This is a genomic window from Streptomyces sp. NPDC044002 (assembly GCF_056434525.1).
Map to the genome: position 1 here is coordinate 1 of NZ_JBWKEZ010000047.1, position 56,192 is coordinate 56,192.

A 56,192-nucleotide genomic window follows, 5' to 3' on the forward strand; every position below is an offset into this window, starting at 1 on the left:
TCAAACGCCGCGCGGGCTGGAATTTCGCTGCGCGAAATCCAGCCCCGCCGGCGTTCGGCAACTCCAGCCCCGCCGGCGTTTGAGGCGCGGGGGTCCGGGGCGCAGCCCCGGGGAACGGGCGAAGGGCGGGTAGGGGACCCAGCCCCGCGCAGCGGCCCCTCAGACTCCCGCGGAGCGCACGGCGGAGACGGCCTTGCGCGCAGCCACCAGCACCGGATCCCACACGGGAGAGAACGGCGGGGCGTAGCCCAGGTCCAGCGACACCACCTGCTCCACCGTCATCCCCGCCGTCAGCGCGACCGCCGCGATGTCCACCCGCTTCGCGGCCCCGGCACCGCCGACGATCTGCACGCCGAGCAGCCGGCCCGTGCGCCGCTCCGCCAGCATCTTGACGGTCATCTCCCGGGCCCCCGGGTAGTAGCCCGCCGTGTTCGTCGAGCGGATGGCGGCCGTCACGTACCGCAGGCCCGCCTCCCGGGCGTCCTTCTCGCGCAGCCCCGTACGGGCGATCTCCAGGTCGCAGACCTTGCTGACGGCCGTCCCGACGACACCCGGGAAGGTGGCGTAGCCGCCGCCCGCGTTCGAGCCGATCACCTGGCCGTGCTTGTTGGCGTGCGTGCCCAGCGGGATGTGCCGCGTCCGTCCCGCCACCAGGTCCAGGACCTCCACGCAGTCACCGCCGGCCCAGATGTCCTCGTGCCCCCGGACCCGCATCGACAGGTCCGTCAGCAGGCCCCCCGACTCGCCGAGCGGCAGCCCGGCGGCGCGGGCGAGCGCCGTGCGCGGCTCCACGCCGATGCCGAGCACGACCACGTCCGCCGGGTACTCGCGCCCGTCCGCGGTGGCCACCGCGCGGGCCCGGCCCTCCTCGTCGGTGAGGATCTTCGCCACGTCCGCGTCGGCGACCGTCACGATGCCCATGGCGTTCATCGCGGAGTGCACCAGACCGCCCATGTCCGGGTCCAGGGTGGACATCGGCTGCGGGCCCCGGTGCAGCACGGTGACCTCGAAGCCCCGGTTCACCAGGGCCTCGGCCATCTCCACGCCGATGTAGCCCGCGCCGGCCACGACCGCCCGGCGGCCCCGCGTCCGCTCCAGGTCGTCCATCAGCCGCTGGCCGTCGTCCAGCGACTGGACTCCGTGCACCCCGTGCGCGCCGATCCCCGGCAGCTTCGGCCGGACCGGGCGGGCGCCGGTCGCCAGGACCAGCTTGTCGTAGCCCGTCCAGGACTCGGCGCCGCTGTCCAGGTCCCGGGAGCGCACCCGGCGGCCCGCCACGTCCAGCTCCACGACCTCCGTGCGCGTGCGCAGGTCGATGCCCCGGGCGCGGTGCTCCTCGGGGGTACGGGCGATCAGCTCGTCCCGCCCGCCGACCTGACCGCCCACCCAGTACGGGATCCCGCACGCGGAGTACGAGGTGAAGTGCCCGCGCTCGAACGCGATGATCTCCAGCTCCGCCGGGCCCTTCAGCCGCCGCGCCTGCGACGCGGCGGACATCCCCGCCGCGTCGCCGCCGACCACCACCAGTCGTTCCACCGCCATCGTCCGCCCCGCCTCCATGCCGCAGCCTGCGCCTACGGGGACACGCTACGGGCAGGCCCGCCGTCAGTCCTGGAGATCCGCTCCGGTCTGCTTAGGGGCCTCCGCCGGGCCGGGCGCCGGCACGGGCGCCGGCGCGGCCGCCTGCCGGGGCACCAGGGTGCGGGTCAGGCCCGTCTTCGGCTTCGCAGGGCGGAGCCTGCGGTACGCCTTGAACCCGAGGACCAGCAGGGCGCCGGCGATCCCGAACGGCAGCACCGCCGCGAGCGCCAGCGCCAGGTAGCGCACCAGCGTCACGAACACGCCCCAGCCGCCGCCCAGGGCGTCACCGAGGCCCGGCTCCTCCTCCTTGCGCTCCTGAGGGGCGGCGGCCGGCTCCGAGACGGACACCGTGATCGTGCCCATCGCCGTCTGGTCCTTCAGCGCGTTCTGCTGGGCCAGCAGCGACTCCAGGTCGGACTGACGTCGGCTCAGCTCGCCCTCCAGCATCACCACGTCGCTCAGCGCCGAGGCCTTCTCCATCATCTCCCGCACCCGGGCCACACTGGCCTGCTGCGACTTCACCCGGCTGTCGACGTCGGCGACCTTCTCGGTCACGTCCTGCGCCTCGACCTTCCGGTTCAGCAGCTTCCCGCTGCCCTCCAGCGCGCCGATCACCGAGTCGAACCGCTCGCCCGGCACCCGCAGCGTCAGCGTCGAGGTCAGCCGGCCGTCCCGGCCGCGCTCGGTGGACTCGTTGCCGACGTAGCCGCCCGCGCCCTCGGCCGCCGTACGGGCCGCCGCCAGGGCCTTCTGCGGCTCGGCCGTCTCGATGCCCAGCGTCCCCGTACGGATGACGTGCGGGCGCACCGGCGCCTGCGTCCCGGTTTTGGCGTCCGGCGCCGCCGCCGAGGGCGCGGCCGCCGAGGGTGCGGCCGCCCCGGCCCCCGGCTTGCCCTGGGCGGCCGCGCCCTCGCGGGGCCCGGCGACCGCCGCCCGGTCCGAGGAGGACTTCGCGCCGCCTTCGGCCGAGCAGCCGGTGAGCGCGAGGGCCCCCGCGAGCGAGAGGCCGGCCAGCGCCACGGCGCCGCGGTGTCTGTGGAGCGTGTGCATCGTCAGTACCCCCGGGGGATCGGCTGATGTCCCCGTTTCGACGCCCGCGGGCCCCCGGCGGGTTTCGCCCGCCAGGTCCCGAGGTGGTCCCGATGCGGTCACGTTCAGGCCTCACCACCCGGTCTGAGACGATGTGTTCATGCACGAAGCGGACACACGTACGGACCGGCCGGGCCCCCCGCGGCACGTCGTCGTCATCGGCGGCGGCATCTCCGGCCTCGCGGCCGCCCACCGGCTGCTCGGCGACGGGGTCCGCGTCACCCTCCTGGAGGCCGGCCCGCGCCTCGGCGGCAAGCTGTACGCCGGAGAGCTCGCGGGCCTCCCCGTCGACCTCGGCGCCGAATCCGTGCTCGCCCGCCGCCCAGAGGCCCTGGAGCTGGCCCGGGCCGTCGGCCTCGGCGACGCCCTCCAGCCCCCGGCCACCGCCACCGCCCGGCTGTGGACCCGCGGCGCCCTGCGCGACATGCCCAAGGGGCACGTCATGGGCGTCCCCGGCGACACCGCCCCGCTCGCCGCCTCCGGCGTCCTGTCCGCCGAGGGCCTCGCCCGCATCGCCGCCGACACCGCGCTCCCGCCCACCGAGGTCGGCGAGGACGTCGCCGTCGGCGAGTACGTCGCCGCCCGCATGGGCCGCGAGGTCGTCGACCGGCTCGTCGAACCGCTGCTCGGCGGGGTCTACGCGGGCGACGCCTACCGCATCTCGATGCGCGCCGCCGTCCCCGCCCTCTACCAGGCCGTACGCACCCACCCCACGCTCACCGAGAGCGTCCGCTCCCTCCAGAGCGGCGCCGCGGCCCGCGCCGCCGCCGAGCGGACCACCGTCACCGGCGCGGCCGCCACCGGCGCCTTCTTCGCCGGGATCGCCGGCGGCATCGGCCGGCTCCCGCTCGCCGTCGCCGACGCCTGCCGGGCCGCCGGGGCGCGGATCCTGACCGGCACCCCCGTGCACGGGATCGCCCGTACGCCGGGCGGCTGGCGGATCACCGCCGACGGCGAGGTCCTCGACGCCGACGCCGTCGTCCTCGCCACCCCCGCCGGACCCGCCGCCGACCTGCTCGCCGGCCCCGCACCGGCGGCCGCGGCCGGGCTGCGCGAGGTCGAGTACGCCTCCATGGCCCTGGTCACCATGGCCTTCCGGCGCTCCGACCTGCCCGCCGAGATCGCCGACGGCGGCGCCAGCGGGTTCCTCGTACCGCCCGTCGACGGCCGCACGATCAAGGCGTCCACCTTCTCCAGCAACAAGTGGGCCTGGGCCGGCGCCGACCCGGAGCTCTTCCTGCTGCGCACCTCCATCGGCCGGCACGGCGACGAGGGCGACCTCAAGCGGGAGGACTCCGAGCTGGTCGACGTCTCCCTCGGCGACCTCGGCGAGGCCGTCGGCCTGGCCGCCCGTCCGGTGGCCGCCACCGTCACCCGCTGGGACGGCGGACTGCCCCAGTACCCGGTGGGCCACCTCGCCCGCGTCGAGCGGATCCGGGCCGCCGTGGCCGCGATCCCGGGCCTCGCGGTCTGCGGAGCCCTCTACGACGGGGTCGGAATCCCGGCCTGTGTCGCGAGCGCCGGGAAGGCGGCCGACGCGGTGATCTCCGCTTTGGCCACCCCTGGGACAGACCACTGATCAGCACACGGGACAATGGACACATGACTGCACCAGAGAAGATTCCCAACGCGGGGAAGAAGGCGAAGGACCTCAACGAGGTCATCCGCTACACCCTGTGGTCCGTCTTCAAGCTGAAGGACGTCCTGCCCGAGGACCGCACCGGCTTCGCCGACGAGGTCCAGGAGCTGTTCGACCAGCTGGCCGCCAAGGACATCACGGTCCGCGGCACCTACGACGTCTCCGGCCTGCGCGCCGACGCGGACATCATGATCTGGTGGCACGCCGAGACCGCCGACGAGCTGCAGACCGCGTACAACCTGTTCCGCCGCACCAAGCTGGGCCGCGCCCTGGAGCCGGTGTGGTCGAACATGGCCCTGCACCGCCCGGCCGAGTTCAACAAGTCGCACATCCCGGCCTTCCTGGCCGACGAGGTCGCCCGCGACTACGTCAGCGTCTACCCCTTCGTGCGCAGCTACGACTGGTACCTGCTGCCCGACGAGGACCGCCGCCGCATGCTCGCCGACCACGGCAAGATGGCCCGCGGCTACCCCGACGTGCGCGCCAACACCGTCGCCTCCTTCTCGCTGGGCGACTACGAGTGGCTGCTGGCCTTCGAGGCCGACGAGCTCTACCGCATCGTCGACCTCATGCGCCACCTGCGCGCCTCCGAGGCCCGCATGCACGTCCGCGAGGAGGTGCCCTTCTACACCGGGCGCCGCAAGTCCGTCGCCGATCTGGTGGCCGGGCTCGCCTGATACCTCCCCTGGGGGGAAGGACCGGAGGAACACCCGTGACACAAGGGTGGCCTCCGGGGATCGGGAGGCCATGCCCCCGAAACGACGCAGCCGGAGATCCCGCCCGGAAGTTCAGACGGCCGGAGGCAGCAGCGCCCTGGAGGCGCCGGCTGCCCGGTCGTCCAGCGACACCGGTGCGGGCTCCGGATGCGGCGCACACGTGACGCGCCACCCCGGGGTGGCCCCCGTCAGCAGGTACCGCTCCACGTGCCGGTCCACGCACGCGTTGCGTCCGCCGGCCACCCCGTGGGTGCCCGCCCGCTGCTCCGTGACCAGCGCGGCCCGGGCGCCGAGCCGCCCCTGCAGTTCCAGCGCGCCCGCGTGGGGCGTCGCCCCGTCCCGCTCCGCCGCGACGATCAGCGTCCCCGGCAGCCGGCCGGGCGCCGCACCGACATCGACGGGGCTCTGCCGCCCGGACACGGGCCAGGAGGCGCAGGGCAGGTTCAGGAAGGCGTTGGCCCAGGTCTCGAAGGGGGCCCGGCGGGCCAGCCCGGTGTTGTCGCGGTCCCAGGTCTCCCAGTCGCCGGGCCAGGGGGCGTCGTTGCACAGCACCGCCGTGTAGACGGCGGTCGCGTTGGCCGCCCGCTCCGCCGTCGCGGGGTCGCGGGCTGCCTGCCGCACGAGCGGTTCCGGGTCCCCGCGCAGGTACGCCGCCAGGGCCGCGGCCCGCTCGGGCCAGACCTCGTCGTAGTACGCGGTCTGGAGGTACGCCGCGTGCAGCTCGCCCGTCCCGACGACCCCGCCCGCGGGGGTACGGGCCACGGCCGCGCGGACCTTCTCGTAGCTCTCCCGCACGGCCCCCGCGGTGGTGCCGAGCCCGTACACGGAGTGGTGGCGGGCCGCCCAGGCGCGGAAGTCGGCCCAGCGGCGTTCGAAGGCCGGGGCCTGGGCGAGGTTGTTCGCGTACCAGACGCGGCGCGGGTCCGGGTCGACCGCCGAGTCGAAGACCATGCGGCGCACCCGCTCGGGGTGGCGGGTGGCGTAGACGGCCCCGAGGTAGGTGCCGTACGAGGCCCCCATGAAGGTCAGCCGCGGCTCGCCGAGGGCGGCCCGCAGCACGTCCAGGTCGCGTGCGTTGTTCAGGGTCGTGTAGTACCCGAGCGCGGGGCCGGCGTGCCGTGCGCAGCCCTCGGCGTAGGCCCGGGCGGCGGCCAGCCGCTCCCGCTTGTACGCGGCGGAGGGCTCGGCCGGGACCTGCGTCGGGCCCTGCGGCCGCTCGGCGGGGTCCTGGCAGGTCAGCGGGGCGGAGCGGCCGACCCCGCGCGGGGCGTAGCCGACCAGGTCGTAGGCGGCCGCGATACGGGCCCACGCGGGCCGGTCGCCGAGCAGCGGGAAGCCCGTCCCGGAGGCGCCCGGCCCGCCGGGGTTGAACACGAGCGCGCCCTGCCGGGCGGCGCCGCCCCGGCCGGTGGCGGGGACCCGGCTGACGGTGAGGGAGATCTGCGGGCCGTCGGGCCGGGCGTAGTCGAGCGGGACCCGCAGGACGGCGCACCGCACCGGATCGGGCAGCTCCTCGACGGCGGGACACGGCCGGAACTCCAGCCGCCCGCCCCCGGTGGCGGGGGGCCGGACCACTGGCCGCGTCCCCGCCGCCGGAGCCCCGCCCGCCCCGCCCACCGGCCGCAGCGCGGCGGCAGCAGCGGCCCGGCGGGCGACCAGCTCCGCCCCGGCGTCCTCGGCCGCGGTCCGCGCGTCCCCGCCGGTACCGCCCGGCGCGGGCCCGCTCGCCCGGGCCGGCGCGGGGGCGCACAGGGCGAGGCAGAGCGCCGCCGCGGCGACCCCCTGCCGCGTGAGCGTCGTCGTCCGGCACGTCCGCATGGCGACCCCTTCATCTCATCGTCCGGTCTGATGAGATGCCAGGTCCGTGCGTGGTCACGGGTGCACCGCCGGAACACCGGGCGCAGTACGCCCGGTTGACGGAGCGCGGGGGCGCCGGACGGGCGTCCGCCGGACACGGCCTAGGGGCGCCCCAGCGCCGCCCGGAGGTCCGGGTCGTGGACCGCGCTCAGGCCGCGGACGGCCACCGCCGCCAGGGGGTCGGCGGGGGCGCGGTCGCTGTCCAGGGCGGCGAGGAGGCGCCGGCCCGCGGGGGAGGCCCAGGGGGAGTGGGCGGGGCCGCCCGGGCCGGCGATGGCCAGGCAGCACACCGCGAGCAGCACCGGCAGGGCGAACCAGTACAGCACCTTCGACACGTCCGCCCCGTCCGCCGGGACCGCCAGCGCCGCCCCCGCCATGGCCACCACCAGCACGGCGGCCCAGCGCACCGACCGGACCCCGTCCGCCACCGCTTCCCGCACCCCGCACGGCACCGCGAGGCCCGCCTCGTCCAGCCGGTCCGCGAGGGCCCGTACGGCCGAGTGCGCGGCGGCGGCCTCCCGGAGCGCCGACACCGGGGACTGGCCGTCGGGGCCGAACGCCGCCAGCACGGCCCGCTCGTGCGCGTCACGGGCGACCGGGTCGAGCACGGTGGCCCAGCCCGTGCGGGCCAGCAGCAGCCGGTGCCGGCGTTCCATCGACAGCAGGGTCAGCACGGCGACCCGCTCCGGGCCGCCGGCCAGGTACGCGGCCTCGTAGAGGTTCAGCTTCCCCGGCCGCCGGGCGGCGGCGGGGCGGGGCGCCGGGTCGGCGGCCTCGGTGGCGGCCCGCAGCAGGCGGGCGGCCGAGGTCAGCACCCCGGCCCAGGCCAGCAGCAGGAACAAGATCCAGAACATGGCCGATTTCTACAGCCGCCGGAGCCGCTTTCAGGCGGCCGGTGCCCAAGCGTGAGCAGCTCGTGATGCGGTGGTGATGGTCGGTCAGGAACTGCTGGAGCAACTGGAACCGGAGGAACTGCTGCAACTCGAGCCGCTGGAGCAGCTCGAACCGGAGGAACCGCCGCAGCTCGAACCGGAACCACCGGAGCAGCCCGAACCGGAGCCACCGGAACAGCTGCTTCCAGAGGACCCGCAGCCACCGGAGCCGGAGGATCCGCCCCCGCCGTCGCCACCCGCGCACCACAGCACCGGCAGCAGCTCCGCCGACGCCGACCCGAGCGTGTCCGAGGAGACCCGCGCGTGCCCCCGGGACTGGGCCGCCGCCAGCCGGGTGCCGCGGGCCGCCTGCACCAGCTGCTGGCGCAGGTACGGGTCCCGCAGGCCCCGCAGCCCGAACAGCGCGGTCTGCACCCGCGGCGCCGGATCGGCCGCGTACCGCTGCCGGAAGCCGGCCAGCGCCCGACGCCCCGCCGGGGTGATCCGCAGCCGCGCCAGCCGCGCGCACACCACGCCCGCGACCAGGCCGCCCAGCAGGGCCGGGAGCACCGCCACGACGAACGGCACCCCGGGATCCGCGTCCAGCGACCAGAACACGAAGGTGAGCGGCAGCGACACCGGCACCAGCGCCACGCACACCACCGCCTGCACCAGCCCCCAGCGCCGCGCCCCGCGCCCCGCCCCAGGGGCCGCGAGCAGCCCGCGGGCCGCCAGCGCGTCCCCGGTCCCCTGCACGGCCGGCTCGCGCATGGCGGCGTACCGCACCTGGTAGAGCCACCCGGACGGCGCCTGTGCGAGCGCCTGCAGCACGGCCCGCTCGGCGGGGTCCGCGCCGAGCGCCCCGGGCCGGGCCTGCACGATGCCCGGGCCGCCGACGGCCAGCCGGCCGTCCCCGAGCAGCGCGACCAGCGCGCTGTCGACCACGGTGCCGGGGCCGCCCGCGAGGAACGCGGCCTCCGACAGGCCGTGCAGCTCCGGCGCGGGCCCGGCCACCGGCGGCCGGGAGCGGCGCACGGCGCGCAGCAGCAGGACGGTGGAGAAGGCGACGGCCGCCCAGACGGCGACGGCGAGCGCGTTCACGGCGTCCGCCCGACCAGGGCGCGGGCCCAGCGCGCGACCCGGCCCCGCGGCCGCGCCCCCGCCCGGTCCCGCCACCACGCGGTGAGCCGGCGCCGCGCGGCCGGGTCGGCCGGCAGGTCCCGTACGAGGAGGTGCTCGGCGAAGTCCAGCGCGTCGCGGCGGTACCCGGCCGTCATCGGGCGGCCGCGGGCGTACCCGAGGAACGCGGTGCGGTACGCGGCCGGCCCGCCCAGGATCCCGGGCAGCTCCGGCGCGACCTTCGCCACCACAGAGGCCCGCTTGGCGGCCAGCGCCCGCGCCTGCACCCGGACGCGCTGCCGGTCGAAGCCCTCCGGTACGGGCGTCCCGGCGACCAGCGCCGACAGCAGGGCCGCCTGCCCCAGCGCCAGCCGGGTCCGCGCGGCCTCACCGGCCGGACCCGGGGGCTCCGCGCGCAGGACCACCCGCTCCCGCACGGTCCCCGGAGGCCCGCCCGCGTCCACCACCGCGCGGATCCGCGCCACTTCGGCGGTCAGCTCCGCCTCGGGCGGGAAGTCGTCGTCCCGCTCCAGCAGGACCCCGGGCGGGTCCACCCGCTCGCGCAGCCGGGCCAGCACGTCGAGCACCACCGGCGGCACGGGGTGCGCGTGGGTGTCGTGCCAGACGCCGTCACGCTCCACGCCCCCGGCCACGTGCACGTAGGCGAGGGCCTCCAGCGGGACCGAGTCCAGCACGGCGGACGGGTCCTCGCCGCGGTTGACGCGGTTGGTGTGCAGGTTCGCCACGTCGATGAGCAGCCGCACCCCGGTCCGCTCGACCAGCTCCGTCAGGAACTGCCCCTCCGTCAGCTCCTCCCCGGGCCAGGACACCAGCGCGGCGATGTTCTCCAGCGCCAGCGGCACGGGCAGCGCGTCCTGCGCGATCCGCACGTTCTCGCACAGCACGGCCAGCGCGTCCCGGGTCCGGGGCACCGGCAGCAGGTGCCCGGCCTCCAGCAGCGGCGAGGAGGTGCGCACGAAGGCGATGTGCTCGGTGACCAGCGGAGCCCCCAGCTCCACCGCCCGCTCCCCGAGCGCCGCCAGCTTCGCCGGGTCGGGGCGGTCGGCCCCGCCCAGGCCCAGCGAGACCCCGTGCGGCACGACGCGGACCCCCCGTTCGCGCAACCGCACCAGGGACTCGGGCAGGTGGCCCGGACAGACGTTCTCCGCCACCACCTCGACCCAGTCCAGGCCGTCCAGCCGCTCGACCGCGTCCGCGATCTCCGGCCGCCAGCCGATACCCACCCCCAGGCGTTCCATGGGCTTCATGTCCCCCTCGCCCCCTTTATGCGGACCGTATGCCGAAGTGATGGCCCCGGCACGGGCCGGCCAACCACCAGGAGGGGACGTTCAGAGCAACATTTGAGGTTCCGCGGCCGCGGTCAGGACCTCAGGCCCCACCAGGCGGATCCGCCCCGCCGGTTCAGAGGCGGGCGCGCAGCGCCGGATGGTCCGAGACCACGGTCGCGCTGCCCGGGGCGATCTCCGTGAAGCCGGCGTCGCGGACCACCGGCAGCCCGCTGCCGCTCAGTTCCGCCCAGCGCTCGCGCGGGGCCGTGCGCACCGCCAGCCGGAAGCCGGAGGCCTGCCACAGGGCGCGCTCGGCCGCCGTCAGCTCCCACCACGCCAGCTGCGCCGCGTGGCCCGCCTGGGCCATCGCCTTGCCCGCCGACATACCGAGCTCCGGGTTCAGCCACAGCACCGGGATCCCCGGCTCGACCGGTCCCGCCGGCTCCGGGTCGTCGAGGTCGGTGCCCGACACCTGGAGCTTGGCCAGCTCCTTGGGCCAGCCGTCCAGGGGGACCGGCGGGAAGACCCGGACCTCCGAGGCCCGCCCCTCCACCGTGACGCCCGGCAGGGCCCCCGCCTTGCGCCACTCCGCGCCGCGCGCCCGCCGGACCACCTTGCGGATCCGCGCGTCCTGCCAGTCGCGCACGGCGCCGGCCCACTCGCCCTCGCCCTGCGAGCGCTCGTCCGTCAGCAGCACCAGCACCGCACGGGCCGCCGTCTCCAGCGCGTCGGTCCGGGCGGGCGGTTCGGCCTTCTCGATCCGCACCACCAGCGGCAGGACGAACTGCGGGGCCTCGTCGCGCAGCGCGTGCTCGCGCCGGAAGGGGCTGTCCGCGCCGACCGCGGGTACGTCTGAGGTCTCGTTCACGTGCTGGCTGCTCATCCTGCCAAGCATGCCAGCCTCCGCCTTCAGGAGGATGTCCCGGGTGGGCGGCGCGGGTGAGGATCGGGTCCATGAAGAGCGACCTTTTCGCGAGCGAGAACCTCGTCCGGCCGGCCACCGCACCGGGCATGACCCTGCAGAACGCCAAGTCCGTGAAGTACGCCGTGAACGGGGAGATGCTCGCCCGCCAGGGGTCGATGGTCGCCTTCCGCGGCAACCTCCAGTTCGAGCGCAAGGGCCAGGGCATCGGGGGCATGCTCAAGCGGGCCGTCACCGGCGAGGGGCTGGCCCTGATGTCCGTACGCGGCCAGGGCGAGGCCTGGTTCGCGCACCAGGCCGGCAACTGCTTCATCATCGACTTCGAGCCCGGTGACGCCCTCACCATCAACGGGCGCAACGTGCTCTGCTTCGACCCGACGCTGTCCTACGAGATACGGATGGTCAAGGGCGCCGGGATGACCGGCGGCGGGCTCTTCAACAGCCTCTTCACCGGCACCGGCAAGCTCGCCGTGGTCTGCGACGGCAACCCGATCATCATCCCGGTCACCGCCCAGGCGCCGGTGTACGTGGACACGGACGCGGTCGTCGGCTGGAGCGCGGCGCTGGAGACCGGGCTGCACCGCTCCCAGTCCGTCGGCTCCATGATCCGCGGCGGCTCCGGCGAGGCCGTCCAGCTGAAGCTGAGCGGCGAGGGCTTCGTCATCGTCCGGCCCAGCGAGCTCACCGAGACGGCGGCGGCGCACTGAAACTCACCGGCGTGGGCCGCCGCTACGGAAGGCGCCGGCCCTGGATCCTGCGCGGGGTCACGGCCGAGCTGCCGCCCGGCGCCCTGGTCCGCGTCGAGGGCGGCAACGGCGGCGGCAAGTCCACCCTGCTGCGCGTCGTCGCCGGCATCGACACGCCGACCGAGGGCCGGATCGAGGGCCGCCCGCCCCGCACCGCCTACGTCCCCGAACGCTTCCCGGCGGCCCTGCCGCTCACGGCCGGCGCCTACCTGACCCACCTCGGCCGGGTGCACGGCCTGACGGGCGCCGAGGCGGCCCGGCGGGCGGCCGAGGGGCTGGAGCGGTTCGGCGCCGCCGCGTACGCCCGCACCCCGATGGCCGAACTGTCCAAGGGCACCAGCCAGAAGGTGGCCGTCGCCCAGGCACTGCTCGCCGGGCCGGGCCTGCTCGTCCTCGACGAGGCCTGGACCGGGCTGGACGCGCCCGCCCGGGCGGAACTGGACCGGGCCGTCGCCGAACGCACCGCCGCCGGGGGCACCGTCGTCTTCGTCGACCACGACCCCGCCCGGCTGGCCGGCCTGCCCGATGCCCACTACCGGGTGCGCGGCGGCACCCTGGAGGCCGCGGCCCCCGCCGCGCACCCCGCCCCGCGCCCGCCCGCCGTACGGATCCACGCGGCCGGCCCGCCCGGCGCCGCCCCGCCCCCGGGCCTGGCCGCCGAGGCCGCACCCGCCCCCGACGGCGGGGTCCTGCTGACCGTGGACGCCGCCCGCTCCGACGCCGTACTGCGCGAGCTGCTCACCGCCGGCCCGCCCTGGCACATCCGAGCCGTGGAGGAACTCCCGTGACCGTGCCCGCCCTGCTGCGCTACCAGGGCGCCCTGCTGCTGCGCTCCCAGCACTGGATCGGCCCGCTCGTCGTGTACGCGGCGTTCGTCGCGGTCGGCGTCCGCTCCGGCGACCCGGCGCTCGACGCCCTCGGCTACGCGGCGGCCGGCCTGGTGCCGCTGAGCGCCTGGCTGGTCCGGATCTGCGTCACCGCCGAACCCCCGGCGGCCCGCGCCGTCTCCGCCGCCGCGGCCGGTCCGGTACGGGTGCACGCCGCGGCCCTGCTGACCGCGCTGGCGGGGACGCTGCTCGCCGGGGCCGCGGGCGCGGCGTACGCCCTGCTGGCCGGCGACCTCACGCACCAGCCCCCGGCCGGGACGGCCCTCGCCGGAGCGGTGGCGGTGGCGGTGTGCGCCCTGACGGGGGCGGCCGTCGGCGCGGTGTGCAGCAGGCCGCTGATCCGCGGGCGGGGCCGCGCCTTCCTCGCCGGGGGCGTGGGCTCGCTGCTGGCCTGGGTCCTGGCCTTCTCCCCGGCCCGCAGCGCGGTGTCCGCCCTGGTCGGGGCGGCCCGCGCGGACACCGCGCCGCTCCCGCTGGCCGCGCTGGCGGGGGCGCTGCTCCTGGCGGGGGCGGCTGGGGCGGTGGCCTGCCTGGTCAGCACGCGGCGGAGCTGACCCCCGGGGCCGGGGCCGGGGCCGACCCGGGGCCGGCGGGGAAGGAACGTTACTTCCCCATCAGCTCCGACACCTTCACGAAGCGGAATCCCCGCTTTCGCAGCTCGGGGACGATCTTCTGGATCGCCTGCTCGGTCACCGGGGCCGCGCTGCGCGTGCAGTGCATGACCACCACCGACCCGGGCTTCACCCCGGCCAGCACCTGCTCCGCCACCGCGTCGGGGTCCTTGGCGAAGGCGTCCCCGCTGACCACGTCCCACTGCACGGCCGTGACCTTCGCCGGGGCCAGGGCCTTCAGCGCCTGGTCGTCGTAGCAGCCGCCGGGGAAGCGGAAGTACGGGACGGTGTTGACCGCGCCCGCCTTCCGGAACGCCGCGAAGGCCCGCTCCACGTCGGCCCGCGCGGCCTCGCCGTCGAGCGCGGGGAGCCCGTAGCAGGGGGACTTGAAGGCGTGGTGGCTGTACGAGTGGTTGGCGATCTCGAAGTTCGGGTCGGTGCCGATGGCCTTGGCCTGGTCGGGGTACTCCTCGGCCCAGCGCCCGGTCATGAAGACCGTGGACGGCACTTTCAGCCGGCGCAGGGCGTCGATCAGGTCCGGGTTGTCGAAGCGCTCTCCCGAGGCGGCGCGCGGTCCCTGATCGGAGGTCATGTCGGCGTCGAAGGTGAGCGCCACGGTCTTCTCGGAGCGCTGCCGGGCCCGCTCGAAGACGGGGGTCAGGCCGTTCGCACCGGGGGTCAGGACCGGCACCTTGGCGGGCGCGCCGGGCAGCGGGGAGGCGGACGCGGGGGCGGAGGGGGAGGCCTGGGTGGACGCGGTGGCCGGGCCGGAGGCCGCGGGACTGGCCAGCCGGGCCTGCCCGGCGCCCTGCTGGGGGCCCGGGGTGCCGCCCCCGCATCCCGTGAGGGCCGCGCCGAGCACGGCCACGGCCGCTGCTTTGCGTACAGAAAGGGTCACGTACGCAAAATATATGACTATGTGGCAAGTAGGCGTCTGCGGCACTCCTGGACGTCGAAGTCGGCCGGCGGGTACGTCGGCCCGATCGCCTCCAGGTGCTCCAGCAGCAGCCTCCCGACGGCCCAGTTGCGGTACCACTTGCGGTCCGCGGGGACCACGTACCAGGGCGCCGCCTCCGTGGAGCAGCGCTCCAGCGCCAGCTCGTACGCCTCCCGGTACGCCGGCCACATCGCGCGGTCCTCGATGTCCCCCGGACTGAACTTCCAGTGCTTGCGCGGGTCGTCGAGCCGCGCCAGGAGCCGCTCGCGCTGCTCCTCCCAGCCGATGTGCAGGAAGACCTTCACCAGCGTCACGCCGTCGTCGGCGAGGGCCTTCTCGAAGGAGTTGATCTGCGCGTACCGCCGCTCCACCCGGTCGGCCGGGACCAGCTCGCGGACCCGGCCCACGAGGACGTCCTCGTAGTGCGAGCGGTCGAAGATGCCGATCTCGCCGGGCTGGGGGAGGGCCTTCTCGATCCGCCAGAGGAAGGAGTGGGCGCGCTCCTCGCGGGTGGGGGCCTTGAAGGCCCTGACCCGGCAGCCGGAGGGGTTGAACTGGCCGATCACGTGTTTGACCGTGCCGCCCTTGCCGCTGGTGTCCATGCCCTGCAGGACGAGCAGCAGCCTGCGCCGGTCCCCGGCGGTGCTGGCCGCGTAGAGCCGCTCCTGGAGGGAGGCCAGCGGGGCGGCCATCCGGGCGACGGCCTCGGCCCCGGCCGCCTTGCCGGACGGTCCGCCCGGGGTGGCGGAGGTGTCGAGGGCGTCGAGGCCGGCCCGCTTCCCGGGCGGCACCCGCAGCAGCGGCGCGAGCGCCGGGCCGTCCGCTGCCTCGCGGGGCTCCCCGGCACCCCGGGCGCCGCCGTCCTTCTTCCGTTTCCCGGTCACCGCTGTCCACCCCGATCCGCTCGGTTTCCGTACGATCGTGCGGCACATCGGACGGCGGCGCGAGACGGCCGCCACCGGGCCCCGCGTCAGTGCCAGGGGCCGGTCACCGCGAACGTGGTGCCGGGCGCGTAGGCGTTGACGTACATCGTCCGCGCGTCGGGGGAGAAGGTCACCCCGGCGAACTCCCCCCATTCCGGCGCCCCGGCCGTTCCGATGTCGTCCGCGTTGCGGGCCACCGGGTAGACCTCCCCGTCCGGGGTCACCCCGAAGACGTACTGGTCGCCGCCGCCGTCCTCGCACACCATCAGCCCCCCGTCGGGCGCCAGGCAGATGTTGTCGGGGGAGTCCCCGGGCAGGGCGGTGTCCGCCGCCGGGCCGAAGAGCACCTCCAGCCGGAGCCGGCCGCGCACCGGGTCGTGGAACCACACCTGCCCGTGGTGGTCGGCGGCGGCCCCCTCGCGGCCGCGGGCGTAGCTGGAGACGAAGTACACCCCGGTGCCTCCCCAGTAGCAGCCCTCCAGCTTCTGCGCGTGGGTGATCCCGCGCGGCCCGAAGTCCTGGAAGCGGACCGGCGTCACGGCCGCGGCGGGGTCCGGTACGGGGACCCACTCCACCGGGAACTCCGCCCCCGGCTCGTCCACCGCCGACAGGTCCGCCACCCCGGGCACCCGCATCGCCTCCAGCAGGCCGCCCGCCCGCAGCGAGCCGGGCCCGCCGAGCGGCCGCGCGGGCAGGAAGCGGCAGAAGAGCCCGAAGGGCTTCACGAACGCGTCCTCGGTCTCGTAGACCACCCCCCGGTACGGGTCCACGGCGACGGCCTCGTGCGCGAAGCGGCCCAGCGCGGTCAGCGGGACGGCACCGAGCCGGTGCGGGTCGGCGGGGTCCACCTCGAAGACGTACCCGTGGTCCCGGGAGTACCCCGAGTCACCGGCCCGCTCCTCGGTCTCCTCGCAGCTCAGCCAGGTGTTCCAGGGGGTGCGCCCGCCCGCGCAGTTGACGGCGGTCCCGGCGAGGCCGACCCGCTCGCCGCGCACCGCGCCCGCCGGGTCCAGCTCCAGCACCGTGCAGCCGCCCAGCGCCCCGGGGTCGTACGTGAGCCCGTCCACGGCGGGGACGCGCAGCGCGGCGGTGGCGCGGTTCTCGTGGTTGCGGACCAGGCGGAGCCGGCCGCCGCCCGCGCCGAAGGCGGCCATGCCGTCGCAGTTGGCCGGCACCGTGCCCTCGCCCGAGCGCAGCGGGTCCCCGGCGCGCGAGAGGACCCGGTACGAGAACCCGGCGGGCAGGTCCAGCAGCCCGGCCGGGTCGGGCAGCAGCGGTCCGTACCCCCGGGCGGAGGCGCGGGCCGGGCCGGGGGCCCAGAGCGCTCCGAGGGCTCCACTGAAGGCGACCGCGCCGGCCACGAGCAGGCTGCGTCGGGTGACGGACATCGGCAACTCCCCGCTGGACCACTGGAGATGTGAACCGGCCCGTGGTACCACGCCGGGCGTCCGGGTCCCGCGCGACGCGTGCGGGCGCCCGCCCCCGTCACCCCACCGGGCCCCGGCGCGGCGTGCGCGCGGGGCCCGGCGGCGGTGACGAGGGGGAGGAGATCAGGCGAGCTTGGCGCTCAGGGTGATCGTCGTACCCGTCAGGGCCTGGCTGACCGGGCAGTTCTTCTTCGCGTCCTCGGCGGCGGCGACGAAGGCGTCGTTGTCGATGCCCGGCACCTCGCCCTCAACGGTCAGGTGGATGCCGGTGATGCCCTCACCCGGCTGGAAGGTGACGTCGGCCTTGGTCTCCAGGCGGGTGGGAGGGGTGCCGGCGCCGGCGAGGCCGTGGGAGAGGGCCATCGAGAAGCAGCTGGAGTGGGCGGCCGCGATCAGCTCCTCGGGGCTGGTCTTGCCGTTGGCAGCCTCGGAACGGGCCGGCCAGGAGACGTCGTACGAGCCGATGCCCGAGGAGTCGAGGGAGACGACGCCCTTGCCCTTGAGGAGGTCGCCTTCCCAGACGGTGTGCGCGTGACGCGTGGTGGCCATGGTGATCCCTTCGCAGAAGTGGAAACGGCCGGGCCGCGAGAAGCGACCCGGCCGTGCCAAACCTACTGGGAGACCAGGGGTTTCGCGTCGCGCGCGAGGGCGGTGAGCCGCGATATGGCTCGGAAGTACTTCTTCCGATAACCGCCGTTGAGCATGTCGTCACTGAACAGCCGGTCGAAGGGCACCCCGGAGGCCAGTACCGGGACCTCGCGGTCGTACAGCCGGTCGGCGAGCACCACCAGGCGCAGCGCCGTCGACTGGTCCGGGACCGGGACGACGTCGGTCAGGCAGACCGCCGCTATTCCGTCCGTCAGCGCCCCGTAGCGGCTGGGGTGGACCTTCGCCAGGTGGTCCAGCAGGCCCGGGAAGTCGTCGAGGCTCGCGCCCGGGGTCGCGTACGCGGCCTTCGCGACCTGCTCGTCGGAGAAGGGCGCGGGGGCCTCGGGCAGGCCGCGGTGGCGGTAGTCCTGGCCGTCGATTCGCAGCGGCCGGAAGTGGGCGGAGAGCCCCTGGATCTCGCGCAGGAAGTCGGCGGCGGCGAAGCGGCCCTCACCGAGCTTGCCGGGCAGCGTGTTGGAGGTGGCGGCCAGTGCCACGCCCTGCTCGACGAGGCGGCTGAGCAGGGAGGAGACCAGCACGGTGTCGCCCGGGTCGTCGAGCTCGAACTCGTCGATGCACAGCAGCCGGTGCCCGCCCAGGGTCTGCACGGTCTGCTGGAAGCCGAGCGCGCCGACCAGGTTCGTGAGCTCCACGAAGGTGCCGAAGGCCTTGAGCGCGGGCTCGGCCGGGGTGGCGTGCCAGAGGGAGGCGAGCAGGTGGGTCTTGCCGACGCCGTAACCGCCGTCGAGGTAGACCCCGCGCGGGCCGGCGGCCGGGGCGGGTGCCTTCTTCTGGAACCACTTGCGCTTGCCGGCGCCGCTGGCGTGGGCGCCGCCCAGCCCGGCGGCGAAGCCGCTCAGCACCGTGACCGCCTCGGCCTGGCTCGGCTGGGCGGGGTCGGGGTTGTAGGTGTCGAAGCGCACCGAGTCGAAGCGGGGCGGCGGGACCATCTCGGCCACCAGCCGTTCGGCCGGCACGCGCGGCTCGCGGGCGCACAGGGCGAGTGGGCCCGCGTCGGCTATGGGGGGCTGCCCGGAGGCAGGACCGGAGGTGGAGAGAGATGTCGGCACAGCTCTCAACTCTACGGGGCGTGTCACACTGCACCGATGCGACGCCTGTTCCCTGTGACCGATCAGACATCCGCCGCTCCCGGGGGCCCGGCCGACGGTGCGTGGCCGTCCGCCGACCGGGAGTGGTCGCTGGACGAGCTCGCCGACGCCTACGCGTACCCGGAGCTGGCCCCGGGCGCCCACTGGCTGCGGGCCAACATGGTGTCCACGCTGGACGGCGCGGCCCAGCACGACGGGCGCTCCCAGCCCATCTCGGGCGAGACCGACATGCGGATCTTCGGGACCCTGCGGGCCCTGGCCGATGTGGTGGTCGTGGGGGCGGAAACGGTTCGCCAGGAGGGTTACCGCCCGGCGCGGGCCCGGGAGGCCTTCGCGGCCCGGCGCGCGGCCGCGGGGCAGGGTCCCGCCCCCGCCATCGCCGTGGTCACCGCGAGCCTGGACCTGGACTTCACCCTGCCCCTGTTCACCTCTCCGCTGGTCCCCACCCTGGTGGTCACCGGGGCCGGGGCCCCGGCCGACCGGGTGGCCGCGGCCGCCGCGGCCGGGGCCGAGGTCGTGGTGGCGGGCGAGGGGGCCGGCGCGGACCCGGAGCGGGCGGTGCGCGAGCTGGCGGCCCGGGGGCTGCGGCGGCAGCTGACCGAGGGCGGGCCCCGGCTGCTGGGGCAGTTCGTGGCGGCCGACGTACTGGACGAGCTGTGCCTGACGATCTCCCCGACGCTCACGGCGGGCGGCGCCCAGCGGATCTCCGGCGGGCCCTCCGTCGCGGTTCCGCACCGGCTCGCGCCCGCCTGCGTACTGGAGGAGGCCGGGTTCCTGTTCACCAGCTACCGTCGGATCTGACAAGGAGCGGAATTTCTCGTTCCGCTTAGCTTCCGACGGGCACATACCTGGGCACACATACTCGCGAGGCCCCGCGCGCCGGCGGGGCAGGATGGTTTCCGCAGGGGCCGGCCGACCGGCCTCGGCCCATGAAGGAGAGGGCGTCCGTGTTCACGAGCGTATTGATGATCGAGCAGCCGCTGACCACGGTGGACGTGGACTTCGTCACCACTCTGCACGGAGACGACCCGGTCTCCTTCTTCGTCCTCATGCAACCCAGGGGTGACCAGGACCGGCTGCTCCGTGCCATCGACGACGTGGCGCTCGGCGAGCTGCCCGAGGCCCTCCACGAGGCCGACGTGCCCGAGGGCGAGGCCGCCCGCGGGCCCGCCGCACAGGCGCTCGAACACTCGCTCGCCGCCCTGCGCGCCAAGGGCGCCAAGGCCGTCGGCCAGATCGTCGAGGACCACCCGCTCGACAAACTGAAGGCCGTCGTCGACGAGACCGGAGCCGACGAGGTGATCGTCCTGACCGCCCCCCACCTGGTCGAGGAGTTCTTCCACCGCGACTGGGCCTCCCGCGCCCGGCACAAAGTGGAGGTTCCGGTGCTCAAGCTCTTCGCCCACAACGAATAGGCTGGGGCGGACACACCCCCGGGCCCACCCCGGCGGGCCCCCGCACTCGATCCTGGAGCGACCTGAATGAAGCCCGGCCTGCCGACCGCGATGGAACGGCCCCACTTCATCGGCATCGGCGGCGCCGGCATGTCCGGCATCGCGAAGATCCTCGCCCAGCGCGGCGCGCAGGTGGCCGGCAGCGACTCCCGTGACTCCGAGACCGCCCAGGCGCTGCGCGCCCACGGGGCCACGGTCCACATCGGGCACGCCGCCGGCCACCTCGCCACCGACGCCACCTGCGTCGTCGTCTCCAGCGCCATCCGCGCCGACAACCCCGAGCTGGCCCGCGCCGCCGAGCTCGGCATCCCCGTCGTGCACCGCTCGGACGCCCTCGCCTCCGTCATGGACGGCCTGCGCCCGATCGCCGTCGCCGGCACCCACGGCAAGACCACCACCACCTCGATGCTGGCCGTCGCGCTCAGCGCCCTGGGCCTGGACCCCTCCTACGCCATCGGCGGCGACCTGGACGCCCCCGGCTCCAACGCCCACCACGGCGAGGGCGACGTCTTCGTCGCCGAGGCCGACGAGAGCGACCGCAGCTTCCACAAGTACACCCCGCAGGTCGCGATCATCCTCAACGCGGAACTCGACCACCACGCGAACTACGCGTCGATGGACGAGATCTACGAGTCCTTCGAGACCTTCGTCGGCAAGATCGTCCCCGGCGGCACCCTCGTCGTCGCCCACGGCCAGGAAGGCGCCGCCGAGATCGCCGGCCGCGTCAGCGGCAACCCCGGCCTGACCGTCAAGACGTACGGCGAGGACGAGACCGCCGACGTCCGGATCCGCAAGGTCACCCCCCGCGGCCTGACCAGCGAGGTCGAGGTCGTGATGGACGGCCGCGAGATCGTCTTCACCGTCTCCGTCCCCGGCCGCCACTACGCCCACAACGCCGTCGCCGCCCTCACCGCCGGCGTCGCCCTCGGCATCCCGGCCGAAGACCTCGCCGCCGCGCTCGGCAAGTACACCGGCGTCAAGCGCCGCCTCCAGCTCAAGGGCGAGGCCGCCGGCGTCCAGGTCATCGACTCCTACGCGCACCACCCCACCGAGATGACCGCCGACCTGGAGGCCATCCGCGGCGCCGCCGGGGACTCCCGCATCCTGGTCGTCTTCCAGCCCCACCTCTTCTCCCGCACCCAGGAACTGGGCAAGGAGATGGGCCAGGCCCTCGCCCTCGCCGACGCCTCCGTGGTCCTCGACATCTACCCGGCCCGCGAGGACCCGATCCCCGGCATCACCAGCGAGCTGATCATCTCCGCCGCCCGCACCGCCGGCGCCGACGTCGCCGCCGAACACGACAAGGACGCCGTCGCCGACGTCGTCGCGGGAATGGCCAAGCCCGGCGATCTCGTTCTCACCATGGGCGCGGGCGACGTCACGGATCTGGGACCGAAGATCCTCGCCCGCCTGTCGAACTGAGGGAGCGGGAGCGTCATGGCGTACGAGGTCCAGAAGACGGACGAGCAGTGGCAGGCGGAGCTGACCCCGTCCGAGTACCAGGTGCTCCGCCTCGCCGGCACCGAACCCGCCTTCCGCGGCGAGTACACCGACACCAAGACGGAGGGCGTCTACTCCTGCCGCGGCTGCGGCGCCGAGCTCTTCCGCTCCTCGGAGAAGTTCGACTCGCACTGCGGCTGGCCGTCCTTCTTCGACCCGAAGGACACCAAAGCGGTGGAGCTGCGGGCCGACACCACGCACGGCATGGTCCGCACCGAGGTCCTCTGCGCGACGTGCGGCTCCCACCTCGGACACGTATTCGAGGGCGAGGGCTACCCGACCCCCACCGACCAGCGGTACTGCATCAACAGCATCTCCCTGCGGCTCACGCCGGCCGAGGGCTGAGGTAGTCCTCCAGGGTCCGCCGCGGGGTCCAGCCCTGCGCGCGGGCCCTGGACAGGTCCAGCACCACCGGGTGCGCCAGCTGGTCCACCGCGTACCGGCTCAGCGCCGGCTCGCCGCCCGTCAGCCGGGACAGCGCCTCCGCCGCACGGGCCGCCGCCCCCGCCACCGGGAGGGGCAGGTGGCGGATCCGCGCCCCGACCCCGTGGGCGCGCAGCACCGCCGCCACCGCCGCGTCCCGGGAGTACGGGGCCGCGTCCGCCACGTTGTACGCGCCCGGGGCCCAGCCCGGCGCCGCCAGGCAGGCGTCCGCCAGGTTCTCCACCGCCGTCAGGCTCAGCTCCACGTCCGCACCCGGCAGCAGCAGGGTGTTCGTTTGCACCCGCGACAGCAGGCGCGGCAGCAGCTGGGTGTCGCCCGGCCCGTAGACCGCCCTCGGGCGGAGCACCACCGCCCCCGCCGCCAGGGCCAGCAGCTCGCCCGCCGCCTTCGTACGGCCGTAGGCGTTCAGCTGGTTCCCGCGCGGATGGTCCTCCGTGACCCGGGCCCGGCCCGGGCGCGGGTCGTACACGCTCGCGCTGCTCACCCACACCACCGGCCGGCCGGCGGCCGCGTCCAGCAGCCGGGCCGTCCCGTCCACGTTGACGGCGCGCATCGCCGCCTCCGCCCGCGAGCCCGGCGCCGGATCGCCCACCGCCGCCGCGCAGTGGACGACCAGGTCCACCCCCGACAGGTCCGGCCCGGCCGCCGCCGCGTCCCAGAACCGGTGCCCGCCCAGCGGGCCCGGCCGCCGGCCCACGCAGACGACCCGGTGCCCGGCCGCGGCCGCCGCACGGGCCACGTGCCCGCCGCAGAAGCCGCTCGCACCCGTCACCGCGACCGTCGTCACGAGGCCGCCCTCACCGTCAGCACCCGCCAGCCCGGCAGGGCCGCCCGACGGTCCACCCGGGAACGCGCCACCACCGGCCGGTACCCGGCCAGCGCCTCCAGCACGTCCTCCAGCAGTACGGTCGCCAGCCGGGCCCCCGGGCACACGTGCGGCCCCGCCCCGAACACCAGCCGCGCCACCCCCGCCCCCGCCGGATCCCGCCCGTCCGGGTCGCGCCGGTGCGCCCCCGCCGCGTGCCGGGCCACCAGCAGCAGCCGGTCCCCGCCCCGCACCGGACAGCCCCCCACCGTCCCCGCCCCCGCCGCGACCCGGGGCAGCACCGGCGAGGCCGCCGTGACCCGCAGCAGCTCCAGCGCCAGCCGGGGCCTCAGCCCCGCGTCCGCGGCCTGCCCCCACAGCCCGGCGTCCGCGCACCAGGCGACCGCCCGGGGCACCGCCGCCACGGTGGTGTTCACCGCGGCCACCGCCACCATCGCGTCCAGGGCGTCCCCGCCGCCCAGCACCCCCCGCAGCCGCTCCGCCGCCCGGGCCGCGCCCGCCGCCGCCCCGGGCCTCGGCAGGCCCGGCAGGTGGCCGCGCACCGCGGCCGACGCCGCCTCCGCGGCCGCCGCCGCGAGCTCCCCCGGCTCCGCCGCACAGCCCAGCAGGGCCCCCGCCACCGACCCGGCCAGCTCCCGGGCCAGCGCCACCACGTCCACCTCCGCACCCCGGCCCAGCGGCGCCAGCCCCCGTACCAGCAGCGGCCGCCACAGCGCCCGCAGCTCCTCCACCCCGGCCGCACCGAGCCCCTCGGCGAGCGAACGCCGGCCCGCCCGGTGCCCGCCGCCCTCCTGGTCGAACAGCACCCCACCCGCCCCGCGCAGCGCCTCCCGCGCGGCCCCGCCCGTCGTGCCCGCCGCCGTCCGGTCCAGCGGGATCCGGGTCAGCGCCTCCCGGTAGGCGTCGGCGTCGTGCACCAGCACCGTGCCCCCGATCCGGCGCGCGGCCCGCCCCCGGGTGGCGGCGAGCAGCCCGAACAGGAGCGGGTGGCTGCGCAGGTAGACCCGGCGGTCGCGCCGGCGGGCCCGGGCCTGGGCGGTGCTGGTCATCGGACGTGGACCTCTTTCGTGTCGGCGGGCCGGCAACGCCGGTCCCAATACCAGAGCAGGGTGCGCCGGGCACCCCAGGAACGCAGCCGCCGCAGGCTGCTCTGCACCACCAGGTGCTCGGCGCGCACCACGCGCGCACTCCCGTACGATCCGGGCCGTCCCGTCGGTGGAGGCGTTGTCGACGACCACCAGCCGGAACCCGGTGTCCTCCTGCGCGGCCGGCGCCGCCGGCGTCCCTGCGATCGAGGCCGCCTCGTCGTACGCGGGGACCACCACCCACAGGCTCACCGCGCACCCCTGCCCAGCCGGGCCGCCGCCAGCGCCGACACCGCCGCCCGGTCCGGTTTGCGCGAGCGCCCCGACAGCGGGATCCGCGCGAACAGCAGCGCGTCCGGCCGGGCCGTGCCCATCCCCCGCAGCGGCTCCGACAGCGCGGCGCGCAGGGCCGGTTCGGGGACACCGGGCTCCGGCTGGACCACCGCCACCAGCCGCTCGTCCCCGTCGCCGGCCGGAACCCCGACCAGCACGCCCAGCTCCACCCCCGGCACGTGCAGGGCAGGCTCGTACAGGCCCGGGTAGATGTTCTCCGCCCGGCGCAGCACCATGTCCTTGCAGCGGCCCTCCAGCACGATCCGGCCGGCCCCGTCCAGGCGCGCCCGGTCGCCCGTCGCCACCCACGGGTCGGGCTCCTCGCCCAGGTAGCGGTCCCGGGCCGCGGGCCCGGTCAGCAGCAGCTGCCCGTCCGCGTCCACGGCCGTCCGCACCCCGGGCAGCGGGGCGCCCACCAGGTCCCCGGCCCCCTCGAAGGCGGCCTTCTCCCGCGACTCCACCGCCGCCGCCGGGAACAGCTCCGTCAGCGCGTACACCCCCCACGCCTGCTCCGCTCCCGCCTCCCGGACCCGGCCCAGCAGGCCGGCGCCCGCCGGAGCCGAACCCGTCCACACCCGGCCCCCGAACCGGGCCCCCGCGCCGAGCGCGTCCCGCAGCTGCGGCGGCGTCAGATAGGTGTCCCGCGGACCCAGCCGCGCCAGCTGCCGGGCCAGCGTCGCGGGGGAGCGGGCCGGCAGCGCGACCGGCGCCCCGTGCGTCAGCGAGGGCACCAGCACGAAGAAGGTCCCGCCCAGCACGGGCCCGTCGCCGCCCCCCTCGAACAGCGCCGATACCGTCTCCATCCCCGCGGCCAGCCCCGCCCGGGTGTGCACCACCGCCCGGGGCCGCGAGGTGGTCCCGGAGGTGAACACGATCACCGCGTCGCCGTCGCCGTCGAACCCGGCCGGCACCCCCGCCCGCGACGCCCCCCGCTCCAGCGCGGGCGCGCACCCCGGCAGCCGCGGCCCCACCGTGGCCACCGGCCCCAGCGAAGCCAGCTCCGGCAGTTCCAGCGCCGCCCGCCGGGCCAGCGGCCGGGCCCACCCCGCCACCGCCTGCGCGGCGCCGTCCGCCAGCACCAGCGCGGGCCGCGCCAGCGCCAGCCGGGCCCGCAGCACCTCCGCCCCGGCCCCGGGGTCCAGCACCGCACCGCGCAGCCCCAGCCGCCACAGCGCCAGCAGCACCGCCAGGGCGCGCGGCCCGGGCCGCACGGCCACCCCGACGGTGTCCCCGGCGCGCAGTCCGCGCGCGTGCAGCGCGGCGGCGAAGTCGTCGGCCAGCTCGGCGAGTTCACCCCGGGTGGCGCGCACCCGGGTGCCGCCGGAACGGGTCGCGGAGAGTACGGCGGGCCGCTCGGGCCGGGCCCGCAGCGCCTTGTCGAGTCGGTCCAGCATCAGCGGGGGTCGTCCGTTCCGTGCGTGCCGCTGCCCTGGTCGAGGTACCAGCGGGCGGTCCCGGCGAGGCCGTACGCGCGCAGCCGGCGCGTGGAGTTCTCCACGACCATGCCCCGGCAGCGGGAGATCCGGTCGGTGTGGCGGCGGACCGCGTTCAGGAAGAGCCGGTCCGTCGGCGAGGGGCGCCGCGGCATCCCGCCCACGGCCAGGTACAGCTCGGCGGTGATCGCCATGTTGTTCCCCGCGTGCATCCGGTACGGCGCCCGGAAGCCGTGCCGCCGGGCGTGCTCCGGCCGCAGCCGCCCGAACAGCGCGGCCACCCCCACCAGCCCCGCGAAACCGGCCCGCCCCAGCGGCCCGTGCTCGTCGCGCCGGGCCGTGACCCGCCCGCACACCAGCCCCGGCCGCTCCCGCAGCGCGGCCCGCGCCGCACCCGTCCAGCCGGGCCGGGGCAGGCAGTCCGCGTCAGTACGCGCCAGCAGCACCGCACCCCGCGCGATCGCGTACCGGAAGCCGGTGTCCACCGCCGAGCCGACCCCCTTCTCCGGCTCCTCGATCACCTCCACCGGGAACGGCGCCCGCGCCGCGAACTCCCGCGCGATGGAGCCCGTGCCGTCCGCCGAGGCGTTGTCGACGACCAGCAGCGTGAAGTCCCGGTCCCGCTGGGCGGCCAGTGCCCCCAGCGTCGCGGCGAGCCGCGCCTCCTCCTCGTGCGCGGGCACCACCACCCACATCGGCGTGCCGTTCACCGGGGTTCTCCCAGGAAGTTCCGGCCTTCAGGCGGGGGAGGAATGGGTCCTTGGACCGGAGCCGCGGAGCGGCGGAGTTCTCTGCGCATCTGTTGTGACCTGCACTCTCTTCCGTTGTCAGTGGGGGCTGTTAGGTTCGGGATCGTGACGATGGCAGCGATGGCCGAGACGGCGGACGGGCACGCCCGGTACACCTTCCGGCTGCGGCTGTCGTCCACTGCGCTGGCCCGGCTGGACGCCGAGTGGGCGCGCTGTCGCTGGGTGTGGAACGAGTGCGTGGCGATGTCCCGCAAGGTCCACCGCCTCAACAAGGACGCCGCGCAGAAGGCGACGTGTGGCCCGGCGCAGCTCGACAAGATGCTGACCGAGGCCCGGCAGACGATGGCGTGGCTGAGGGAAGGAGCGAGCGTTCCTCAGCAGCAGATCATCCGGGACTTCGCGAAGTCGCGGGCGAAGGCGTTGAAGGACATCAAGGCGGGACTGCCGATGGGGCGGCGGGCCGGGATGCCCCGTATCAAGCGCAAGTGCGAGGCGGCCCCCAGCCTGAACTACACGCGCCGCGGGTTCTCGTTGAGGAACGGACGACTGCAGCTGGCCGGCGGGATTGTGCTGAGTGTGGTGTGGTCGCGGGATCTCCCGTCCGAGCCCACGTCGGTGCGGGTGTACCGGGACAGCCTCGGGCACTGGTACGCCTCGTTCGTCGCGGTCGCCGAGACGGTCGAACTGCCCAAGACGGGGCGTGTGATCGGCGTGGACTGGGGGGTGACGGAGACCGCCACCACCACCTCCGATGCCCACGACCTTCCCCACCCCCAGCACGGCAGGCAGGCTGCCGGAAAGCTGGCCCGCTACCAGCGGATGATGGCCCGGCGCAAGACACCCAAGAACCGGCCCGACACCGCCGGCTACCGCAAGGCCCGGCACCAGGCGGCGAAGGTGTCCAAGAAGATCTCCCGGCAGCGGCAGGACACCAGACACAAGTGGGCCAGGACGGTCGCCCGCGATTTCGACCACGTCGCCGTGGAGGACTTCCGCCCGAAGTTTCTGGCCAAGTCGACCATGGCCCGCAAGGCGGCCGACGCGGCGATCGGCGCCGTCAAGGCGGCGCTGATCGAGCAGGCCCGCAAGCACGGCCGGACCGTGCACCTGGTACACCCCGCGCACACCACCATGGACTGCGCACGGTGCGGAGCGAGAACCAAGCACGCACTCCCCCTCTCCGAGAGAACCTATACGTGCACCGCATGCGGAGCCGTGTCCCCCAGGGACAGGAACTCCGCCCGCGTCATGCTCGTCCGGGCTGGTCTCAACCCGGCTAGTGCTGATCTTGTAAGACCTGCCCCCTGCCAGGGGTCAGGCGAAGTGAGCTAGGAATCCCCTCCCTTCAGGGAGGGGAGGTTTCAAGACTTCTCCCAGATCATCGTCATGATGCTGATCCCGCCGCCCAGCCCCACGAACAGCACCCGCTCCCCGGCCGCCAGCTCCGGGAAGACCAGATCCAGCTGCACCCCGATGCTCGCGCTCGCGACGTTCCCCAGCTCGGGCACCGTCACCACCAGCTTCTCCGCCGGCACCCCGGTCAGCTCCGCGAACCGCTCCAGGTACGGCACCGTCACCTGGTGCACCAGCACCTTCGCGAAACCGTCCCAGTCCATGCCCGTCCGGTGCAGCGTCCGGTCGATGACCGCCGTCCCCACCTTCTCGAACACCCCGCGCAGCTCGTGCCCGTCCCCCTGGAAATACGTGTACGAGTCCCCGCGCGGGTGCCGTGAACCGCCGCCCGGGATGCCCCCGACCTCCCAGTGCTCCGAATGCGTCTCACTGTCCACGTCCAGGATCCCGCCGCGCCCCACCTCCTCCAGCAGGACGGCCGCGCCCGCGTCGCCGAACGTGTAGCCGGCGAAACCGGCGCGGAACTCCGCGAAGTCCGCCGGGTCCATCCGCACCGCCCGGCTCGGGGTCTCCCCGGTGACCACCAGCGCCCGCCGGGCCCGCCCGGCCAGGAGCATGCCCCGGGCGAGGTCGATCCCGTTGACGAAGCTGTTGCAGGCGTTGGTCACGTCCACCGCGTGCGCCCTGGAGCCCAGTTCGGCCTGCACGATGTGCGCGGTCGCCGGCTCCACCAGGTCCCGCGAGGCGGAGGCGAAGACCAGCAGGTCCACGTCCAGCGGGCCGAGCCCGGCAGCCTCCAGCACCCGGCGCGCCGCACCCACCGCGAGCGTCGACGCGTACACCCCCGGAGCGGCGACCCTGCGCGAGACGATCCCGGTGGCCTGCGTCAGGAGCCGCGCGGGCAGCGCCAGGCCGCTGCGCCGGGCCACCTCCCGCTGGAGCTCTTCGGAGGACAGCACGTCCTCGGGCAGCATGCTGCCGACGGCGGTTATGCCGACGCGCGGCCGCGGATCACAAGACTGTGTGGACATGCCCCCACGATGGCGATCCGGCCGCGCCCGGACCTGAGTACGGATGCTCAGTTCCCTTGTGGGGGACCTGAGTAGGACCCCCGCTCGGCAACCCAGAGAAGGTGCCGTCGAACCCCGGGACACCGCGCACCGCTCCCCGTATCGTGGTCCGACCGGCCACCCACGGGGGAGGGAAAATGGCGGACGGCAGAGCCTTACCCGGATCTTTCCTGTACGCGGACGACTCCTCGACCCGGCTGCTGAGCGCGGCCGCCCACCTGGAGGAGGAGTTCGCGCTGGAGACGGCCGTCGAACTCACCGAGGACCGGCTGGAGGCCCTCGGGCCCTCGCTGGGACTCGGCCTGGTGGCGGTCGCCCGGCACGCCCGGGCGGCGGTGCGCCGCACCACGGTGCGGGACGCCTGCCTCACCGGGCTGCTCGCCCTCTTCGCGGGCTTCGTCTGCCTGGGCGGCTACGGGATCCAGGTGCAGCGGGGCGAGCTGCTGGGCCGCTCCCTGGCCGGCATCGCGGGCACGTTCGCCGCGGCCTGGCTCGTGGTGCTGGCCACCGAACGCCGGGCCCGGGCACGGGCCCTGGAGCTGATCACGGACCCGACCCCGCCGGAAGGGCTCGCCCCGCCGCTGGACCCGGCCGTGGAGGCCCGGCTGCGCGAGCAGGAGCGGGCCAACGCGGTTCCGTACCACGAGAGCGCGGAGCGGGACAGCCCGTTCGTCGGCAGCGGCGTGGAGGTCCAGTCGCGCGTCTGGCAGCCCATCGACGTCAGCACCCCCGCCGCGTCCCCCTCGGGCGGCGACCCGCTGACCATCGTCCCCTTCGACGTGGTCGACCTGCACGCCTTCGTGGCCGGGGAGATGGGGAACATCGCCGGGCTGGAAGGACTGCGGACGCAGGAACGGCTGTACGTGCTCGGCACCCGGGTCCAGTACGCGGGCGAGGAACTGCTGCCCGACCAGCTGCGGCGTCCCCGGGCCGTCGTCCCGCCGGAGCGCGTGCGGACGGGACTGGTCCGGCCCGGCGCGGGGGTACGGACGTACCTCTGCCTGGAGCGGGCCGGTGAGGGCGGCCGGGTCGTCGCCACCCTCTTCCTGCGGGCCCGGCTCCAGCACCCCGGGCTCACCTGGGAGGTGGCCGCGTACGTGGTCCCGCCCCTGCGCACGGACTTCGAACGGGTGCGGACCCTGAGCGTGGACGCGCTCGGGCGCTGGTGGACGCTGCTCACCTTCACCGGCCGCCGGTTCCTGCCCGCCCTGTTCCGGTCGCCGGCCCGGCTGCTGGGCAAGGGCTGGGGAAGGGCCATGCGAGGGCTGCGGCTCTGGTGGCAGCGCTGGACCGTCGACAAGAGGCACATCGAGTTCGACTACGGGGCGACGGACAGCATCCGGGCCAAGGCGGGCGACTGGAAGCGGGTGGGGTTCTCCGAGCGCACCGACGCGGTGGACTTCCTCCAGCGCCTCCAGCAGGGCGTGCTCACGGCGACGGAGCGGTTCCTGAAGGCCCACAACATCGACACCAGCTCCTTCGACCAGGCGCAGCAGATCATCAACCACCACAGCTACACCTTCCAGGGGCCGATCAACGGCCCGGGCAACTACGGGTCGGGCGGCACCGTGGTGACCGGCGGCCCCGCCCCGGCCCCCGGCGGCCCCGGCCCGGCTCCTGCCCCCGCCAAGCCCTGAACCCCGGCCCCGCACCCACGACTCCGGACGAGGAGCCCCGCATGGGCACGTACCACTTCCACGGGAACGTCAACGGTCCCGGCAACTACGGCGACCACGGCGTGATCAACATCGGGCGGGAGGAGGAGGACGCCGCCCGGGTCCTGCGGCTGGCCGCCGAACTCGCCCGGTGGCTCACCGACCGGGACGCCGGCCCGGAGCGCATCGACGCCGCGCACACCCTGCGCGGCGAACTGGAAGAGGCCGGCCGGGAGCAGCGCGCCCCCGAACCGGGCCTGGTCCGGCGCAGCCTGGAGACCATCACCGTCGGCCTGGGTGCCGGCAGCGCCGGCCTGGCCCTCGCCCAGCAGATCAGCGCCCTGATCGGGGGATGAGCCCCCGCAGGGCGCCGCGCAGCCGGTCGGCGGCGGACGTCCGCCGCCAGGCGTTGAACTCCCGCGCCCGGTGGCCGTCGTGGCGGGCCAGCTCCCGGCCGGCCGCCGCCAGGTGCGCCGCCGGCAGCTCCCGTACGAGCGGCCGCAGCACCCCTTCGAGCAGCTCCGTACGGGTTTCCCGCCACAGCGGCCCGGCCTGCGGCTGCGCCGACCAGGCGGCGTAGCAGGAGGCGAGGTGGCCAGGGTCGCTCCGCAGCCGCTCCGCCACCGGGGCGGAGCGGGCCGCCTGCCGGTAGGCGGCCAGCAGTTCGGGGTCCTCGCAGCCCGCCAGGGCCCGCAGCCCCGCCTCGTCGGGCCCGTCCGGCGCGAGCAGCCGCTCGGCCACCGCCGCGTACGCGGCCTCCCGCGCGCCCGGCTCCGGGGACAGGGCCCCCAGCTCCAGGGCCCGGCGCAGGCCGTCCCCGGCCGGGCCGCCCGCGCGCAGGTCCCGGACCAGTTCCCACAGCAGCAGCGCGGGACGCTGCCCGTCCGGCAGCTCCGCCCCGAAGTGCCGCAGCAGCTCGGGCGCCAGGTCCGCCGCCGCCCCGTCCCCGGCGGGCGCCGCCGCGGCGGCCCGGGCGAGCAGCTCCCAGGTCCCGGCGTCCCGGTGCACGGCGGCACCCGTCGTCGCCAGCACCAGCCCGGCCTCGGCCGCCTCGGGCGGGTGCCCGGCCCAGACCAGCCGCATCCCGGTGCGCAGCACGAGCGGCTCGGCGTACAGGGAGACCCCGGACTCCCGCAGCAGGGCCTCCAGTACGAGGACCCGGTCCGCGTCGGCTTCCGGGCCCGCCTGCGCGGCCCGGGCGCACATCCGCAGGTGCGGCAGCGCCTCCGCCGCGCCCAGCCGCAGCCCGGTCCGCCCGAACAGCCGGGCGCCGGCGGCGGGATCGCCCGCGGCGAGCGCGTCCAGCCGGTCCAGCACGAGGGCCCGCAGCACGGGCAGCTCCGCGAGCGAGTCCCGCTCCCGCGGCCCGTACGCCCGGTCCGGGTCGGTGATCAGCGCGTGCGCCAGCCGCCGCGCCACGTCGGGCAGCGCCTCCCGCCCCGCCGCCGACGCGGCCTCCGGGGCGGACGCGGAGCCGACGACGCTTTGGCCCCCGAGGGCGGCGTCGGGTGTGCCCTGGTTCCCGAGGGTGGCGTCGGGTGCGGCCCGGTTCCCGGCGGCGGCTTCGCGTGCGGCCCGGTTCCCGAGGGTGGCGTCGGGCACGGGCTGGTTCCCGGGGGTGGCGTCGGGTGTGCCCTGGTTCCCGAGGGCGGCGTCGGGTGTGCCCTGGTTCCCGAGGGTGGCGTCGGGTGCGGCCCGGTTCCCGGCGGTGGCTTCGCGTGCGGCCCGGTTCCCGAGGGTGGCGTCGGGTGCGGCCCGGTTCCCGGCGGCGGCTTCGCGTGCGGCCCGGTTCCCGGCGGTGGCCTCCGGTGCGGACCCCGTCCCGGCGGGCCGGATCCCCCCGGCCCCGGCGGCACCGGCCGCCCCCGGCCCGGCTGTCGCGGCGCCGGCGGCCTCCGTCCCGGCGCGGGCGGTACCGGCGGCCCCGGCCGTCGGGCCGGGTGCCGGGGAGGCTCCCGGCCCGGGGGGTTCCGCCGCGGGGGTCCCGGCCCCGGGCATCGGCACCGCCGTCGCCCCCGCGGGCCCGGCATCCCCGGAACCCGCTCCGGCCGTGCCGTCCCACTCGGCGGCCGCCTCCCGGGCCGCGGGCTCCAGCGGGATCCCTGCGGCCAGCGCCAGCGATGCCAGGGGTCCCGCCGAGTACGGCTCCGCCGGGAGCCGCCTGACCTGTGCGAACAGCTCGGGCCGCGCCGCCAGCCACACCGCCGAGGCGGTCCGCGCCCACAGGTCCCCGCACTCGCCGGGGACGCCCGCCCCAGCGGCCCCGTACACCCGCCAGGGCCACGGCTCCGCCGGCACGCTGCCGGGCAGCACCCCGACCAGCCGCTGCGGGGCGAGCAGCGGCCGCCGGGCGTACGTGGTGAAGGTCAGCCACTGTCCCCGCTGGTGCGGCAGCACCCCGCAGGCCAGCATCACCCAGCGGGCCACGGCCGCGCTGTCCTCCTCCACCAGCAGCAGGCGCGGGGCGTCCGGCTCCTCCACGGCCCGCCGCACATCGGCGAAGAACCCCGCCAGCCACGGCCCCCGGTCGGCGACGAAGGCGGCCAGCGCCGCCCGGTCGTGCCGTCCGGGCGCGGGTATCCGCTCCAGCGGCGGGGGCGGCCCGCCCGCCGGGGTCCGTTCCTCCCACTGCGCGGAGCCCCAGGCGGTGACGGGCAGCGGCCGCGCGGGGCCCGCCGCCCCGGCGGGGCCGGGCAGGTGCACGGCGTGCGCGTGGAAGCCGTCCCCGGCTCCGGCCCCGGGGCCGCCGCCGTACCCGGAGTCGAAGTCGAAGCCGGCACCGGTGTGCACCGCGCGCGACAGCAGCCGGCTCCCGTCGGAGAGCACGCTCAGCGACAGCGCCTCGGGGAACCCGGCGGACGGCGCCCGCAGCGGCGGCTCGTACCGCAGGAGCGGCTCCGCCTCGCGCAGCAGCTCCCCGCCCACCCCCGGGGTGACGGAGGTGAAGCCGGAGCCCTCGGGGCCGCCCGCATAGTGCAGCTGGGGGAGGTTCACGCCCGGCCCCCCGCCCGGCCGGATCCCGTCACGACCCGAACTGACGTGACGTCAGGGTCTGTTGTGCGGACCGTGGTTGCCCGTACCGTACCGGCAGCGGAGCGCACGGCACGCCCCCTCACCTTCCCCGCCATCCTGCTGCGCCCCCCGTTCGCACTGTGTGGAGGCCATTCCAGCAGACAACGGGGCCGTCCGGGAGTTCCGTCCGCGGGGGCGTCCGTTCGCCCGCTGTACGGCCCGACGTCAGACGGGGATCTCCGGCCGGTACCCCGGGACCGCTGTCCTTGGGGCGCCCCTCGATCCCCCTTCACCCCCCTAGAGGTCGTCACCCATGGCTGAACTCAACCGGCGCAGGTTCCTGCAGATCGCCGGCGGCACGGCCGCCGTCGCGATGCTGAACGACAGCATCGCGCGGGCCGCCGCCATCTCGGCGCAGGGCACCACCGGCACGATCCAGGACATCGAGCACGTCGTCGTCCTCATGCAGGAGAACCGTTCCTTCGACCACTACTTCGGTTCCATGAAGGGCGTCCGGGGCTTCGGCGACCCGCGGCCGGTCATCCAGGACAACGGCAAGTCCGTCTTCCACCAGTCGAACGGCACGAAGGACATCCTGCCCTTCCACCCGCAGGTGGCGGACCTCGGCATGCAGTTCCTCACCGGCCTGGACCACGACTGGGCCGGCGGCCACCAGGCCTACAACAACGGCAAGTACGACAAGTGGGTCCCGGCCAAGACGGCCACGACCATGTCGTACATGACGCGGAACGACATCCCGTTCCACTACGCGCTCGCCGATGCCTTCACGGTGTGCGACGCCTACCACTGCTCCTTCATCGGCGCCACCGACCCCAACCGCTACTACCTGTGGACGGGCCACACCGGCAACGACGGCACGGGCGGCGGACCGGTCCTCGGCAACCAGGAGGCCGGCTACGGCTGGAAGACCTACCCCGAGCGCCTGGAGGCCGCCGGGGTCTCCTGGAAGGTCTACCAGGACATCGGCGACGGCCTGGACGCGGCCGGCCACTGGGGCTGGATCAACGACGCCTTCCGCGGCAACTACGGCGACAACTCGCTGCTGTACTTCAACAGCTACCGCAACGCCCAGCCCGGCAGCCCCCTGTACGAGAAGGCCCGTACGGGCACGAACGCCAAGGCGGGCGAGGGCTACTTCGACCGGCTGCGCGCCGACGTGGTGAACGGCACCCTGCCGCAGGTCTCCTGGATCGCCGCCCCCGAGGCCTTCAGCGAGCACGCCAACTGGCCGACCAACTTCGGTGCCTGGTACATCTCCCAGGTTCTGGACGCCCTGACGGCGAACCCGGCCGTGTGGGCGAAGACCGCCCTGTTCATCACCTACGACGAGAACGACGGGTTCTTCGACCACGTCGTCCCGCCGTACCCGCCGGCGTCCTCGGCGTGGGGCCTGTCCACGGCCGACGTGACCCGCGACCTGTACACCGGGGGCGTCTCCGGCTACGCGGCCGGACCCTACGGGCTCGGCCCGCGCGTCCCGATGATCGTGGTCTCCCCGTGGAGCAAGGGCGGCTACGTCTGCTCCGAGACCTTCGACCACACCTCGGTGATCCGCTTCATGGAGAAGCGCTTCGGGGTGCAGGAGCCCAACATCTCGCCGTGGCGCCGCGCCGTCTGCGGCGACCTGACCTCGGCCTTCGACTTCACCCTGGCCGACGCCGCGCCCGCCGCGCTGCCTTCCACGGCCGGTTACGTCCCGCCGGACAAGAACCGCCACCCGTCCTACACCCCGGCCGTGCCGGCCACCGGCACCCTGCCCAAGCAGGAGGCGGGCTCCAAGCCGGCCCGCGCGCTCGGCTACAGCCCCTACGTGGACGGCGCCCGCACCGTCTCCACGGGCAAGTTCACGCTCACCTTCTCCTCCGGCCCGAAGCTCGGCGCCCACTTCCACAGCCGCTCGGGCAACCGTACGGACGGCCCCTGGCCCTACACGGTCGAGGCGGGCAAGACCCTCTCGGACACCTGGAGCACCAGCAGCTCCACCGGCAACAAGATCGACCTCACGGTCTGGGGCCCCAACGGCTTCCTGCGCACCTGGAAGGGCCCGGCGAAGAAGGCCGGCCCCGAGGTCACGGCCCGCCACGCGGACACCACCGGCAACCTGGCCCTGACCCTGGTCAACGGGGGCACCGCCGCGGTGAACCTCACGGTGACCAACTCCTACGGCGGCGCCGCCCAGACCTTCAAGGTCAACCCGGGCGCCACCGTCTCCCACACCGTCGACCTGCGCGCCTCCGGCCGCTGGTACGACGTCTCCGTGGTCTCGGACGCCGACACCACCTTCCTGCGCCGCTTCGCGGGGCACGTGGAGACGGGCGCGCCGAGCGTCTCGGACCCGGCGATCAAGACCGTCTGATCCGGTCGTCCGGTGTGCGCAGCAGCCGCCGCTCCAGGACTGCCAGGTCCGAGGGGCGGTGGCTGCGGGCGTGCCGGAGCAGCAGGTCGCGGGCGGTGTCGGGGACCCGGCGGCGCTTGGGGTGGCGGGTGGTGAACTCCTCGCTCGCGAAGAACCGCACCGCCCCCTCCAGCCCCGCCCGGTCCGTCTGCCGCACCGCCCAGGCGAGTTCCTCGGTACCGACCCCGGCCAGCAGCCGCCAGGGTGCCCGCTCGGCGAGCAGCCAGGCCGCGTCGCGGGGCTCCGCGCGGGGGGCGCCGAGCCAGCCGAAGACGACCGCGTACGACACCCCGCGCGGCGGGGCCGGCTCCTCCTCGCCCCGGGCCAGGGCCTCGGCGTACTCCCGCAGCCCCTCGGGCGCGGCCGCGGCCCAGCGGGCCCGGTGCCGGGCCGGGATGCCCTCGGGGGAGAGCGGGTCGAGCAGCCGGTTGGACTCGGGGGTGGGGTGCGCGGTCCCGTCGTCGTCCCCGCACGAGCAGAAGACGACGCCCTTGGCGGCCCCGGCCCCGGCTCCGGTCGCGGCCGCGGCGCGCTGCCGGCCGATCCGCCGGACGGCCCGGACCTCGCGGATCTCGGCCTGGTCGCTGACCTCGTAGCTCTTCGGGTGGTGCGGGTGGCGGGCCCCGTCGGCCCGCGTGAAGTCCCCGATGGTGAGCGGCTTGCGGGGCGGTTTCGTCGGCACGGTGTGATCGTAGGCCGGATGGGCAGAACGTACGGCGTCGGTTTTCCACCACCCCCGTCACCGAGGGAGAACGCATGGCCATCGCCCACCGCCGGATCGGCACCGGACCCGTCCGCGTCATCGTGCTGCACGACTGGTTCGGGACCTCCGCCAACTGGGGCTCCGTGCTCGACTACCTGGACCCGCAGGGGTTCTCGTACGCCTTCCTCGACTACCGCGGCTACGGCGATCGCCGGGACGTCCCCGGCCGCTACGGCCTCCCCGAGATCGCCGACGACGTCCTCGCCCTCGCCGACGAGCTGGGCTGGGACACCTTCTCCCTGCTCGGCCACTCCATGGGCGGCAAGGCCGCCCAGCAGGTGCTGGCCCGCGCCCCCGAGCGCGTCGAGAAGCTGATCGGGCTCACCCCCGTCCCCGCCGGGCCGTACCCGATGGACGAGGCGACCCACGCCCTCTTCTACGGGGCCGCCGAGGACCCCGCCAACCGGCGGACCATCCTCGACCTGGTCACCGGCAACCGGGCGAGCCGCCACTGGCTGGAGCGCATGGTCGGCCACTCCCTCGACGTCTCCCGCCCCGAGGCCTTCGCCGGCTACCTCGCCGACTGGCAGACCCGCGACCTGTCCTCCGAGATCAAGGGCAGCACCGTGCCGGTGCTCGTCCTGGTCGGCGAGTACGACCTGGCCCTGACGGCCGAGGTGATGCGCGCCACCTGGCAGGCCTCGTACCCGAACTGCAGAATCGTCACGATCCCCGGCGCCGGCCACTACCCGCCCCACGAGACCCCGGTGGCCTTCGTCACGGAGGTGGAGGCCTTCCTGCGCGGCTGATCCGGACCTGTACCCGGCCCCGGAAAAGCCCGTAGGGGGTACGAGGCGAACCTCGTACCCCCTACGGGACCGAAAGGGTGAGTGACGGGACTTGAACCCGCGGCCACCTGGACCACAACCAGGTGCTCTACCAGCTGAGCTACACCCACCACGAAGGGCGGCGGACCGCCCGTTCGTTGTGCATGCACAGCATAGCCGATCCGCGGGGTGGTCCCGCGACGGGTTATCCGGCGGCCCGGGCACCGGCCGCGAGCGCCCCCTCGGCGCGGGCCGCGGCGCGGGCGACCGCCGCGACGGCCAGCGCCCGGACCACCGGATGCGGACGCGAGCCGTCCCCGGCGAGCTCCGGCTGGAAGAGGGTCGCCAGGAAGAACGGGTGCCCCGGCAGCTCCGCCATCCGCACCGCACCGTCCTCGTCGTGCCCCGACAGCCGCAGCCCGTGCGCGGCGAGCACCGGCAGGTGGCGGGGCGCCGGACCGTAGTGGCAGTGGTAGCGCTCCGTCGACCGCTCCGCCCCGAGCGCCGACTCGGCCAGCGAACCGGGCTCGGCCCGCACCAGCGCCTCGTGCCCGGCCAGCGAACAGGCCAGCGGGGCGATCAGCGGGTCCTCCGCCCCCGGGTCGTTCTCGGCGTGCGCGGCCCCCGCCAGCCCGCACACGTGGCGTGCGTACTCCAGCAGCGCGTGCTGGAAGCCGCCGCACGTCCCGAGGAAGGGGACGCCCTCCTCCCGGGCCACCCGCACCGCCGCCAGCGCCCCCGCCTCGCTCGCGTACGGGCTGCCCGGCAGCACCCACACCGCGTCGAACCCGGCCAGGGTCCCCGCCGCGGCCTCCGCCTCCGCCGCCGCGGTCGGGATCCAGCAGGCGTCCAGCACCAGCCCCTCCCGCTCGGCCAGCGCGTCGAGGAGGAGCGGGATCCGGGTGTGGGACTCCACGTGCGGGGAGCGGTCGCCGACGAGGGCGATCCGGGCGACGGTCATCCGGGCGGTGGACGGGATGCGAGCCCGCTGCGAAGTGGTCATGCGGATCATCCTGTGGCCCGCTCCCGCTTCAACGCCAACGATTGTTCCCGGACCGTCGATAAGCAACGCTGATGGGCGGCGTCGACGGGCACCGCTGGCATCCTGCGGGGCATGGACCCGCACCTCCTGCGCACCTTCACCGCCGTCGCCCGCCTCGCCTCCTTCTCCGCCGCCGCACGCGAACTCGGCTACACCCAGTCCGCCGTCTCCCAGCACATCGCCGCCCTCGAAGCCGACCTGCGCACCGAACTGCTCACCCGGCGGCCCGTCGCCCCCACCCCGGCCGGCGCCCGCCTGCTGGAGCACGCCCGGCCGCTGCTGCTGCGGCTCGACGCCGCCCGCGCCGACGTCCTGCGCCTCGCCGCCGCCCCGCCCGGCCGGATCACCCTCGCCGCCTCCCCGCTCGCCGCCGCCGGCCCCCGGCTGCTCGCCGCCCTGCCCGCCACCGGCGTAACCCTGCGCGTCCTGCCCCCGGCCCGGGTGCCCGCCGCCGTCGCCGCCGGGGACTGCGACCTCGGGCTCGTCGACGGGCTCGCCGCCCCGAGCGACCCGCTGCGGCTGCCCGACGTGGCCCCGCTGCGGGTCACGCTCGTCGACGGGCTCGCCGCCCCGAGCGACCCGCTGCGGCTGCCCGACGTGGCCCCGCTGCGGGTCACCGGCGTCGGCGAGGAGGAGCTCGCCGTCCTCTTCCCCGCCGGACACCCCTTCGCCGCCCGGGACTCCGTCCGGCTCGACGACCTCGCCGACGCCCGCTGGCTCGACGCCCCGGACGTGGGGCTGCCGCTCACCACCGGACGCCGCGCCCTGCGCTACGACGGCACCGACCTGCACGCCCTGTGCGCCCTCGCCGCCGCCGGCCACGGCCTCGCCCTGCTGCCCCGCCGCGTCGCCGAGGCCGCCCGCGCCGGGACCGCCGTACCGCTCGCCGCACCCCGCCTCGTGCACCGTACGGAGCTCGTCGCACCCGCCGGACCGTCCGGCGCGGCCGCTGCGCTCGCCGCACGCCTCACGGCAGGATCCCCCTCATGACCACACCGACTCCCGACCCGGCCGCCCACGCCGAGCCCGAGGCCTTCACCACCGCCGACTACGCCGCCCGGATGGCCGCCGCCGCACAGAGCGCCGCCGACGCCGGACTCGCCGGGCTCCTCATCGCCCCCGGCCCCGACCTCACCCACCTCACCGGCTACCGCCCGACCGCCGAGACCGAACGGCTCACCCTGCTCGTCCTCGCCGCCGGCCAGGACCCCGTACTGGTCGTGCCCGCCCTGGAGGCCCCCGACGCGGCGAAGGCACCCGGCGCGGACGCCCTGAACCTGCGCGACTGGACCGACGGCAAGGACCCCTACCGGGTCGCCGCACCGCTCCTCGACGTCAGCGGCCGCTTCGGCGTCAGCGACAACACCTGGGCCCTGCACCTGCTCGGCCTGCAGAGGGAGTTGCCCGCCACCACCTACGCCCCGCTCACCGACGCCCTGCCCATGCTCCGCGCCGTCAAGGACGAACGGGAACTGGCCCGCCTCGCGGCCGCCGGAGCCGCCGCCGACGCCGCCTACGCGCAGATCCTCCACGTCCCCTTCGCCGGCCGCCGCGAGAGCGAGGTCGCCGCCGACCTGGCCGGGCTGCTGCGCGTACACGGCCACTCCCAGGTCGACTTCACCGTCGTCGGCTCCGGCCCCAACGGCGCCAACCCGCACCACGAGGCCGGTGAACGCGTCATCCGGCACGGCGACATGGTCGTCCTCGACTTCGGCGGCCTCAAGCACGGCTACGGCTCCGACATCTCCCGCACCGTCCACGTCGGCGAGCCCACCCCCGAGGAACAGCGCGTCCACGACATCGTCCGCGCGGCCCAGCAGGCCGGCTTCGCCGCCGTCCGGCCCGGCGCGAGCTGCCAGGACGTCGACCGGGCCGCCCGCGCCGTGATCACCGAGTTCGGCTACGGCGAACGCTTCATCCACCGCACCGGCCACGGCATCGGCGTCACCACCCACGAACCGCCGTACATGGTCGAGGGCGAGGAGCAGCCCCTCGTCCCCGGCATGTGCTTCTCCGTGGAGCCGGGCGTGTACCTGCCCGGCCGGTTCGGCGTCCGGATCGAGGACATCGTCACCGTCACCGCGGACGGCGGCCGCCGCCTGAACAACGCGCCGCGCGAGATGGCCGTCGTGGGATAGCCCTACGGCCCGAGGACCACCGCCGACTCGCCCGGCACGTGGATCCGCCCGTCCGGACCCGGATGCTCCACCGGCTCCCAGGACGCCAGCACCCGCACCCCGTTGCGGCCCAGCGCCACCGTCACCGACTCCGTCGACAGGTTCACCACCACCCGCACCTCCCCCCGCCGGAACGTCAGCCAGCGGCGCTCCTCGTCGTACGCGACCCGGACCGCCGCCAGGTCCGGGTCACGCAGGTCCGGGTGGGTGCGGCGCAGCCGGATCAGGGTCCGGTACCACTCCAGCAGCCAGGCGTGCGACTCCCGTTCCGGTTCCGCCCAGTCCAGGCAGGACCGGTCCCGGGTCGCCGGGTCCTGCGGGTCCGGGACCTCTTCGGCCTTCCAGCCGTGCGCCGCGAACTCCCGGCGCCGGCCGCTGCGCACCGCCTCGGCGAGTTCCGGGTCGGGGTGGTCGGTGAAGTACTGCCAGGGCGTGCCCGCCCCCCACTCCTCGCCCATGAACAGCATCGGCACGAACGGCCCCGTCAGCGCCAGCGCCGCCGCGCACGCCAGCAGCCCGGGGGAGCAGGAGGCCGACAGCCGGTCGCCCAGGGCCCGGTTGCCGACCTGGTCGTGGGTCTGGGTGTAGCCGAGGAAGCGGTGCGCGGGGGTGCGGCGGCGGTCCACCGGCCGGCCGTGGGTGCGGCCCCGGAAGGAGGACCAGGTGCCGTCGTGGAAGAACGCCCGCGTCAGGGTCTTGGCGACGGCGCCGAGCGGCGCCTCGGCGAAGTCGGCGTAGTAGCCCTGCGATTCACCGGTCAGCGCACAGTGCAGGGCGTGGTGGAAGTCGTCGTTCCACTGCGCGTGCATCCCCAGGCCGCCGGCCGCGCGCGGGGTCGTCAGCCGCGGGTCGCACTGGTCGGACTCGGCGATCAGGAACAGCGGCCGCACGGTCTCCGCCGCCAGCGCGTCCACGGCGGCCGACAGCTCCTCCAGGAAGGACAGCGCCCGCCCGTCGGCCAGCGCGTGCACCGCGTCCAGCCGCAGCCCGTCGATCCGGTAGTCCCGCAGCCAGGCCAGCGCGCTCCCGATCAGGTACGCCCGGACCTCGTCCGAGCCGGGCGCGTCCAGGTTCACCGCCGCGCCCCAGGGCGTGTGGCGGGTGTCGGTGAAGTACGGGCCGAAGGCGGGGAGATGGTTGCCGGAGGGGCCCAGGTGGTTGAGGACCACGTCCAGCACCACCCCGAGCCCGGCCGCGTGCGCGGCCTCCACGAACGCCGCCAGACCCGCCGGGCCCCCGTACGGCTCGTGCACCGCCCACGGCGCCACCCCGTCGTACCCCCAGCCGTGCCGGCCCGGGAAGGGGCACACCGGCATCAGCTCCACGTGCGTGACACCCAGCCCGGCCAGGTACCCCAGGCGGGCCGCCGCGGCCTCGAAGGTGCCCTCGGGGGTGAAGGTGCCGACGTGCAGCTCGTACAGGACCGCGTCCTGCAGCGGCACGTGCGGTGCGGGCACGTGGGGGGTGAGGGCGGTGAGGTCCACCACCGCCGACAGGCCCTCCGTACCGTCCGGCAGCCGCCTGCCGCGCGGATCGGGCCGGACCACCGGATCGTCGCCCAGCCGGAACCCGTACCGGTCGCCGTCGGCCGCCGGGGCCTCGGCCACCCACCAGCCGGAGCGGCCCGGGGCCGGGTCGGGGGCCATGTCGTAGGTGGTGTCGTTCAGTCGCATGGCGACCCGACCTGTCAGCGGTGCCCACACCTCGAACTGCACGGACGGTCCCCTCGTCTCCGGCGGTGTCCAGCATGCGTAATCGTGCCCGTATCGTGCCCATCATTCCGGGCCCGGCGGGGGAGTTCTGGACACTCCGCACCCGACGGGCCGACAATCACCCTGTGACGTCGAGTTTCGAGTTCCCCGCCTACCCCGCCCCGCGGCTCTCCGACGCGGAGCGGGACCGGGCGCTGGGCCAGCTCAGGGAGGGTGCGGCCCTCGGGAAGCTGTCGCACGACACCTTCCTGCGGCGCATGGAGCTCGCGCTGGTCGCCCGGCGCTCCGAGGACCTCGCACCCCTCCTCGCCGACCTCCACACGCGCCCGGGCCCGCTCGGACCCGAAGCCCCCTGGACCAACCGGCTGTTCGGCTGGGTCGGCCGCGCGTCGGCCGTCTCCGCCGGGGTGCGCCGGGCCTGGCAGGTGGAACGCCTGCCCAAACTGCTCTTCCCCCACCCGGCCGCCGGCCCCCTGCGGATCGGCCGCGACCCGGGCAACGGGCTGCGCCTCAGCCACGAGACCGTCTCGCGGGCGCACGCCGAGCTGAGCATGCGGGACGGGACCTGGCTGCTGCGGGACCTCGGCTCGACCAACGGCACCACCGTCAACGGGCGCCGGGTGACGGGCGCGGCGGTCGTACGGCCGGGCGACCAGGTGGGGTTCGGGCGGATGAGCTTCCGGCTCTCGCAGGACTGAGCGGCCGGAGCCGGAGCCGGAGCCCGAGGCCGAGCCCGAGCCGGGCCAGGTTCGGGCCGGGGGTGGTTCCGGTGGCGGGCGGGCTTGCGCTCCGGCCCCCGGCCCGCTTTCACCCCGGCCAGGGGCCCGGCAGGATGCCCTCATGGATCACACCGGCATCGTGCGCCCCGCCCGCCCCGAAGACCTCCCGCGCCTCACCGAGCTCATCCACGAGCACGTCGCGTACGAGAAGTCGGCCGCCCGCCCGGCCGGCCTGGCCGACCGGCTCGGCCCCCGGCTGTTCGCCGAGGACGCCCGGCTGTGGGTGCTGCTCGCCGAGACCCCCGGGGGCACGGTGGCCGGATACGCCGCCTGCTCGGAGGAGTTCGCGTTCTGGGACGCCCGCCACTACCTCCACATGGACTGCCTCTACCTCGCCGAGGAGGCCAGGGGCCACGGCCTCGGGGCCGCCCTGATGGACGCCGTGGCCGGCCTCGCCCGCGAACAGGGCCTCGAACACGTCGAGTGGCAGACCCCCGACTGGAACGAGGGCGCGATCCGCTTCTACGACCGCCTCGGCGCCGCGGGCCGCCCCAAGCGCCGCTACGCCTGGCCGGTCTGAAGACAGCGGTACGCGGCCAGGACCGTCCGGGACTGGTGTTCCACCTGCGTGGCCACCGGCACCCAGCGCGCCCGGAAGCGGGCCGAGAACTCCTCGCACCACTCCGTCACCAGGCGGTCCAGGCCGGGCGCCGCCGGATGCGCCTGGCCCCGCAGTACGCGCAGCAGCATCGCCGCCGCGCGCAGCGTCAGGCGCCGCCCGAAGGCGTCGAGGCTGCCGAGGGAGGCCGTGGTGGCCTCCGCCGGCACCCCGGGTCCCGTCCACGCGGCGGCGACGTCCGGGATCAGCCCCAGCGTCCAGTCCACCGCCCGCAGCAGCGCGGCGGCGCCGGGCCCGTCACCAGGGACCCCCTCCCGCAGCCCCGCCACCCGCGCCGCCTCGCCGGTCAGCCGCTCCGCCAGCACGCGCAGGGCGCCCCGCGGGTCGGGGTGCGGGGCGGGGTCGTCCACCAGGTCGGAGGCCCACATGGGCACCTCGACGATCGCGGTGGTCCCGCGGTGGCGGTGGCACCAGGTGCTGCGCCGGGTGTCCTCGCTCCCGTCCCGCGGCATCACGAAGATCCCGGGCCCGGGGGAACCCCAGCCCGCGGCGTCGGAGGCCCCGGTCTCCACCGGGATCCGCAGCTCGGCGGCCGACTTCCCGAAGGGCTCGGCGAGCCCGGGCACGTCGCGCGTCAGCTGGACCCAGGACCCGCCGAGGTCCGTACCGTGCAGGGAGACCTGCAGGGCGGGCCGGAGTTCGTCGAGGAGCGCGGTCAGGGTGCGCGTCTCGGGCGGGAGCCGGTCCGGGGGGAGTAAGGACGGCGCCCACTCGGGCTGCTCCGGCCCGGGCGGGCGGTAGAAGCCGCGGTGGTAGTCCAGCAGGGAGTACGGGCGCGGCGTGCGGTGCAGGCCCGCGCCGTCGGGGTCGGCGCAGAGCAGGAAGTGCCAGCCCGCCCCGCCGCCCCCGGCCCGGATCACCCGCCGGGCGAGGTCCAGCGCGGTCGCCCCGCCGACGGGCTCGTTGGCATGGGCCCCGGCGACGACGAGCACCTCCCCGGGCCGGCCGCGCCGCCCGTCGACGGAGAGCAGCCAGAGCGGCTTCCCGCCCCGGGAGACGCCGGCCTGCCGCATCCGCACCCGCCCGGGGTGCTCTTCCGCCAGCGCCCGGCCGGCCAGGGCGAGTTCGTGCGGGGTGGGGTAGCGCATGTCAGGGAGGAGGGTCACATGGTGCCCATGCCCGCCACACCGGCCGGCTACTGCTCCGCGGGGGTCGAATGTGTGTGCCGCTGGGGGGTGGGGAGGCGGGGTTCCGGCTGGGCGGCCTCGGGGACGGTTCGGGGGTTTCCCGGCAGTCCCATCGTCCTTCCGTGTCGGGCCGGTCCCTCAAGGGCGCTCCCTCCGGTCGCGTCACTGCGTGATCGCCTTCGGCGACCCTTGACCGACCGGCCCGCCCCGGAAAGACAAAGGACTGCCGGGAAGCCCCCGAAGGAACGGTCACCGGGGGAGCGTCGGAGGGGCGGGTCCCTCAGGGAGCGGGCGGGGGGCCGGGCGTCGGCCGGCCGGGCATCCGGACCCCCACGTCTGCGATTCCGAGCCGGGCGCCCGGCAACCCGCACGAGAGGTCGACCGGAGGGCTCTGGGGAGCCTTCGGGCGCCACAGATCGCTACGCGCTTCTGCCGGCTCGGCGGCCGGCCGCCGTCCGGGGCTGATATCCGCGCCTGGATGTCGGCGGCCGGCTCACAGGCGGCGCTGGGCCGCCTCCAGGAGCTCCCCGACCGTGGAGTTGAACGCGATGGCGGCCTGCGGTGCGTGGCGGGGGATCAGGTTCACGATGAGCTCGAACAGCGGGAGCAGGTGCTCGGACTTGCGGATCCCGCCGCCGACGATCACCACGTCCCACGGCTTCCTGGTCAGCGCGGCGACGAGGGTGGACTCGACCTGCTCGTCGTGGACGACCAGCTCCATGGCCGCGTCGATGCCGTGCTCCCCGAACCGGGCCATCTCCGCGTCGAGAGCCGCCTGGAGGGCCGATCCGTCGATACCGGGGATCGCCTGGGGTTCGTATCCGATCAAAAGTGTAGAAGGCATGTAGTGAACCTAACGAAGTCCGGAGGGGGGTGGTCGGTTTCCGGACATCCGGCCTCAGCCGGCCGCCAGGGCGGCCCGCAGCAGCTGCATGGAATCCGGCGCGCATCCGATCAGGACGGTCCTGTCCCCGTCACGGCACTCGGCCACCTCCCAGCCGAAGTGCACCAGCCGGGAGTCGGCGTGCCGGTCCTTGGGCCGGACCCGGACCAGGCGCAGCGCCGGGATCCGGCTGCGGTGGAGCTCCGGGAACTCCGTGGGCGTCACGTGCAGCTTCGGGCCCGAGACCCAGAGGTGCACCAGGGCCTGGTTGCGGCAGTACGAGCGGTCGCCCAGGACGCAGGCGGGGAAGCCGACCCGCTCCCCCCGGGCGGCCGCCCGGCCCCGGTTCCGGGACCTGCGGCGCTCGTCGGCCCACGACAGCACCGCCCCGCCGACGAGTTCGAGAAGGAATCCCAGCATCGGTCCACCATCGACCGGCGGACGGGCGGGGACAAGGCGGAAGTCAGCCCCACTTCTGGCGGTCCGACCGGTCGCAGGGGCGGGCGCGCAGGCCACCGGGGCCGTCGTCCAGGCACTGGCCGGTGCCGGCGCTCCTGACCTCCACCGACGCGTCGGCCCACGCCGTGACCTTCCACCTCTGGGACGGGGACTTGCCGCACGAGCGGGCACTGAGGCCCGTGTCGTCGCCCTCCAGGCAGGCGCCGGTGGCGTGGTTCCTGAGCGTGCCGGTGCCGTCCGGGAGGGGGTGGAAGGTCCAGCGCTGGTAGCTCATGCCGTTGGGCGGGAAGGAGCGCAGGCCCTGGTCGAGGCTGTGGTCCAGGCAAGTGCCCGTGGAGCGGTTGACGAAGATCCGGACCACGTCGTTCGACGCCGCCGCGGCCCCGGCACGCGGCTCCTCGGGAGCCGGTTCCGGCGGCCACAGGAGGAGCCGGCACAGTCCCGCGCCCAGGAGCAGCCCGGCCAGGGCGGCTCCCGCCGGCCAGGTCCAGCGGCCCCGCCACCACGGGGCGGCCCGGGGCGGCGGAGCCGGCGGCGGCGCGGGCTGGCTGCGGTCGGCCGCCTCCCACAGGGCCCGGTACTCCGCGGGATCGGCACCCAGCGCCCGGCACAGGTCCCGGACGGTGTTCCACGGCGGGACGGTGCTCCCGCGCAGGTAGCGGGAGAGCGAGGAGTCGCTGATCATCACCTCGGACTCCAGGGAGCGCAGCGTACGGCCGGACCGCTGCTGCAGAGCCTTCAGCGCACCACCCAGTTGCTGCCCCGGGCTGCGCCCGTCGACGTCCGCCATGCTCGCCCCTGTCCCGGGATGGTCATGTCCCAGCAGGTCAGAAGGTTAGGGATCCCGACTCGGGCGAAGCAAACGGGACACCGTTGCGAGGCCCCGCCGGACCCCCGCAGACTCGGCACCAGCCGGCTCCCAGTCGAGTGAGCGGCGAACCCCATCAGCGCCGGACCGGCGCATTCCCCTGCCGGAAAACGGAGAACGGGCATGTCCTTGAACCTCACCCGCCGCGTGGCCACGGCCGCGTTGACCACCATCCTCTCTCTCGGCTCCCTCGCCCTGACCGCGCCCACCGCCCCCGCGGCCACCACCGTCCAGGCCGAGGCGGCACCCCGCGTCAGCCGGGCGGAGGTCATCGCCCGGGCCAAGACCTGGCTGACCGCCAACAACGGCCGCCCGGTGCCCTACAGCCAGAAGAAGCACTGGAAGGACGGCTACCGGCAGGACTGCTCGGGCTACGTCTCCATGACCCTCGGCCTGCGCAAGCCCGGCCCGAACACCGTCTCCCTCAAGAAGGACGGCTTCACCCGGCGCATCGCGATGAAGGACCTGGCCCCCGGCGACCTGGTCATCAAGGCCGACAGCGACAGCGCCGACTTTCGCCACGTCGTCATCTTCGACGGCTGGGCGAACGGCGCGCACACCGCCTACAAGTCCTACGAGCAGGCGGGCGGCGTCGGCACCCGCTGGAAGCAGCACTCGTACGGCGTGAACGGCCGCGACGGCTACCACGCCTACCGCCCCGTCAACATCACCAACTGACCGAGGAGCACCGCCATGAGCCTCACCCGTACGACCGTCCTGACGGGCATCCTGCTCGCCACCACCCTGCTCACGGCCACCACCACGGAGGCCGCCTCCCTCGACAGCGTCCAGACCTTCCGCAACGGCGCGACCTCCGCCTGCCTCGACGACAGTGACGCCGGTGTCCGCACCTACGCCTGCCTGGGCAACGACCACCAGAAGTGGAACGTCCACCAGTGGGCCGACGGCACCCGCGAGCTGAGGAACCGCAAGACCGGCCTCTGCCTTACCGACCACCCGCGCGGCACCGCCTCGGCGCAGCCGTGTGACAAGGCCAAGGACGAGAGCTGGATCGTCCACCGCTACCCGGACGGAGCAGTCGAGTTCAGGAACCAGGCGACCGGCCTGTGCCTGGACGACAGCCCCCAGCACCACCTGCGCACCTTCCCGTGCGGTACCCACGCCCAGAAGAGCCCCTACCAGACCTGGCACTGACCACCCCGGGCCTGACCTCCCCCGAGGGAGGTCAGGCCCGGCGGGGGGACAACCCCACCCCCACCATCCGGACAGCAGGATCGCCAGGGACAGCCGAACCCGGAAATGCTGGGCATACAACCAATCTCCCCACCATTGCGCAGGAGTTGACCCATGCCCCAGCGAAGCACCTTCCTGCGGGTGGCGGCCGCCGCCGCCGCGATCACCGCCCTCTTGGCCACGTCCGCGACGGCCGCCCCCCGCCCGGACCCGGTCCGGCAAGGCCTGGACGCCCTCGTCCGGACCGACCACCTCCCCGGCGCACTTGCCGCCGTGACGGGCCGCGACGGCCGCACCCGCACCTACACCGCCGGCGCCGAGGAGGGACACGTGCGCATCGGAAGCAACACCAAGACCTTCACCGCCGTGGTCGTGCTCCAGCTGGTCGGCGAAGGAAGGATCGGCCTCGACACCCCGGTCGACACCTACCTCCCGGGACTCGTACCGGGCGAAGGGATCACCGTCCGCCAGCTCCTCCAGCACACCAGCGGACTGCCCGACTACGAAGCGGACGTCACCGACGACATCCTCGGCCGCCGGTACCTCGAACCCCGCGACGTCCTCGACATCGCCCTCCGGCACAAGGCCGCCTTCCCCCCGGGCACCGGCTGGGCCTACAGCAACACGAACTACGTGGTGGCGGGCCTGATCGTCCAGAGGGTCACCGGACGCCCCCTCGGCGAGGAGATCGACAAGCGCGTCATCCGGCCCCTCGGACTGCGCCACACCTACTTCCCGGCGCCCGGCGACACCACCATCCGGGAGCCCCACCCGGCGGGCCACCACCAGGACGCGCCGGGCGCGCCGGTGCGCGACGTCACGGACATCGACCCCTCCGCGGCCTGGGCCGCGGGCCAGATGATCTCGACGAACTCCGACCTGAACCGGTTCTTCACCGCACTCCTGACCGGCCGCCTCCTCCGGCCCGCCCAGCTCGCCGAGATGCGCACCACCGTCCCCCTCGGCGACACGGGCGCCGGCTACGGCCTGGGCCTGATGAGCCGTCCGCTGTCGTGCGGCGGCGTCTACTGGGGCCACGGCGGCGACATCACCGGCTACGAGACCCGTGGCGGAGTCACCGAAGACGGCCGCGCCGCCGCCAACGTCACGGTGACCATCGACCCGACCGACGGCGCGACCACCAAACACGTCGAAGCCCTGGTGGACACCGCCCTCTGCCGCAACGCCTGACCGGCCGCTTCCCTCGCCGTCCTGTTCGCCCTCTGGTGCGGGTATCAGCCCCGGACGGCGGCCGGCCGCCGAGCGGGGAGAAGCGCGTAGCGATCTGCTGCGCCTGGACGCCGACCTCGCTGCTCTGCTCGTCCCCTGCTGCGGGAATCAGCCCCGGACGGCGGCCGGCCGCCGAGCCGGGGGGAGCGCGTAGCGATCTGTGGCGCCCGAAGGCTCCCCAGAGCCCTCCGGTCGACCTCTCGTGCGGGTTGCCGGGCCCCGGCTCGGAATCGCAGACGTGGGGGTCCGGATGCCCGGCCGGCCGGCGCCCGGCCCCCCGCCCGCTCCTTGAGGGACCCGCCCCTCCGACTCTCCCCCGGTGACCGTTCCTTCGGGGGCTTCCCGGCAGTCTTTCGGCGTTCCGGGGCGGGCCGGTCGGTCAAGGGTCGCCGAAGGCGATCACGCAGTGACGCGACCGGAGGGAGCGCCCTTGAGGGACCGGCCCGACACGGAAGGACGATGGGACTGCCGGGAAACCCCGAACCTTCTCTGATCCGGACGGCATGGAGCCCGCTACCCCCGCCCCCGCCCCCGCACCAGCACCGCCACCGGCAGCCCCTCCAGCAGCTCCGCAAGCACCACCCGCCCCTCGTACGCGGCACCCCCCGCACCCCCGGCACCCCCCACCACCCCCCACCGCCCCGGGGGCAGGTCCAGGGCGGTGTCCCGCCAGCCGCCGGCCGCGGCCAGGCGGTGGGAGAGGCGGGTGGCCACCGCGATGAGGCCGGGCGGGCGGGTGAAGGCCAGGCAGTGGCCGGCCGCGGGGCCCCGGGCGGCGAGGGGGGCGTACCCGGCGAACAGCCCGGGCCGGTCGCGGCGCAGCCGTAGGAGGGCCGCCGTCAGCGCGAGCTTCTCCCGCGGGAGGTCCGCCGGGGCGGCGCCGGCGTCCAGGGCGGCCAGTGCCTCCCGGGGGAACTCGGCGGGGCGGCGGTTGTCGGGGTCGACCAGCGCCCTGTACTCGTACTCGGCGCCCTGGTACACCTCCGGAACCCCCGGCATCGCCAGGTGCAGCAGGGTCATCCCCAGCACGTTGGCGCGGGCCGCCTCCGCCAGGTCAGGCGGCAGCTCCACCGCCTCCCGGGGCACCAGGTCCGCGATCCGCGCCTCGTACTCCTCGTCGGGGTCGGTCCAGGAGGTGTACACCCCCGCCTCCCGCGCGGCCTTCAGCAGGGCCGCCGCAAGCCGGGACTCCCGTTCGGGCGCCCCGCCCAGCCCGAGCGCGCTCTGCCGGGCCACCCACGCCAGCCGCGGATCCGCCCTCGACACCCCCTCCGGCACTCCCGCCACCCCCATCGCCTCCGGGGCCTGCGACAGCACCGCGATCCGGGCCCGTACGTCCGCGCTGCGCTTCGTGTCGTGCGTGGACAGCACCGTCCCCGAGGCGGGCCAGTCCCGTTCCAGCCCGGCGCAGTACGCGTGGAACTCGGCGACCGACACCGCCGGGTCCCCGGGTTCCCCGCCCACCTCGGTGGCCGACAGCAGCGGCGCCCACCGGTAGAAGGCGCGGTCCTCCAGGGACTTGGCGCGCAGGGCCGCCGAGGTCTGGGCGAAGCGCGCCGCGAAGGCGGGGTCCCGCAGCAGCAGCGCCCGTACGCCCTCCACCGCGCGGGCCCCCGCCCGCGCGGCGGCCCGCTCCAGGGTCCCCGCAGACGGCCCCGGGCCGCCCGGGTACGTCCGGTACACGGGCAAGGCGAGCAGCAACTCCCGTACACCGCCCGCCAGTTCCGGCCCGGCCCAGCGCTCCAGCAGGGCCAGCTCGGCGGCCAGGTCGACGGTCAGCACCTCCCGCGTCGCGGCCGCGGCGGTCTCCTCCCACGAGGCGGCGCCACCCCCGGACTCCCCGCACTCCCCGTACGCGCGGGCCAGCCGCTCCGCCCCCGCCGGGTCGGTGAACACCCCGTCGACGCGGTGCAGCGCGTCGTACCCGGTGGTGCCGGCCACCGGCCAGGACGCGGGCAGCTGCTCCCGGCGGGCCAGGATCTTCTCCACGACCACCCAGCAGCCGTCCCCGGCCGCGGCCCGCAGCCGCCGCAGGTACTGCTCCGGATCCGCCAGCCCGTCGACGTGGTCGATCCGCAGGCCGGACACCACCCCGTCCCGCACCAGCTGGAGCACCTTGGCATGGCTCGCCGCGAACACGGCGGGGTCCTCCACCCGCACCCCGATCAGGTCGGAGATGGTGAAGAAGCGGCGGTAGTTGAGCCCCGTCCGGGCCTCGCGCCACCATGCGGCCCGGTACCACTGCGCGGCCAGCAGCTCCGGCATCGGCAGCGAGGCGGTGCCCGCCCGCAGCGGGAACTCGTGCGCCCCGTACCGGAGCACCCCCGCGCCGCGGTCCACCCGGCCCTTCCCGGCCTCGTCCTCCCCGCCCAGCACCGGCAGCAGGACCTGCCCCCCGCCGCCCTCCCAGTCGATGTCGAACCACCGCGCGTACGGCGACTGCGGCCCCTCCCGCAGCACCTCCCACAGGGGCCGGTTGAGCCGCAGCGGCACCGGTACCGCCATGTGGTTCGGGACGATGTCCAGGACCAGCCCGAGCCCGTGGGCCCGGGCGGCCGCCGCGAGCGCGCGCAGACCCCGCTCGCCGCCCAGCTCGGCCCGTACCCTGGCGTGGTCGGTGACGTCGTACCCGTGCTCCGAGCCCGGCACCGCCTCCAGCACGGGGGACAGGTGCAGGTGTGACACGCCGAGCGAGGAGAGGTACGGTACGGCTGCCCCGGCCGCCGCGAACGTGAAGCGCGGGCCCAGCTGGACACGGTAGGTCGACGCCGGAACGACCGGCGTCTGAACACCGGATTCCGATTGGCTGATTGAATACCCCAGGCTCATGAGAACGTACGTACCCAGCCCGCACGATTCCGTGCCATTACCCAATGCATCCGGGTGACTGCGCCGCGTTAGTGTCGATCAAGTGGTTGGAACCGTCAGTACCTATCGTCACGTCATCGCCCTGACCGGGCCCCTACTCCCGCTCGTCTCCTTCTTCGCCCGACTGCCCGTCGCGATGTCCCAGTTCGGGAGCGTCCTGCTGGTCGCCGAGACCAGCGGCTCGCTCGCCACCGCCGGAATCGTCGGCGGCACCCTCTCCGCCGGCCAGGTGGTCTTCGGCCCCCTCCTCGGACGCCTCGCCGACCGCCACGGGCAGCGGCCCGTCGTCCTCGCAGCGGCGGCCGCCAACGCCCTCGCCACCGGCGCGCTCGTGGCCGGCGCCCTCGGCGGGCTCGCGACCGCCCCGCTCGCCGCGATCGGCGCCGTCACCGGGGCCTCCGTGCCCCTGATCGGGCCGCTCGCCCGCACCCGTTCCGTCGCGCTCGCGCACCGTGCGAAGGCCGACGAGAAGACCGTCGGCGCCGTGCACTCGCTCGAAGGCACCCTCGACGAGGTCTCGTTCGTCTTCGGCCCGGCCCTCGTCGGCCTCGCCGCGCTCGTGGCGCACCCGGCCGTCGCCCTCGGCGGCGCCGCCGCCCTGGTGGCCGTCTTCGGCACCGCGTACGCCCTGCACCCGACCGCCGCCGTCACGGCCGGGACCCCCGCGCCGGAGCGGACCGACGGGGCCCTGCGCGCCCGGCAGCCCCGCGTGGTGCACGCCGTACGCGGCTCCCTCGCCCTCCAGGGCGCCATGTTCGGCGGCTGTCAGGCCGGAATCGCCTCGCTCACCGCGCAGTTGGGCGTCCCCGGCCAGGCCGGCATCGTGTACGCGGCCATGGGCGTCGTCAGCGCCGCCGTCGGCCTCGCGCTCGGCGCGCTGCCCGCCCGCTTCGGACTGCGGCTGCGCTGGCGGGTGGCCACCGGCGCCGCGCTGCTCCTCTCCGTGCCGCTGCTGTTCACCGAGACCCTGTGGCCGCTGTACCTGGTCGTCACCGTCCTCGGCGCCGCGTACGCCCCGCACCTGATCACCGCGTTCGCGCTCACCGAGCGGGTGGTGGAGCCCGCCCGGCTCGCCGAGTCGATGGCCTTCGCCGCCAGCTCCCTGGTGGCCGGGCAGGCCGCCGCGCTGGCCGTCTCCGGGCGGCTCGCCGAGTCGTACGGGCCCGCCGGGGCCTTCGCCGTCGCGGTGGGCGCGGCCGCGCTGTGCCTGGTCATCGCCCTCGTCACCCGGGTGCCGTCGGCCCGGCCCCAGGCCCCTGCCCCGGACCGGGCCCCGGCCCCGGCCCCTCCGAAGCTGTTCATCCCGGCCCAGCGCACCGGCTCCCCGGAGGACTCGGCCGCCGGCTCTGGGACCGGCTACGCCGGCCGCTGAAGCACCACCAGGCACCGTCCCGTCAGGGCCACCCGGTCCCCGGCCGCGTACTGCGGCCCGGTACCGGGTGGCAGTACCTCCGCCCGCGCCGTGTCCACGACCAGCCGCCAGTGCGCCCCGTGGCCGGCCGGGACGGTGAAGTCCTGCGGTTCGGCGCCCGCGTTGAACATCAGCAGGAACGAGTCGTCGGTGATCCGCTCCCCGCGCGAGCCCGGCTCGGAGATCGCCTCCCCGTTGAGGAACACGGTCAGCGCCCGCGCGTGCTGCGCCTGCCAGTCCCGCGCCCGCATCTCCTCGCCGTGCGGGGTGAACCAGGCGATGTCGGAGAGTTCGTCGTGCGTGCCCTCCACCGGCCGGCCGTGGAAGAACCGGCGCCGCCGGAACACCGGGTGGTCGCGGCGCAGCCACACCATCCGCCGGGTGAACTCCAGCAGCGAGGGCGGCGGTTTGCCGGGCTCGGGCCAGGTCACCCAGGACAATTCGTTGTCCTGGCAGTAGGCGTTGTTGTTGCCCTCCTGGGAGCGGCCGAACTCGTCGCCGTGGCTGAGCATCGGCACGCCCTGCGACAGCATCAGGGTGGCGGTGAAGTTCCGCATCTGCCGCTCGCGCAGCTCCAGGATCCCGGGGTCCTCCGTCGGCCCCTCGGCCCCGCAGTTCCAGGACCGGTTGTGGGTCTCCCCGTCCCGGTTGCCCTCCCGGTTGGCCTCGTTGTGCTTCTCGTTGTACGAGACCAGGTCGTTCAGGGTGAAGCCGTCGTGGCAGGTGGTGAAGTTGATGGAGGCCAGCGGCCGCCGCCCGTCGTCCTGGTAGAGGTCGGAGGAGCCCGTCAGCCGTCCCGCGAACTCCGCGAGGGTGCGCGGCTGCCCCCGCCACAAGTCCCGTACGGTGTCGCGGTACTTGCCGTTCCACTCGGTCCACAGCGGTGGGAAGTTCCCCACCTGGTAGCCGCCCTCGCCCAGGTCCCAGGGCTCCGCGATCAGCTTCACCTGGCTGACCACCGGGTCCTGCTGCACCAGGTCGAAGAACGAGGACAGCCGGTCCACCTCGTGGAACTGCCGGGCCAGGGTGGCCGCGAGGTCGAAGCGGAAGCCGTCCACGTGCATCTCGGTCACCCAGTACCGCAGCGAGTCCATGATCAGCTGGAGGACGTGCGGGGAGCGCATCAGCAGCGAGTTCCCGGTGCCGGTGGTGTCCGTGTAGTGCCGGGGGTCGTCCGCGAGCCGGTAGTAGGAGGCGTTGTCCAGGCCGCGGAAGGACAGCGTCGGGCCCAGGTGGTTGCCCTCGGCGGTGTGGTTGTAGACCACGTCGAGGATCACCTCGATGCCGGCCTCGTGCAGGGCCCGCACCGCCGACTTGAACTCCAGCACCTGCTGGCCCCGGTCACCGGAGGCGTAGCCGTTGTGCGGGGCGAAGAAGCCGATGGTGTTGTAGCCCCAGTAGTTGCTGAGCCCGTCGTTCACCAGGCGGTGGTCGTTGACGTACTGGTGCACGGGCATCAGCTCCAGCGCCGTCACCCCGAGCTTCGCCAGGTGCCCGATCACCGCCGGGTGCGCGAGCGCCCCGTAGGTGCCCCGCAGCTCCTCCGGGAGGTCGGGGTGGCGCATGGTCAGGCCCTTCACGTGCGCCTCGTAGAGCACCGTGTGGTGGTACTCGTGGCGCGGCGGCCGGTCGTTGGCCCAGTCGAAGTACGGGTTCACCACGACCGAACTCATGGTGTGCGGGGCCGAGTCCAGGTCGTTGCGGGAGTCCGGCCGGCCGAAGTGGTAGCCGTACACCTCCTCGCCCCAGGACACCTTCCCGCTGATGGCCCGCGCGTACGGGTCCAGCAGCAGCTTCGCCGCGTTGCAGCGCTGCCCGCGCTCGGGCTCGTACGGGCCGTGCACGCGGAACCCGTACCGCTGGCCGGGCATGATCCCCGGCAGGTAGGCGTGGCGGACGAAGGCGTCCGTCTCGCGCAGCTCGACGGCGGTCTCCGAGCCGTCGTCGTGCAGCAGGCACAGCTCGATGCGCCGGGCGACCTCGGAGTAGACAGCGAAGTTGGTGCCCGCGCCGTCGTACGTGGCGCCCAGCGGATACGCCTGCCCCGGCCAGACTTGCATGGTTAACGACTCTTCCCGTCCTGGTCCGGCTCGGTCCGGTCCGTGATCCGGCTGGATCCGGCACGGATCGCGTCTCTGCCAGATCTTCCCCGAAAGAGGGTCCGCACGCGTGGACTTGGAATGCTGCCGACGGGTGAACCGGAGAGCTGATATGAGGGTCAACGGACTGTCCGGGCATCACATAATGGGTCAACGGACAGCCGGACCAGGGGACCTGACGTCACATGGGACGGCTTCGGGCTGCGTCGGGCCGCGTGCGCGGAGTACCCTTCCGTGATCACTGGAGACGGGCGTCCAGACGCAGAAGGCGGTGCACGGGTGAGCTCGGGAGGTCTGGAGCTGCCCCCTGGTGACAGCGGTCACGAGGGTGGCCCGGTGGACGCCGCGGGCGGTCCGGGCGGTACGTCCGGCGGCGCGCCGGGCGCTGCGGCGGCCGGGGCGGCGGTGTCGCTGGCCCCGCAGGCGGCCGGGGACGCGCGGGCGGGGGCCGAGCTGGACTGGGGCGCGGACGCGTGGAGCGAGGTCCGTACG

Annotated in this window: 50 protein-coding genes, 1 tRNA gene and 1 pseudogene (1 of these 52 running past the window's edge); 23 read left to right on the forward strand and 29 right to left on the reverse strand. The window is 75.3% G+C overall.

Features of this window, described 5'->3' with window-relative positions; genetic code table 11:
* Positions 1–159 precede the first annotated feature (159 nt).
* The gene (locus tag AC07A6_RS28865) at positions 160–1,542 is read right to left on the reverse strand and encodes an FAD-dependent oxidoreductase (RefSeq protein ID WP_478779092.1); all 1,383 of its coding nucleotides are present in this window, start codon (positions 1,540–1,542) and stop codon (positions 160–162) included.
* A 63-nt stretch (positions 1,543–1,605) separates the two neighbouring features.
* On the reverse strand, positions 1,606–2,631 hold the full coding sequence (locus AC07A6_RS28870) for a DUF4349 domain-containing protein (RefSeq protein WP_478779093.1): 1,026 nt from the start codon (positions 2,629–2,631) through the stop codon (positions 1,606–1,608).
* A gap of 139 nt (positions 2,632–2,770) precedes the next feature.
* Between AC07A6_RS28870 and hemG the strand changes: the two genes are divergently transcribed.
* Complete coding sequence (hemG, locus tag AC07A6_RS28875; protein ID WP_478779094.1) at positions 2,771–4,249, forward strand: protoporphyrinogen oxidase; 1,479 nt, start codon at positions 2,771–2,773, stop codon at positions 4,247–4,249.
* A 23-nt stretch (positions 4,250–4,272) separates the two neighbouring features.
* Entirely contained in the window at positions 4,273–4,986 is a 714-nt protein-coding gene (gene hemQ / locus AC07A6_RS28880; RefSeq protein WP_042802045.1) for a hydrogen peroxide-dependent heme synthase, read from the forward strand.
* Positions 4,987–5,097: 111 nt separating this feature from the next.
* Here hemQ and AC07A6_RS28885 read toward each other — a convergent pair whose 3' ends face one another.
* From AC07A6_RS28885 to AC07A6_RS28905, 5 genes are all read right to left on the reverse strand, one after another.
* Positions 5,098–6,843: an alpha/beta hydrolase gene (locus tag AC07A6_RS28885; protein ID WP_478779095.1), complete on the reverse strand. Its 1,746-nt coding sequence runs from the start codon at positions 6,841–6,843 to the stop codon at positions 5,098–5,100.
* A 140-nt stretch (positions 6,844–6,983) separates the two neighbouring features.
* Positions 6,984–7,736 (reverse strand): TIGR04222 domain-containing membrane protein, encoded by a 753-nt coding sequence (locus tag AC07A6_RS28890; protein WP_478779096.1) that lies wholly within the window; start codon positions 7,734–7,736, stop codon positions 6,984–6,986.
* 84 nt (positions 7,737–7,820) lie between these two features.
* Positions 7,821–8,855 carry a TIGR04222 domain-containing membrane protein gene (locus AC07A6_RS28895; RefSeq protein WP_478779097.1) on the reverse strand — a complete coding sequence of 345 codons (1,035 nt, stop codon included), beginning with the start codon at positions 8,853–8,855 and terminating at the stop codon, positions 7,821–7,823.
* Positions 8,852–10,141 carry an MbnB/TglH/ChrH family RiPP precursor modification enzyme gene (locus AC07A6_RS28900; RefSeq protein WP_478779098.1) on the reverse strand — a complete coding sequence of 430 codons (1,290 nt, stop codon included), beginning with the start codon at positions 10,139–10,141 and terminating at the stop codon, positions 8,852–8,854. The genes AC07A6_RS28895 and AC07A6_RS28900 overlap by 4 nt, the downstream gene beginning before the upstream one ends.
* Before the next feature lie 154 nt (positions 10,142–10,295).
* Complete coding sequence (locus AC07A6_RS28905; RefSeq protein ID WP_478779099.1) at positions 10,296–11,045, reverse strand: peptidyl-tRNA hydrolase; 750 nt, start codon at positions 11,043–11,045, stop codon at positions 10,296–10,298.
* 71 nt (positions 11,046–11,116) lie between these two features.
* Here AC07A6_RS28905 and AC07A6_RS28910 point away from each other — a divergent pair, with 71 nt between their 5' ends.
* The 3 genes from AC07A6_RS28910 to AC07A6_RS28920 are packed head-to-tail and all read left to right on the forward strand — an operon-like array spanning position 11,117 to position 13,271.
* Positions 11,117–11,791, forward strand: coding sequence for an AIM24 family protein (locus tag AC07A6_RS28910; RefSeq protein ID WP_478779100.1), 675 nt, complete (start codon positions 11,117–11,119; stop codon positions 11,789–11,791).
* The gene (locus AC07A6_RS28915; RefSeq protein ID WP_478779134.1) at positions 11,788–12,618 is read left to right on the forward strand and encodes an ABC transporter ATP-binding protein; all 831 of its coding nucleotides are present in this window, start codon (positions 11,788–11,790) and stop codon (positions 12,616–12,618) included. The genes AC07A6_RS28910 and AC07A6_RS28915 overlap by 4 nt, the downstream gene beginning before the upstream one ends.
* Positions 12,615–13,271, forward strand: coding sequence for an ABC transporter (locus AC07A6_RS28920; protein ID WP_478779101.1), 657 nt, complete (start codon positions 12,615–12,617; stop codon positions 13,269–13,271). The genes AC07A6_RS28915 and AC07A6_RS28920 overlap by 4 nt, the downstream gene beginning before the upstream one ends.
* A gap of 49 nt (positions 13,272–13,320) precedes the next feature.
* Here the strand turns inward: AC07A6_RS28920 and AC07A6_RS28925 are convergent, their stop codons facing one another.
* The 5 genes from AC07A6_RS28925 to zapE form a co-directional block, all read right to left on the reverse strand.
* Complete coding sequence (locus tag AC07A6_RS28925; protein ID WP_478779102.1) at positions 13,321–14,226, reverse strand: polysaccharide deacetylase family protein; 906 nt, start codon at positions 14,224–14,226, stop codon at positions 13,321–13,323.
* A gap of 17 nt (positions 14,227–14,243) precedes the next feature.
* Positions 14,244–15,149 (reverse strand): polyphosphate kinase 2 family protein, encoded by a 906-nt coding sequence (locus AC07A6_RS28930; protein WP_478779103.1) that lies wholly within the window; start codon positions 15,147–15,149, stop codon positions 14,244–14,246.
* Between the two features lie 86 nt (positions 15,150–15,235).
* Positions 15,236–16,576, reverse strand: coding sequence for an alkaline phosphatase PhoX (locus AC07A6_RS28935; protein ID WP_478779104.1), 1,341 nt, complete (start codon positions 16,574–16,576; stop codon positions 15,236–15,238).
* Between the two features lie 162 nt (positions 16,577–16,738).
* Positions 16,739–17,164 (reverse strand): OsmC family protein, encoded by a 426-nt coding sequence (locus AC07A6_RS28940; protein WP_362467119.1) that lies wholly within the window; start codon positions 17,162–17,164, stop codon positions 16,739–16,741.
* Positions 17,165–17,226: 62 nt separating this feature from the next.
* Positions 17,227–18,333 carry a cell division protein ZapE gene (gene zapE / locus AC07A6_RS28945; RefSeq protein WP_362467120.1) on the reverse strand — a complete coding sequence of 369 codons (1,107 nt, stop codon included), beginning with the start codon at positions 18,331–18,333 and terminating at the stop codon, positions 17,227–17,229.
* A gap of 36 nt (positions 18,334–18,369) precedes the next feature.
* Between zapE and AC07A6_RS28950 the strand changes: the two genes are divergently transcribed.
* The 4 genes from AC07A6_RS28950 to msrB all read left to right on the forward strand — a co-directional run bounded on the left by AC07A6_RS28950 (position 18,370) and on the right by msrB (position 21,671).
* Positions 18,370–19,173 (forward strand): pyrimidine reductase family protein, encoded by an 804-nt coding sequence (locus AC07A6_RS28950; protein WP_362467121.1) that lies wholly within the window; start codon positions 18,370–18,372, stop codon positions 19,171–19,173.
* Between the two features lie 146 nt (positions 19,174–19,319).
* Entirely contained in the window at positions 19,320–19,787 is a 468-nt protein-coding gene (locus AC07A6_RS28955) for an indole-3-glycerol phosphate synthase (RefSeq protein ID WP_362467122.1), read from the forward strand.
* Positions 19,788–19,853: 66 nt separating this feature from the next.
* Positions 19,854–21,248 carry a UDP-N-acetylmuramate--L-alanine ligase gene (gene murC / locus AC07A6_RS28960; protein WP_478779105.1) on the forward strand — a complete coding sequence of 465 codons (1,395 nt, stop codon included), beginning with the start codon at positions 19,854–19,856 and terminating at the stop codon, positions 21,246–21,248.
* Between the two features lie 15 nt (positions 21,249–21,263).
* On the forward strand, positions 21,264–21,671 hold the full coding sequence (msrB, locus tag AC07A6_RS28965) for a peptide-methionine (R)-S-oxide reductase MsrB (RefSeq protein ID WP_478779106.1): 408 nt from the start codon (positions 21,264–21,266) through the stop codon (positions 21,669–21,671).
* Here msrB and AC07A6_RS28970 read toward each other — a convergent pair.
* The 5 genes and pseudogenes from AC07A6_RS28970 to AC07A6_RS28990 form a co-directional block, all read right to left on the reverse strand.
* Positions 21,652–22,557, reverse strand: coding sequence for an NAD-dependent epimerase/dehydratase family protein (locus tag AC07A6_RS28970; protein WP_478779107.1), 906 nt, complete (start codon positions 22,555–22,557; stop codon positions 21,652–21,654). The two genes, msrB and AC07A6_RS28970, sit on opposite strands and share 20 nt — an antisense overlap.
* Positions 22,554–23,645 (reverse strand): cytochrome P450, encoded by a 1,092-nt coding sequence (locus AC07A6_RS28975; protein WP_478779135.1) that lies wholly within the window; start codon positions 23,643–23,645, stop codon positions 22,554–22,556. The genes AC07A6_RS28970 and AC07A6_RS28975 overlap by 4 nt, the downstream gene beginning before the upstream one ends.
* Positions 23,646–23,789: 144 nt before the next feature.
* A pseudogene (locus tag AC07A6_RS28980) lies at positions 23,790–23,933 on the reverse strand (glycosyltransferase); the annotation flags it as partial.
* Positions 23,930–25,408, reverse strand: coding sequence for a class I adenylate-forming enzyme family protein (locus AC07A6_RS28985; RefSeq protein ID WP_362467126.1), 1,479 nt, complete (start codon positions 25,406–25,408; stop codon positions 23,930–23,932). The gene AC07A6_RS28985 and the pseudogene AC07A6_RS28980, both read right to left, overlap by 4 nt.
* Positions 25,408–26,157 carry a glycosyltransferase family 2 protein gene (locus tag AC07A6_RS28990; protein ID WP_478779108.1) on the reverse strand — a complete coding sequence of 250 codons (750 nt, stop codon included), beginning with the start codon at positions 26,155–26,157 and terminating at the stop codon, positions 25,408–25,410. The genes AC07A6_RS28985 and AC07A6_RS28990 overlap by 1 nt, the downstream gene beginning before the upstream one ends.
* Positions 26,158–26,307: 150 nt before the next feature.
* On the opposite strand from AC07A6_RS28990, the gene AC07A6_RS28995 reads away from it, so the two are divergent.
* Complete coding sequence (locus tag AC07A6_RS28995) at positions 26,308–27,528, forward strand: RNA-guided endonuclease InsQ/TnpB family protein (protein ID WP_478779136.1); 1,221 nt, start codon at positions 26,308–26,310, stop codon at positions 27,526–27,528.
* A gap of 29 nt (positions 27,529–27,557) precedes the next feature.
* On the opposite strand, the gene AC07A6_RS29000 is transcribed toward AC07A6_RS28995, so the two are convergent.
* Positions 27,558–28,580, reverse strand: a complete 1,023-nt coding sequence (locus AC07A6_RS29000) for a 3-oxoacyl-ACP synthase III family protein (protein ID WP_478779109.1) — start codon at positions 28,578–28,580, stop codon at positions 27,558–27,560.
* Positions 28,581–28,756: 176 nt separating this feature from the next.
* Between AC07A6_RS29000 and AC07A6_RS29005 the strand changes: the two genes are divergently transcribed.
* A complete protein-coding gene (locus AC07A6_RS29005) occupies positions 28,757–30,256 on the forward strand; it encodes a hypothetical protein (protein WP_478779110.1) in 1,500 nt (499 codons plus the stop codon).
* Between the two features lie 41 nt (positions 30,257–30,297).
* Complete coding sequence (locus AC07A6_RS29010) at positions 30,298–30,630, forward strand: hypothetical protein (protein ID WP_478779111.1); 333 nt, start codon at positions 30,298–30,300, stop codon at positions 30,628–30,630.
* Here the strand turns inward: AC07A6_RS29010 and AC07A6_RS29015 are convergent.
* Positions 30,608–33,268: a GTPase-associated protein 1-related protein gene (locus tag AC07A6_RS29015; RefSeq protein WP_478779112.1), complete on the reverse strand. Its 2,661-nt coding sequence runs from the start codon at positions 33,266–33,268 to the stop codon at positions 30,608–30,610. The two genes, AC07A6_RS29010 and AC07A6_RS29015, sit on opposite strands and share 23 nt — an antisense overlap.
* A 331-nt stretch (positions 33,269–33,599) precedes the next feature.
* Here AC07A6_RS29015 and AC07A6_RS29020 point away from each other — a divergent pair, with 331 nt between their 5' ends.
* On the forward strand, positions 33,600–35,663 hold the full coding sequence (locus AC07A6_RS29020) for a phosphocholine-specific phospholipase C (protein ID WP_478779113.1): 2,064 nt from the start codon (positions 33,600–33,602) through the stop codon (positions 35,661–35,663).
* On the opposite strand, the gene AC07A6_RS29025 is transcribed toward AC07A6_RS29020, so the two are convergent.
* The gene (locus AC07A6_RS29025; protein ID WP_478779114.1) at positions 35,650–36,384 is read right to left on the reverse strand and encodes a hypothetical protein; all 735 of its coding nucleotides are present in this window, start codon (positions 36,382–36,384) and stop codon (positions 35,650–35,652) included. The genes AC07A6_RS29020 and AC07A6_RS29025 overlap by 14 nt on opposite strands.
* Before the next feature lie 74 nt (positions 36,385–36,458).
* Between AC07A6_RS29025 and AC07A6_RS29030 the strand changes: the two genes are divergently transcribed.
* Complete coding sequence (locus AC07A6_RS29030) at positions 36,459–37,214, forward strand: alpha/beta fold hydrolase (RefSeq protein ID WP_478779115.1); 756 nt, start codon at positions 36,459–36,461, stop codon at positions 37,212–37,214.
* Positions 37,215–37,290: 76 nt separating this feature from the next.
* On the opposite strand, the gene AC07A6_RS29035 is transcribed toward AC07A6_RS29030, so the two are convergent.
* Both AC07A6_RS29035 and AC07A6_RS29040 read right to left on the reverse strand, forming a co-directional pair.
* Positions 37,291–37,363, reverse strand: a tRNA-His gene (locus AC07A6_RS29035).
* 74 nt (positions 37,364–37,437) lie between these two features.
* Entirely contained in the window at positions 37,438–38,193 is a 756-nt protein-coding gene (locus AC07A6_RS29040; protein WP_386273133.1) for a CTP synthase C-terminal region-related (seleno)protein, read from the reverse strand.
* 153 nt (positions 38,194–38,346) lie between these two features.
* On the opposite strand from AC07A6_RS29040, the gene AC07A6_RS29045 reads away from it, so the two are divergent.
* A complete protein-coding gene (locus AC07A6_RS29045) occupies positions 38,347–39,264 on the forward strand; it encodes a LysR family transcriptional regulator (RefSeq protein ID WP_478779116.1) in 918 nt (305 codons plus the stop codon).
* Positions 39,261–40,412 (forward strand): aminopeptidase P family protein, encoded by a 1,152-nt coding sequence (locus tag AC07A6_RS29050; RefSeq protein WP_478779117.1) that lies wholly within the window; start codon positions 39,261–39,263, stop codon positions 40,410–40,412. Before AC07A6_RS29045 ends, AC07A6_RS29050 begins: the two co-directional genes overlap by 4 nt.
* A 2-nt stretch (positions 40,413–40,414) precedes the next feature.
* Here the strand turns inward: AC07A6_RS29050 and treZ are convergent, their stop codons facing one another.
* Positions 40,415–42,166 carry a malto-oligosyltrehalose trehalohydrolase gene (gene treZ, locus AC07A6_RS29055; protein ID WP_478779118.1) on the reverse strand — a complete coding sequence of 584 codons (1,752 nt, stop codon included), beginning with the start codon at positions 42,164–42,166 and terminating at the stop codon, positions 40,415–40,417.
* Positions 42,167–42,288: 122 nt separating this feature from the next.
* Between treZ and AC07A6_RS29060 the strand changes: the two genes are divergently transcribed.
* Positions 42,289–42,861 carry an FHA domain-containing protein gene (locus AC07A6_RS29060; RefSeq protein ID WP_385769623.1) on the forward strand — a complete coding sequence of 191 codons (573 nt, stop codon included), beginning with the start codon at positions 42,289–42,291 and terminating at the stop codon, positions 42,859–42,861.
* Positions 42,862–43,003: 142 nt separating this feature from the next.
* Entirely contained in the window at positions 43,004–43,462 is a 459-nt protein-coding gene (locus tag AC07A6_RS29065) for a GNAT family N-acetyltransferase (RefSeq protein ID WP_362467138.1), read from the forward strand.
* Here AC07A6_RS29065 and AC07A6_RS29070 read toward each other — a convergent pair.
* The 4 genes from AC07A6_RS29070 to AC07A6_RS29085 form a co-directional block, all read right to left on the reverse strand.
* A complete protein-coding gene (locus tag AC07A6_RS29070) occupies positions 43,444–44,649 on the reverse strand; it encodes a M14 family zinc carboxypeptidase (RefSeq protein ID WP_478779119.1) in 1,206 nt (401 codons plus the stop codon). The genes AC07A6_RS29065 and AC07A6_RS29070 overlap by 19 nt on opposite strands.
* Before the next feature lie 532 nt (positions 44,650–45,181).
* Positions 45,182–45,532 (reverse strand): hypothetical protein, encoded by a 351-nt coding sequence (locus AC07A6_RS29075; RefSeq protein WP_125814981.1) that lies wholly within the window; start codon positions 45,530–45,532, stop codon positions 45,182–45,184.
* Positions 45,533–45,586: 54 nt separating this feature from the next.
* Positions 45,587–45,991: a hypothetical protein gene (locus AC07A6_RS29080; protein ID WP_478779120.1), complete on the reverse strand. Its 405-nt coding sequence runs from the start codon at positions 45,989–45,991 to the stop codon at positions 45,587–45,589.
* Positions 45,992–46,034: 43 nt separating this feature from the next.
* Positions 46,035–46,820 carry an RICIN domain-containing protein gene (locus AC07A6_RS29085; RefSeq protein ID WP_478779121.1) on the reverse strand — a complete coding sequence of 262 codons (786 nt, stop codon included), beginning with the start codon at positions 46,818–46,820 and terminating at the stop codon, positions 46,035–46,037.
* A gap of 201 nt (positions 46,821–47,021) precedes the next feature.
* Here AC07A6_RS29085 and AC07A6_RS29090 point away from each other — a divergent pair, with 201 nt between their 5' ends.
* From AC07A6_RS29090 to AC07A6_RS29100, 3 genes are all read left to right on the forward strand, one after another.
* Entirely contained in the window at positions 47,022–47,576 is a 555-nt protein-coding gene (locus tag AC07A6_RS29090) for an NlpC/P60 family protein (RefSeq protein WP_362467142.1), read from the forward strand.
* 15 nt (positions 47,577–47,591) lie between these two features.
* Positions 47,592–48,053 carry an RICIN domain-containing protein gene (locus tag AC07A6_RS29095; RefSeq protein WP_478779122.1) on the forward strand — a complete coding sequence of 154 codons (462 nt, stop codon included), beginning with the start codon at positions 47,592–47,594 and terminating at the stop codon, positions 48,051–48,053.
* 153 nt (positions 48,054–48,206) lie between these two features.
* Positions 48,207–49,283, forward strand: a complete 1,077-nt coding sequence (locus tag AC07A6_RS29100) for a serine hydrolase domain-containing protein (RefSeq protein WP_478779123.1) — start codon at positions 48,207–48,209, stop codon at positions 49,281–49,283.
* A 552-nt stretch (positions 49,284–49,835) separates the two neighbouring features.
* On the opposite strand, the gene treY is transcribed toward AC07A6_RS29100, so the two are convergent.
* Complete coding sequence (gene treY / locus AC07A6_RS29105) at positions 49,836–52,151, reverse strand: malto-oligosyltrehalose synthase (RefSeq protein ID WP_478779124.1); 2,316 nt, start codon at positions 52,149–52,151, stop codon at positions 49,836–49,838.
* An 82-nt stretch (positions 52,152–52,233) separates the two neighbouring features.
* On the opposite strand from treY, the gene AC07A6_RS29110 reads away from it, so the two are divergent.
* Entirely contained in the window at positions 52,234–53,562 is a 1,329-nt protein-coding gene (locus tag AC07A6_RS29110; protein ID WP_478779125.1) for an MFS transporter, read from the forward strand.
* On the opposite strand, the gene glgX is transcribed toward AC07A6_RS29110, so the two are convergent.
* The gene (gene glgX, locus AC07A6_RS29115; RefSeq protein WP_362467147.1) at positions 53,547–55,661 is read right to left on the reverse strand and encodes a glycogen debranching protein GlgX; all 2,115 of its coding nucleotides are present in this window, start codon (positions 55,659–55,661) and stop codon (positions 53,547–53,549) included. The two genes, AC07A6_RS29110 and glgX, sit on opposite strands and share 16 nt — an antisense overlap.
* A gap of 318 nt (positions 55,662–55,979) precedes the next feature.
* On the opposite strand from glgX, the gene AC07A6_RS29120 reads away from it, so the two are divergent.
* A protein-coding gene (locus tag AC07A6_RS29120; protein WP_478779126.1) for an SAV2148 family HEPN domain-containing protein crosses the window boundary here: on the forward strand, positions 55,980–56,192 show its 5' end (the start). The gene runs 1,071 nt beyond the window's last position; only the first 213 of its 1,284 coding nucleotides appear in the window; the start codon lies at positions 55,980–55,982; the stop codon falls past the right edge of the window.

Coding starts and splice junctions, on each gene's coding strand:
- AC07A6_RS28865 (WP_478779092.1), bottom strand. CDS start 1,542: ATGGCGGTGGAACGACTGGTGGTGGTCGGCGGCGACGCGGCGGGGATG.
- AC07A6_RS28870 (WP_478779093.1), bottom strand. CDS start 2,631: ATGCACACGCTCCACAGACACCGCGGCGCCGTGGCGCTGGCCGGCCTC.
- hemG (WP_478779094.1), top strand. CDS start 2,771: ATGCACGAAGCGGACACACGTACGGACCGGCCGGGCCCCCCGCGGCAC.
- hemQ (WP_042802045.1), top strand. CDS start 4,273: ATGACTGCACCAGAGAAGATTCCCAACGCGGGGAAGAAGGCGAAGGAC.
- AC07A6_RS28885 (WP_478779095.1), bottom strand. CDS start 6,843: ATGCGGACGTGCCGGACGACGACGCTCACGCGGCAGGGGGTCGCCGCG.
- AC07A6_RS28890 (WP_478779096.1), bottom strand. CDS start 7,736: ATGTTCTGGATCTTGTTCCTGCTGCTGGCCTGGGCCGGGGTGCTGACC.
- AC07A6_RS28900 (WP_478779098.1), bottom strand. CDS start 10,141: ATGAAGCCCATGGAACGCCTGGGGGTGGGTATCGGCTGGCGGCCGGAG.
- AC07A6_RS28905 (WP_478779099.1), bottom strand. CDS start 11,045: ATGAGCAGCCAGCACGTGAACGAGACCTCAGACGTACCCGCGGTCGGC.
- AC07A6_RS28910 (WP_478779100.1), top strand. CDS start 11,117: ATGAAGAGCGACCTTTTCGCGAGCGAGAACCTCGTCCGGCCGGCCACC.
- AC07A6_RS28935 (WP_478779104.1), bottom strand. CDS start 16,576: ATGTCCGTCACCCGACGCAGCCTGCTCGTGGCCGGCGCGGTCGCCTTC.
- AC07A6_RS28940 (WP_362467119.1), bottom strand. CDS start 17,164: ATGGCCACCACGCGTCACGCGCACACCGTCTGGGAAGGCGACCTCCTC.
- AC07A6_RS28950 (WP_362467121.1), top strand. CDS start 18,370: ATGCGACGCCTGTTCCCTGTGACCGATCAGACATCCGCCGCTCCCGGG.
- murC (WP_478779105.1), top strand. CDS start 19,854: ATGAAGCCCGGCCTGCCGACCGCGATGGAACGGCCCCACTTCATCGGC.
- msrB (WP_478779106.1), top strand. CDS start 21,264: ATGGCGTACGAGGTCCAGAAGACGGACGAGCAGTGGCAGGCGGAGCTG.
- AC07A6_RS28975 (WP_478779135.1), bottom strand. CDS start 23,645: ATGACCAGCACCGCCCAGGCCCGGGCCCGCCGGCGCGACCGCCGGGTC.
- AC07A6_RS28985 (WP_362467126.1), bottom strand. CDS start 25,408: ATGCTGGACCGACTCGACAAGGCGCTGCGGGCCCGGCCCGAGCGGCCC.
- AC07A6_RS28995 (WP_478779136.1), top strand. CDS start 26,308: ATGGCAGCGATGGCCGAGACGGCGGACGGGCACGCCCGGTACACCTTC.
- AC07A6_RS29000 (WP_478779109.1), bottom strand. CDS start 28,580: ATGTCCACACAGTCTTGTGATCCGCGGCCGCGCGTCGGCATAACCGCC.
- AC07A6_RS29005 (WP_478779110.1), top strand. CDS start 28,757: ATGGCGGACGGCAGAGCCTTACCCGGATCTTTCCTGTACGCGGACGAC.
- AC07A6_RS29010 (WP_478779111.1), top strand. CDS start 30,298: ATGGGCACGTACCACTTCCACGGGAACGTCAACGGTCCCGGCAACTAC.
- AC07A6_RS29020 (WP_478779113.1), top strand. CDS start 33,600: ATGGCTGAACTCAACCGGCGCAGGTTCCTGCAGATCGCCGGCGGCACG.
- AC07A6_RS29030 (WP_478779115.1), top strand. CDS start 36,459: ATGGCCATCGCCCACCGCCGGATCGGCACCGGACCCGTCCGCGTCATC.
- AC07A6_RS29040 (WP_386273133.1), bottom strand. CDS start 38,193: ATGACCGTCGCCCGGATCGCCCTCGTCGGCGACCGCTCCCCGCACGTG.
- AC07A6_RS29045 (WP_478779116.1), top strand. CDS start 38,347: ATGGACCCGCACCTCCTGCGCACCTTCACCGCCGTCGCCCGCCTCGCC.
- AC07A6_RS29050 (WP_478779117.1), top strand. CDS start 39,261: ATGACCACACCGACTCCCGACCCGGCCGCCCACGCCGAGCCCGAGGCC.
- AC07A6_RS29065 (WP_362467138.1), top strand. CDS start 43,004: ATGGATCACACCGGCATCGTGCGCCCCGCCCGCCCCGAAGACCTCCCG.
- AC07A6_RS29070 (WP_478779119.1), bottom strand. CDS start 44,649: ATGCGCTACCCCACCCCGCACGAACTCGCCCTGGCCGGCCGGGCGCTG.
- AC07A6_RS29075 (WP_125814981.1), bottom strand. CDS start 45,532: ATGCCTTCTACACTTTTGATCGGATACGAACCCCAGGCGATCCCCGGT.
- AC07A6_RS29080 (WP_478779120.1), bottom strand. CDS start 45,991: ATGCTGGGATTCCTTCTCGAACTCGTCGGCGGGGCGGTGCTGTCGTGG.
- AC07A6_RS29085 (WP_478779121.1), bottom strand. CDS start 46,820: ATGGCGGACGTCGACGGGCGCAGCCCGGGGCAGCAACTGGGTGGTGCG.
- AC07A6_RS29090 (WP_362467142.1), top strand. CDS start 47,022: ATGTCCTTGAACCTCACCCGCCGCGTGGCCACGGCCGCGTTGACCACC.
- AC07A6_RS29095 (WP_478779122.1), top strand. CDS start 47,592: ATGAGCCTCACCCGTACGACCGTCCTGACGGGCATCCTGCTCGCCACC.
- AC07A6_RS29100 (WP_478779123.1), top strand. CDS start 48,207: ATGCCCCAGCGAAGCACCTTCCTGCGGGTGGCGGCCGCCGCCGCCGCG.
- treY (WP_478779124.1), bottom strand. CDS start 52,151: ATGAGCCTGGGGTATTCAATCAGCCAATCGGAATCCGGTGTTCAGACG.
- glgX (WP_362467147.1), bottom strand. CDS start 55,661: ATGCAAGTCTGGCCGGGGCAGGCGTATCCGCTGGGCGCCACGTACGAC.